The organism is Dactylosporangium sp. NPDC050688 (genome assembly GCF_040654515.1).
In the GTDB taxonomy this organism is placed as follows: Bacteria; Actinomycetota; Actinomycetes; order Mycobacteriales; family Micromonosporaceae; genus Dactylosporangium.
The window spans coordinates 1-57,671 of the sequence record NZ_JBFAIC010000003.1 but is presented as its reverse complement, the minus strand read 5'-3'; the positions used below and the strand labels follow the sequence as shown (position 1 = coordinate 57,671).

Here is a 57,671-nt window from a genome sequence, read left to right as displayed (position 1 = left end):
TCCCCGATCTGCGGGGTGTGGTGCTGGGGGTGCAGTACAACGCGGGCCCGGAGCAGGTGCTCGCCGACAACATCGTGGTCGCCGCCATCCTGTGCCGCGGCGACGGTGACGCGCTGTCGGACCGGCATTTCGTGTACTTCAACCAGCTCGCCTCCCCCGACCTGTCGGTGCAGCAGCTGCGCGACGTCATGGGCGAGGACCAGGACCAGATCGAGGTCGACCTGCTCGCCGCGCCGGCCGAGGTCACCCGGATCGTGATCGTCATGTACGTCAACGAGGGCATCGCGGCCCGCCGCACCCTCGGCCGGTTGAAGTCGTGCGTCATCCGGGTCCTGAACCTCGACGGCAACGCGGAGCTGATCAGGTCGGAGAACCTGGCCCCGGCGCTGAACCTGGAGACCGGCCTGGCCCTCGGCGAGCTGTACCGGCACAGCGGCGGCTGGAAGTTCAAGGTCCTCGGCGACGGGTACGCCAACGGCGTCACCGCCCTCGCGGCGGACTACGGGATCCGGTTGTGAGCGGTCCGGAGCGCAGCGGAGGAGCCGCGAACCATGGGCTCAGTGTTGGCTCACGGCGGCGCCGGAGCGCAGCGGAGGTGACGGCGTGAGCGGGCCGCAGCGCAGCGGAGGAGCCGCGAACCATGGGCTCAGTCTTGGCTCACGGCGGCGCCGGAGCGCAGCGGAGGTGACGGCGTGAGCGGGCCGCAGCGTAGCGGAGGAGCCGCGAACCATGGGCGCAGTCTTGGCTCACGGCGGCGCCGGAGCGCAGCGGAGGTGACGGCGTGAGCGGGACGGACGACCTGTCCTGGCTGCGGCACCGCGGCCGCGTCCCCGCCCGCACCGCCGCCGATGACGACCTGTCGTGGATCCGGCACCGGCGCCGCCCGGCCGCTCCGGCCCCGGCGGCCACGACGTCGACCCCGGCGGCAGCCCCGGCGGTGGTGCCGCCGCCGGTGACCTCTCTGGACCTGTCGCCGGCCGCACCTGCCGGGAGCACGTCCCTGGACCTGTCCGGCCCCGCCCCGTCGCACGGCGCGACCTCCCCGGACCTGTCCTCGCCCGGACCGGCCATGCCGCCGCCCGGCTCGACGTCCCTGGACCTGTCCGCTCCCGGTCCGGCCGCACCGCCGCCGCAGGGCGCGACCTCGCTCGACCTGCCCGGTCCCGGCCCGGCCGGGCCACCTCCGCACGGCGAGACGTCCCTGGACCTGTCCGGGCCGGGGCCATCCGTCGCGCCACCGCACGGGGGGACCTCGCTCGACCTGCCCACGCCCGGCCCGGTCGCGCCGCCGCGGCACGGCGGGACCAGCCTCGACCTGCCCGGCGAGCCGACGAGGGCCCCGGCGCCGGTCGCGCGGGCGGCGCAGCCGGCGTTCACGCCGCCGCGGACGCTCGGCTCGGCGCCGACCGTGCTGACCCCGCAGCACCCGTCGGTGCAGCTGAACCGGCTGCAGTCCGGCATCGGCATGCTGACGTTCGAGGCCGCGTGGTCGCCGGACGAGGGGTTCGTGCTCGGGTGCGCGTACCAGATGGACAGCGGCTGGTCGTCGGTGCTGCGTCCGGGCGAGACGTTCGGCCCGCTCACCATGGACCGGCGGGCCGGGCACCAGCGGCTGCGCCTGGACCTGCTGCACGGCCGGCACCTGCGGCGGCTCATCGTGTTCGGCGTCCCGGCCGCCGACCCCGGGCCGCACTGGGTCGGCACGCTGCTCATCAGCACCCACGGGCACGCCCGCATCGAGGTGCCGCTGCAGCCCCCGCCGCCGGGCCCGACGGTGCTGCTGTCGCTGTACAACGTCGACGGCGAGCTGGTCCTGCGCGCCGAGGCCCAGCCGGTGCCCGGCCGCATCCGCGACGCCTGCCTGGCCTTCGGCTACGACCGCATCGCCTGGCGCGACGCCGACACCGCCATCCCGCCCGCCGGCACCTGAGCCCCGCCCGGCGAGCGCCCCTCGGCAAATCACGCTCGACAAACACCGCCTGACAGACCGCGTCGGCCGCCCCTATCCGGCCTCCTGACCGGCCGAAGCACCATCCGAAACACCGGCCGAAGCACCATCCGAAACACCGGCCGGAGCACCCGCCGAAACACCCGCCGAAACACCCGCCGAGGCACCCGCGGCCGCGCCGGCACCGCGACCCGCCCGGCGGGCCCGGTACGCCGCCGCCTTCACCCGGTTGCCGCACTCCTCCATGCCGCACCAGGCGCGGTTTCCCGCCCGGGACCGGTCCACGAACAGCCGCGTGCACTCGCTGAACGCGCACTCCCGGACGATGCCGGCCGCGCCGGCGGTGCCGAGCAGCTCGACCGCCGCCACCGCGACCGCCGCGCCCAGCTCGGCGGCGCCGCCCGTCCGCCGGATCCCGCCGACGGTGAGGCTGCGCACCGGCAACGGCCCGGCGGCGGCCGCGTTCAACGCCCGCAGGTCCCGCGCCGGCCACGAGCGCCCCTCGGCAGTCGCGGCGGCGAGCCGGTACACCTGCTCCCGCAACGCCAGCAGCGCCTCGAAATCCACCGCCGACACCGGCGGGGCGGCGCTCAGCACGCCCGCCTCGACCGCCCAGCGGGCCGCGTCGGCCGGGGTGGCGAGGAGCTCCTCCGGCGCGCTGCGGCGCCACTTGAGCGTGCCGGCGAAGTCCAGCGCGAGGTCACCACTGACGAACACGAACATCACGTCACCACCTTGACAGGTGACGAGGTCCCGGCGCAAGGTGTGCGTCACCGGTCAGACAGGTGACGCGAAGGAGACGGCATGATCAGCGCCGAGGAGTACCTCTACTACACCGACCGCGCGCTGGACGGCATGGTCCGCATCGTCACCGAGCTCGGCGACGAGCGCGCCAGGCGCCGGCCGCTGCCCGGGGGCAACTCGCCGTTCGCGCTGCTCACGCACTGCCTCGGGGTGGTCGAGTACTGGGCGGGCACCCTCGTGGCGGGCCGGCCGTCGCAGCGCGACCGGGACGCCGAGTTCACCGCCGAGGGGCGGGTCGGCGACCTCGTCGCCAGGGTCGCGCAGGTCCGGGCGCGGTTCGCCGAGGACGTGCGCGCCGCCCAGCCGCACGAGGCGCTGCGCGGCACGCCGCCCGCCGGGTTCCAGGGCCCCGACCGGGTCGCCACCCAGGGCGCCGCCCTGCAGCACGTGTTCGAGGAGCTCGCCCAGCACCACGGGCAGGTGGAGATCCTGCGCGACTGCATCGCGCCGGCCCGCGGCGACGAGACCGCCCGGCTGCGTGCCGGGCACGGCGTCAAATGGGGCGCCACGGCGCCGGACACGATCGGCGCCTGGGTCGCCGACATGGACCTCGGCGTCTCCCCCGCGATCCGCGACCGGCTCCTGGAGGTGGTGCACCGGGAGGACTTCGGCTACCCGTTCTGGCGCGGCGAGGACCCGGTCGTCGAGGCGTTCGAGGACTGGATGCGGCAGCGGCACGGGTGGGCCCCGCTGCCGGGCCGGACCAGGATCTTCACCGACCTGCTGCAGATCCTGCAGGTGATGGTGGAGCACACCACCGCACCCGGTGACGGCGTCGCGGTCCACGTCCCGGCGTATCCGCCGTTCCTGGCCAGCATCGCGCGCGCCGGGCGGCGCATCGTGCCGCTGCCGATGCTCGACGACGGCACCCGCTGGACGTTCGACACCGCCGGGCTTGAGCGGCGCCTCGCCGGCTGCCGGCTGCTGGTGCTGGTCAACCCGCACAACCCGACCGGCCGGGTGTTCGACCGCGCCGAGCTCGAGGCCCTCGCCACGGTCGCGGAGCGGCTGGACCTGGTGGTGCTCGCCGACGAGGTGCACGCGGATCTCACGTACCGGCCGCACCGGCACACCCCGTTCGCCTCCCTGGACCCCGGCGTCGCCGCCCGGACCGTCACCATGACGTCGGCGACGAAGGCGTTCAACCTGGCGGCGCTGCGGCTCGCCGTCGCGCACGTCGGGCCGCAGCGGGTGCGCGCGGTGCTGGACGCGCAGCCCCTGGACCTGTACGGCACGCCGAGCATCCTCGGGCGGGTCGCGACCGTCGCGGCGTGGCGGGAGTCGGAGGACTGGCTGGCGCGGACCCGGGCGCTGCTGCACGCCAACCGCGACGCCGTCGCCGCGCGGCTGCCGCACCACCCGCCGGAGGCGACCTACCTCAGCTGGATCCGCTGGGGCGGCACCGACCCGGCCGGGCACCTGGAGCGCGCCGCGAAGGTGCGGCTCAGCGCCGGCGCGGAGTTCTCCGAAGGGACCGCGGTGGACACCGGGGACTTCGTCCGGCTCAACTTCGCCACCGGCCCGGACGTGCTCGCCGACATGCTCGGCCGGCTCACCGGTGCGCGCTGACGACCCCGGCGACCAGCGGGATCGATCATCATCGCACCGATTTCACCGTGGGCCACCGGATCCGTAGACTGCACAGCCATGCGGGGGATCAGAAGGGGTCGATATGACAATCTGCGACGTATCGAAGGCAGCGACGCCGGCGCCGACTACCTGCTGATCCATCAGCTGACGCTGCGCGAGGAGTTCCCCTGGGACATGCGGATGGCGTTCAACCTGGCGTTCAACCGGTCGTTCGCGCTGCCCCGCGTCGCCCGGGAGCTGGTGCGCACCGGGCGGGTGCTGAGCGAGCCGCGCCGGCGCGCCGACGACACCGGCATCATCATGTACGAGATCCTCCTGCACGGCTTCGAGCACCCCCGCGGCCGGCTGGCGCTGCGCCTGCTGAACGAGGCGCACCGGCACGTCACCGCCGACAACGATGACAGCGTCCACGTCCTGGCGGCACTGGTGGTCGTGCCGATGCGGTGGCTGCAGCGGTACGGGTGGCGCCCGCCGGCCGAGCAGGAGCGCGAGGCGGCCGCACGCTACTACCGCGAGGTCGGGCTGCGCATGGGGGTGCGTGACATCCCCGCCGGCTACGGGGCGTTCGAGGAGTGGTTCGACGCGTACGAGGCGGCGCACCTGCGGCACACCCCAGAGGCGGAGCGCATCGAGCGGGTCAGCCGGGAGCTGCTGCGCGGCCGCTTCCCGAAGCCGTTGCGCGGCGCGGCCGACGCGCTCGTCGCGGCCCTGTACGACCCGCCGCTGCGGCGCGCCTGCGCGGTGCCGGACCCGCCGGCGTGGGCGCGGGTGGGGCTGGACCTGGCGCTGCGGGCGCGGGCCCGGCTGCTGCGGCTCGCCGCACCGCGGACCACTCCGCTGTTCGCCGACGGGATCGTCACGAAGTCCTACCCCGACGGCTACGACCTGGCGAAGCTGGGCCGACGGTCGTCGTGACCCGGGCGAGGGACGGGGCCCGCGGGGTGGAGCCGAAGCCGAAGCGCACCGGCGGGTCCACGTCGGCGAGGTCGCCGAGATCAGCGCCGTCCCAGGTGGCGGTGGCAGCGGTGATGCGGTGCAGGTCCTGCACGCCGTACCACTCGTGCCGGTCGTTGCCGGCGCTGCCGTGCGTGCGGACCCCCGGCAGCAGCAGGCGGGCCGGGGCGTCGACGGCGGCGATCCAGCGCGGGTGCCGGGCCACGGGCGGCGGCACGCACCGCAGCAGCCCGCCCAGCGCCCCACGGCGGCCCGTCGTGAAGTCCAGGCGGAGCGGACCGGCGGCGGCGGCCCAGGTCGTACCGTCGACGACGACATCGACCGGGACGACCTGGACCTCGTCGAAACGGTAGGTGCCGGCCACGAACCCGGCGAGCTGCGCGGTGCCGGCCAGCAGGACGCGGTGGCCGTCGGGGCGCTCCACCATGACGTCGCTGACCGGCCCGAACGGCGAGCGCGGCCAGTGGCCGAGGACGAGGCGGGTGCCGCCGGCGGTGCCGATGCCGGCGATCCACCCGTCGAAGCGCAGCGCGGTCACCGGCGCCTCCGGTGCGAGGTGAGCAGCAGGGCCAGCCCCGCGGTGCACAGCAGCGCGGCGGCGGCGTAGGCGAAACGGTAGCCGAGGTGCTGCGCGAGGCCGAACAGCGGCCCGGCGACGATCGCGGCGACCGGGTACGCGTTGCCGGCCAGGGTGGCCGCGCGGCCCGGCTCGCCCGGCAGCATCTCCTGCACGTAGGAGATGCCGAGGCCCTGCACGGCGGCGATGAAGCTGGCGTTGACCAGCTGTGCGGCGGCGACCTGCCAGGTGTGCGCGGAGGCGGCGACGAGCACGTAGTAGAGCACGCCCAGCCCGGCGCCGGCGGTGACGAGCCGGCGCAGCGGCCAGCGCGTGGACAGCGCGCCGAAGCCGAGCATCAGCGGGATCTCCAGGGCGGCGCACAGCCCGAGCACCAGGCCGGCGTCGCGCACCGAACCGCGCAGGTCGTGGCTGAGGAACAGCGACATGGCCTGCACGCCCAGCACCCCGGCCGCCTGCAGCAGGGTGAGCGCGGCGACGACCCGCAGCACCGTGGACGGCGCGTGGCCGCCCTCCGCCCGCTGCTGCGGAGCCGCTGGTTCGACGTCCTCCAGCACGAACACGGCGACGAGGACGGCCACCGCGTACATGGTGGCGGCGGACAGGTACAGCACGCGGAACCCACCGGCGTCCAGCAGGAACGCGGCCACGGGCGGCCCCGCCACCCACGCGATCGAGAACAGCATCCGCAGCGTGCTGATCGTCATCGCGGCGCGGGTCGAGCCGTGCCGCTCCAGGACCTCCCGGGCGTACGCGAACGCCTGCGGGAACAGCGAGCCGCTGATCGCGGTGACCGTCACCGTCAGCGCCAGCAGCACCCAGTAGTCGCGCACGAACGCGGTGGCGGTCGCGCTGAGCGCCCCGGCGGCGGCCGCGCCGGCGAGGATCTTCCGGCGGACGGGCCGCCGGTCCGACAGCCGGCCGATCAGGGTCGAGGACACCACCATCGACACCGGCCCGGCGACCAGGAACGCGGCGACGTGCACCGGGTCGGCCTTGACGGCGGTGCTGAGGAACAGCGACACGAACGGGCCGACGACCGCGGTGGACAGGCCGACGAAGAGGAACATCGCGCCGAGCGGCACGAGGAGCCTGGTCGCGCCCGGCGCCCGGGTGGTGCTGACAGGGGTGCTGGGCGGGGCGCTCGTTACCACGAGTCGCTACCTTACCGCTAAAGATGACGTCGGTACCGGTGAACCGGCTCACGGCGCTCGCGCCTCCCCCGGCGGGACTGCGGCGCCGCGAGCGGCGGGGCGACGCTACCGCCGGGCGCGGGGGCAGCGTCCCGGGTGGCGGCCGGCGCACGGTCAGCGTCCCGGGTGGCGGCCGGCACGGGGTCAGCGTCCCGGGTGGCGGCCGGCGCGGGGTCAGCGTCCCGGGTGATCGCCGGCGCTCACAGCGCGGGTGACGCCGCCGCGAACGGGACCGTGTCGACACCCAGCGCGAGCGCCACGCCACCGAGTGCGGCGGCGCGCAGCGACAGCACGCTCTGCACGACCTCGACCGACGCCGCGGCCGCCGTGAACGCCGTCTCGGCGAGCCCCCGCTGCAGCGGCTCGCGCAGGATGTCGGTGGCCGCGCCGAGCTCGTCGCCGAGCAGGACCCGCTGCGGGTTGATGAGGTTGACCAGGTTGCCGAGGGCGTACCCGAGCTGCGTGCCGGCATCGGCGAGCAGCCGGCGGCAGCCGGGGTCACCGGCCTGCGCGAGCGCGATGAGCCCGGCCAGGTCGGTGAGCTCCGGGTGCGCCACCCGGGCGTGGCTGAGCAGGGCGCGCCCGCCGGCGGACAGCTCGACGCAGCCGCGGTTGCCGCACCTGCAGACGGGGCCGCGCGCGTCGAGGGTGACGTGGCCCAGCTCGCCCGCGGTGCCGGCGGCGCCCCGGTACAGCCTGCCGTCGAGCACGATCCCGGCGCCGATGCCGGTGGCGAGCTTCACGTACACCAGGTCGGCGCAGCCGCGGCCGGCGCCCCACACGTATTCGCCGAGGGCGGCGAGGTTGGCGTCGTTGTCGACCCGCACCGGCAGCGCCAGCCGCTGGGTGAGCTCGTCGGCCGGCAGCACGTCGGCCCAGCCGGGCAGCATCCCCGGCGACCCTATGCGCCAGTCGCGGGTGATCGGCGCGGGCACCCCGAGCCCGACGCCCACGACGTCGGCGCGGGTGGCGCCGATGTCGCCCAGCGCCGCGTCGACGAGGGTGGTGCCGAGGTCGAGCGCCTCGCGGGGCCGGTCGTCGATGTCGAAGTCGGTGCGGGACTGCCGCTCGGCGAGCACCGCGTGGCCGAGGTCGGCGAGGGCGACCCGCACGTGCCGGCGGCCGACGTCGACGCCGACGGCGATCCCGGCCCGGCGGGTCAGCCGCACCACCGACGCGGGGCGGCCGCCGACGGGTCTGGCGGCGGCACCCACCTGCTCGCTCACGAGGTCGGCGCCGCCGAGATCGGCGAGGGCCGAGGACACCGTCGGGCGGGACAGGCCGCTGAGGTGCACGAGCTCGGCACGGGTGCGGGGACCGTACAGGCGCAGCGTCTCGGCCACCCGCCGGCCCGCACCACCGGTGTCGGGGTGCCAGAGGGTGTGAGGTTCGATGCGCTGGGCCGCCACGGCGCGATCCTCACGGCGCGGACGTGTTCTGTCAAGGACTTACTGAAAGTATCCGTCCCGAACCGGTATCCGGCGTTGGTATCTGTCAGGACTTGACAGAACATGGGCGCTTCGCCGCGCGTGCTGCTCCCATGGTGCCACGCGGTCAGTCGCTGCTGATCCAGTGGGAGTCGGCGGGCTCGGCGGGCACGCCCGCCTCGGCGAACAGGGCCTGCACCCGGTCGCGCGCCTGCCGCAGCGGCAGCCCGTCGCCGATCTCGCCCCGCTCGACCAGGTCACGGAAGCCCCGCGCCAGCCGGGCCTGCGGGTCTGCGCCCGGCGCCGCGCCGAGGAGCTCGTTCAGCCGCCGGATGGAGGTGTACGGGGTGATCCAGCGCTCGACGAGGTCGCGGTTGCCGCCGGGCGGCAGGTGCGGGCCGAGCTCGCCGGCCGCGACCCGGGCCCGGAACGCCGCGACGGCGGCCACCTCGCCGTCGTGACCGTCCACCCCGGACCGTCCGAACAGGACGATCGCCCGCCGGGCCGTGTCGACGTCGAAGGTGTGCCGACCGGCCGTCGGGTGGTCGTACACCTCGCTGAACCGGAACCCGAAGGAGTCCGAGATGGAGTCCCAGAACTCCAGCAGCAGGATCCTGCGGCGCCCGGCCTCCTCGGTGACCAGGATCGGATGTCCACGGTGGACGGACGTGGTCCGGCGCCCGTCATGCCGGCGCGCGTCGAACGGCACCCCGGCACGCACGCACCACGGCACCAGCCCGTCGCGGGTGCTGCCGCCGGCCGCGCGGGCCAGCCGCTCGCGCAGGTCGCCGCCCGGGCCGCCCCGGTCCATCGCCGCGGCAAGTCGTCCCGCGGCGTCGAGGGAGAGCCACAGCGCGCCGCCGCGGCCGTGCCGGTCCCGGGCGGGCGGGTCGGTGGTCGGATACGGCTCCAGCGCCATGCCGACACGGTAACGGGTGGCGGATGTTTCCCACATCTATCCGGACGTCCCGGTCATCCCGCCCACCGCCCGGACGGCCGGCTTCAAAAAATGTCGCACCCTGTGACTAACCTGCCGGGGGTCAAGGTAGTCCGAGACCCGATGAGGCAGGGATCGCATGACGTGGCTGACCGCCGGCGGTGGCTATGAGGTCACCCTGGATGCCGGGCGCATAGCGTGCCGTAACGCCAAGGGAAAGCTGCTCAAGTCCGTGCCGCCGGCGTTGAAGGACGACGCCGTCGTGTTCGGGCTCAAGCAGCTGCAGGAGTGGCTGGGCCGGCACCAGGCGCAGGTGCGCGAGCAGGTCGACCGGTGGATGGTCCGGTCACTGCCTGTGCCCGCCGAGGTCCTCGCCCGGGTCTGGGCCGACGAGGTGTGGCGGGCCGCGCTGACCGATCTGGTCGTCGCCGTCCTCGACGACGACGGCGGGTGGGACCCCGACGAGGTCGGGTTCCTGCGCGACGCGTCCGGCGACGGCGGCGGCACGATCGGCATCGTCAACCTCGACGGCGAGACGGTCCGCCTGCCGGCGGCGCGGGTCGCGATCCCCCACCCGGTGCAGCTGGCCGACCTCGACGACCTGCGGGAGTTCGCCGCCGACCTGAGCGTGCAGCAGTCCGTCGACCAGCTGTTCCGCCAGACGTGGACGCGCGGCGCCGACGTCGAGCCGACCGCGACCCGCGTCAGCGACTATGCCGGCGGCAAGTTCGCCGAGCTGCGGCACCTGACGGCACGCTCGTCGTCGCTGGGCTATCCGGTGAAGGGCGGTTCCGCGATCTGCCGCGTGTTCGAGGGCGGCCGCACCGTCGAGGCCCGCAGCTGGGTCGGCTCCGACGACCCCTATTACGAGACCGAGACCGGCGACCTGGTGTTCGTCCGGGAGGACGGCACGTCGCTGCCGCTCGGTGAGGTCGGGCCGGTCGCCTGGTCCGAAGGCATGCGCATGGCCGCCGCGCTCTATGCGGGCCGGGTCGTCGAGGAGAGCAAGGAAGAGGAAGAGGCATGACCGTCCCAGTAAGCGTCTCAGAAGCTCTGCTCGACGCCGGGGCGGTGCTGCCGTCCGGCGCCGGCCTGGCGCAGGACACGATCGACACGCTGACCACCCGGGCCTACCGGCACCCGGTCCTCGGCGACCGCACCGTCGTACGGCTCGTGCCGGGCACGCTCGGGCCCGCCGAGGACCTCACCATGGAGTTCCTCGGTTTCGAGGCGCCCGAGGCGGTCGCCGAGGTCGGGGTCGTGCGCCAGCAGGCGCTCGGGTTCCCCGCGTGGGCGCTGGTGCACGACCCGGCCAACGGTCACCACGCCCTCGCGCTCGTCAAGGACATCGAGCGGCTCGTGCGGATCGCCAAGTCGCGCATCGGCCCGGCCCGCGACGGGTTCGTCGAGCTCGGCGACCGGCTGGCGCGTTCCGTGCCGCACTTCCTGCCGACGTTCTACGAGGAGGCCGCGCGGGCGTTCCTCGCCGCCGACAGCCCGACCTATGCGGCGTCGATGTTCGGCAAGGCCCGCGACGCCGAGCGCGCGTTCGCGCTGCGGATCGACGAGGACCGGCAGCACACGGTCTTCCTGGAGTTCGCCCTCGCCGGCGCGCTGACCGCGAAGGCCCTGTCGGCGTATGCGCGTGACCTCGCCGCCCGCGCCGACGCGGCCACGGCGTATGAGCGGTTCCGCCGGCTGTGCGTGGAGCGGACCCTCGGTGGGATGCCGCCGTATGCGTCGATGCACACCGACCTGCGCCGGCTGGCGAAGGCGGCGAAGCTCGGCCAGGACGAGGAGGAGGCGCTGCTGCGGGTGCTGCTCACCGCCCCGTCGATCGTGCGGGCGCCCGGCGGGTTCTGGACCGCCTACCGGCCGGTCCTGGTGTCCGTCGCCCGGCAGGACCCGGCGGTGCGCGGCCAGCTGCTGGCGATGTTCCCCGGCAACTGCCCCGACGAGACCTGGCTGGAGATCCTCGATGAGTCCGGGGCGACCGCCGCGCTGACCGAGCCGGCCGGCACCGTGCCCGCCGAGGCCGAGTCGCCCGACGGCCCCGCCGGCTGGCTGACCCGCCTGCACCAGCACCGTTCCGGCTGGCGGCGGGAGCGGCTGGCGGCGCAGTGCGCGCTCGTGGCCCGGATGGCGCCGCGGCTGCGCGCCGACGGCGTGCCGGCCGACCTGTGCTCCTCCAGCGGCTATGTCGACCTCGACGTCGTCGACCTGTGCCTCGAGCTCGGCGTGCCCCTCGGCGAGGTCGCCGCCAACGCGAGCTGCCCGGTCGAGAAGTGGCTCAAGGACGACAAGCCGGGCCGCCGCGACCTCGCCCACGTCGCCGCGCACGAGCGGCTGCTGCCGCGCCTCGCCGACAGCATCGAGGGGCACCTGCGTCCCAGCTGGCACCGCACCACCGTGTCGCCGGAGCAGGTCGCCGCGGTCGTCGCCGTGCCGGGCCTGCGCACGGCGCTGCACTGGTGGATGGACCGGCTCGCCGACAGCGTGACCGGGCAGGGCCTGCCCGGCATCGACGAGCAGCTCGACCGGCTCGCGCTCATCGCCTGCCCGGAGGGGCTCGCGGTCAACCCGGAGGCGGTGCGCCGCATCACGGAGCACGACCTGGGCCCGGCCCTCGCCGCGACGCTGCGCGCCGGGGTCTTCGACGAATACGGCTGGCCGGCGCTGGAGGCCGCGGTCGACACGCTCATCGGCGAGGCCGCCGTCGAGTCCGACGACGACACCTACGACGCGAAGGTGCGGCTGCAGCGGCAGTGGCCGCAGCTACTGGTGCGCGCCGGCGATCAGGTCACCGTCGTCGGCGCCGACGGCGTCGAGCTGGAGCACACGCTGCGCATCCCGACCGGCCAGCGGCGCTACGACTGGAACACGGTCCTGCGCTACGTCGACGGGCAGCTGCTGGTCAGCTGGGACGTCGGCGAGGAGCGCGCCGGCTACTGGAGCGGCACCGCCGACGACGTGTTCACCAGCTCCGGCGAGTCGTTCACCACCAGCGGCCACATCTCGCTCGCCCTGCCGGGCGGCGGCCGCACCGCCGGCGGCCGGCCGTTGCACGCCGGCGACCGGTCGGCGCAGGAGCGCGGGCCGGTGTGCAGCGACGGCCAGCACTACTGGACGCTCGCGCAGTCCGGCGCCGACGAGTCGTGGCGCTGGCACGAGTATGACGTGCGCACCGGCGCCCTCGGCCGGCCGTCGCTGCCGGCGTTCTTCGAGGCCGGCGCCGTCGACGGCGAGCCGCTGCAGCACGACGCCTCGCAGCTGCTGCCGGCTCCGGCGCAGGCGGCGGGCAGCCCGCTCGGCCACCGCGACGGGCTGGTCGGCTGGCGGGTGCGGGAGTCGGAGTCCGGCCGGCAGACCGGCACCGGCGTCGACGGCCGCACGTTCACCGTCCCGGAGCAGGTCGGGCGGGCCGGCCGGCGCCGGCGGCACGGCCGGCTGGTCGGTGCGATCCGGTTCCCGGGTTCCGACACCGTCTACGGCATGGTGTATCAGGAGTCGTGGCGGGACAACCGGATCATCCTGTGCGCCGCCGACGGCACCGAGATCGCCACACTGAAGACGAACCTGAAGCAGGACCCGTTCCGGGAGGGCACCCGCATGCTGCCCCCGGTGACCTACTGGCACTTCCTGCGGGTCCGCGACGAGGCCGGCTCGGCGGCGCTGCGGGCCGCCACCGACGAGCAGGTGACGCGGCTGCTCGCCGCCGTCGCCGACCTCGTCGGCCCGGAGGCCGGGATCGACGCCGACACCGCCCGCAAGCTCGTCGGCGAGGCGTTCCCCGAGGTCGGCGCCCCGGCGCTCGTCGCCGGGATCAGCGGCGTGGTGAAGCAGGCGGCCCGCTCCACCGCCCGGCTCGTGGCGCTGACCACGGCCACGGCGGCGATCTCCGCCGGCACCGCGCAGGTCGACCCCGACGCCCACCTGCCGCACGACCGGGTGCTCAACGCGGCGCTGTCCGGGCTCATCCCGAGCTGTTACGACTACAGCCACGTCGCGGCCAACCTCTTCCTGCACGTGGGTGCGGCGCTGCTCGGCCGGGAGCCGGAGCGGCCGATCGCGCCGGTCGCCGGCACCGCCGACGCCGACTGGTTCGAGGTCGTCGGGGCGCTGCCCGCCGTGGCGTACCGCACGGTGTCGCCGCTGATCTCCGCCGAGCACCACACCAACCTGCTCGGCCTGCTCGAGGTCATCGCCGGGTCGGGGCTGCTCACGCCCGGCGGGCGGCTGCGCCGGCTGTGGCTGAAGGCCGACGACCTCACCGCGCTGCCCAAGCCCGGCGACGTCGTCACCGCCGGCCAGCGGCGGCTCGTCGTGCTGCGCGTCGACACGTCCGACGGTGAGGTCACCGCCGTCGAGTACTCCCCCGACGGCACGTTCGGCGCGGTCGCCGGCCACGCCATCACCAACCACCACGTGCTGGACCCGCACGGATGGGACACCGGGCGGCTCACCGCGTTCATCGCCGCGGCCCGGGAGCGGGGGCCGCTGCCGTGGCGCCCCGAGCTCGTCCCGGCGCTGTCGGCGGCGGCCGGCATCACGCTTGCCGACGCGGCGGTCCTGCTCGCCGACCCGGTCGGTTTCAAGGACTGGCAGGAGCGGCGCCCGGAGGACTGGCAGATCGACCCGGCGCTCACCGACGCCGCGGTCGAGGGCGCGGTCGGCGACCGCGACGCGCTTGGCCGGCCCGAGCGCCACAGCCTCGCCGTGGCGCTGCTGCCCGACGACCCGGCCGGCCTGTGGACCACCGGCCCGTCCGTCGAGGGCGCCGGCGCCTGGCACGTGCAGTATTACGGGGCGAGGACCCCGCTGCCCGACGACCTCGTCGTCGAGGTGCGCAAGGCCCGCATCACCGCCGGCATCCGGGCCTCGGCGTTCGTGCACGGCCTGGCCAACCCGGAGACGTGCCGCTGGCTGCACGGGCCCGTCGAGGGGGTGGGCGTCGGCGACCTGGTCATGGCGGTCACCCGCACCGTGCCGTGGCTGGTGCGCCGGCTGCCGGCCGGGCACGCCCTGCGCGCCGGGCTGCCCCGGGTGCTGGAGCTGGTCCGGCAGCGCCTCGCCGACCCGGCGCTGGAGCTGCCGATCGGCGCGCTGTATGGCGACAAGCTGCCCGACTTCATCGCCAAGATCGGGCTGCCCGTCACCGTCGACGGCACCACCCACGACGCCGGGCTCTACAAGGCCGAGGTCGACCGGCACTGGCCGTCGATCCTGCTGCGCCCCGCCCGGCTCACCGGCCCCGACGACCCGCGGCTGGCGGCACTGCTCACCGAGCTCGACTCCTCCCCGCGGTTCATCACCGCGATGCGGGCGATCCTCGGCGGCCAGCTCGACGACTGGGTCGCGGCGGCCGCCGCCGAGGCCGGCGCCGAGGAGGACCACGACCCGTCCCGCTCCGCGCCCGACCTCGTCGCCGAGGTCACCGCGAAGCACGGCATCGGCGCCGACGCGGCCACGCTCTACCTGCAGCTGCTCGCCCTGCCCGACCCGACCGACCGCAACGTCGCGGCCTGGACGGGCTGGAAACCGGCCCGGCTGAAGAAGGCCCGCGCCGAGCTCGCCGCCACCGACCTGGTCGTGGAGGCGAAACGGGCACGGGCCGGGCGGACCCTGTTCCTGCCCGGCGGCTGGATCGCGCTGTCCAGCCCGCACCTGCCGTTCGAGCGGTGGAAGCTGCCACTGTTCATCCGCGACGGCGACGACGTGACCGGCCTCGGCTCCGTCATCCCCGTCGCACCCGCGCCGGCACTGTTCGCCGTGGCCTGGGCCAGGGTCACCGGCGGCGACCACCCCCGCTTCGAAGAACTCACCACGAGAGGGCGTCGATGAGCACCACGTTGGAGACCGCGGCCGGGCTCGACCCGAGCCCCGTGCGGCAGGTCGACCCGGCCGAGCACGCGCACGCGGGCGAGCTGGCGTTCCTGGCCGCCCACGACGACGGCGCCCGCCCGCCCGGCTGGCGGCTCACCCCGCGCGCCGTGGTGACGTTCATCGTCGGCAGCGACGGTAAGGAGCTCACCCTGCCCAAGGGTGCCCGCGCCGCCGGGCTGCCCGCGAAGCTGGCGATCAGCCGCAAGTTCGTCGGTGACCGGGCGCTCGTCGAGCGCTGCGTCGTCACCCTCGCCGGCGAGCGCGGCCTGCTGCTCGTCGGCGAGCCCGGCACCGCCAAGTCGATGCTGTCGGAGCTGCTGTCGGCGGCGGTCTGCGGCACCAGCGAGCTGGTCGTGCAGGGCACCGCCGGCACCACCGAGGATCAGCTGCGCTACGGGTGGAACTATGCGCTGCTGCTCGCCGGCGGCCCCAGCCCCGAGGCGCTCGTGCCGTCGCCGGTGCTGACCGCGATGCGGGCCGGCGCCGTCGCCCGCGTCGAGGAGATCACCCGCTGCCTGCCCGAGGTGCAGGACGCGATGGTGTCCATCCTGTCCGACCGGCGCATCGCGGTGCCGGAGCTGTCCGGCACCGCCGGCGCCACGATCCACGCCGCGCCCGGCTTCACCCTCATCGCCACCGCCAACCTCCGCGACCGCGGCGTGTCGGAGATGTCGGCCGCGCTCAAACGCCGGTTCAACTTCGAGACCGTCGGCCCCATCCCCGACCTGGCGGAGGAGACCGCGCTCGTCGGCCGGCAGGCGCGGGCCGCGCTCGACCGGGTGCGCACCCCGTTCGCCGTCGACGAGGCGGTCCTCGAGGCGCTGGTGACCGCGTTCCGCGACCTGCGGGCCGGGCGGTCCGTGGAGGGCTGGGAGGTCGACCGGCCCTCCACGGTCATGAGCACCGCCGAGGCGGTCGCCGTCGCCACCTCCCTGGGCCTGGCCGCCGCGTACTTCCCGGGCGACCGCGACGTGCTGTCGCTGCTGCCCGCCCACCTGCAGGGCGTCGTGTGCAAGGACGACCCGGCCGACGGGGCGAAGCTGCTCGGCTACTGGGACGGCGCGGTGCGCCGCCGCGCCGAGGAGGGGTCCCGGCTGTGGACCCAGCTGTGGGAGCTCCGCGATGTCCTCAAGTCCTGACACCGCTGCGTCCGCCGGCCCTGCCGGGTCCGGCGGGCTCGACGGGTCCGGCGGGTCCGGCGGGTCTGGTGGGCTCGACGGGTCTGGTGGGCTCGCTGGGGCGGTGCCTGGCGGGGCGTTGCGGGCGCTCGCGGAGTCGACGGCGCCGTACCTGATCGGGGTGCGGCACCACTCGCCGGCGCTGTCCGCGGTCATGGACGACCTCCTCGACGCGGCCCGGCCCGAGGTGCTCCTGCTGGAGCTGCCGGCCGAGTTCGCCGACTGGCTGCCGTGGCTGGCCGACCCGGCCACCACGGCACCGGTCGCCCTCGCCGGCGTCGCCGGCCCCCGCGGCACCGCGGCGTTCTACCCGTTCGCCGACTTCTCCCCGGAGCTGGTCGCGGTGCGCTGGGCGGCCCGCAACGGCGTCGAGGTGATCCCGTGCGACCTGCCTCTGGCCGACCGCGCCTGGCACGAGGACCTCCCGGAGGACACCCCGGCCGCCGCACCCACCCACGACGCCCCGGCCACCGCACCGGCCGCCACTGCACCGGCCACCGCACCCACCCACGACACCCCGGCCACCGCACCGGCCGCCGCTGCACCGGCGACCGCACCGGCCCACGACGCCCCGGCGGCCGCAACCGCCCCGGACCCGGGCGGCGTGAAGGTGCCCGCCACGGTCGCCCCCGAAGGGTTGCGGCTGCTCGGCGACGCCCTGCGGCGGGCCGCGACGGGACGGCCCGACGAGGACATGTGGGACCGGGTCGTCGAGGCCCGGTCCCCCGGCGCGGCACCGGAGGCGGTACGCCGGGCCGCACTGCTCGTCGGCTGGGCGATGCGGCACGACACCGGCGACGGCGTCACCGCCCTCGACCTGCGCCGCGAGGCGTGGATGCGCCGGCACCTCGCGGCCCTGGAGGGGCGACGGGTGGCCGCGGTCGTCGGCTCGTTCCACGCGTGGGCGCTGCTCGACGTCGACAAGCAGGAGGACCGGCCCACCGACAAGCCGGCGGCGACGCGGCGGGCCGGGAAGGGGGGCGAGGTCGTCACGTCGCTGGTGCCGTACGCGTTCTCGCTCCTCGACGCCCGGTCCGGGTACCCGGCCGGGATCCGTGACCCCCGCTGGCAGCAGGCGGTCGTCGCCGCCGGTGGGCGGCCCGCGGACGTGGAGCGGGCCGCGCTCGGCGCGATCGTCGACGTGTGCGCGCGGGTCCGCGCGGCCGGGCATCCGGCGGGACCGGCGGAGGCTCGGGAGGCGTACCGGCTCGCGAGCGACCTGGCGCGGCTGCGGGCGCTGCCGGCACCCGGCCGCGGCGAGATCGTCGAGGCGTTGCAGAGCGTCGTCGCGCACGGCGAGGTCCTCGGCCGGGGCCGGGTCGTCGCGACCGCGATGGAGCAGGTGCTCGTCGGTGACGAGCGGGGGGTCCTCGCGCCCGGCACGCCCCGCTCGGGGCTGCGGCCCGCGGTCGAGGCCCTCGTCGGCGAGCTGCGCCTGCCCGGGCCCGGCGAGAAGTCCCGCGACCTGCGGCTGGACTCGCTGCGTTCGGACCTCGACCGGCGGCGGGAGGTGACGCTGCGGCAGCTGGAGGTGTGCCGGGTGCCGTACGCCGAACGCGTCGCCGTCGAAGGCGCCGGCGGCACCGACGCGCTCACCACGCGGTGGACGGTGCAGTGGGTGCCCGGCACGGAGGCGATGCTGGAGCTCGCCGGCATCCGCGGCGTCACCCTGGCCCAGGCGGCCGAGGGCACGCTGCGGCACCGCCGCCGGCTCGAGCAGGACGACAACGGCCCGACCTCGGCGCAGCTGATCGACGGCCTCGCCGTCGCCGCGGGGTGCGGGCTGGTCCCGCTGACCCGGGAGCGGGTCGCGGAGGTCGCCGCCCAGGTGCCCGCCGCGGCCAGCCTCGAGGAGCTGATGGCAGCGCTCGCCCTCGTCGACCGGCTGGACCGCGGGCACGTGCCCGGCATGCCGGCCGGCCTGCTCGGCGACCTGGCGCCGGTGATCGAGTCCCTGGAGTCCGCCGCCGTCCGGCAGGTCGACGGCCTGACCGGCTCCGAGTCCGTCGACGACGTACGGGCGCTGGTCGCCCTCGCCCAGCGCGCCGACGCTGCCGGGGTCGGGCTCTGGCTCTCCGCCGCGGTCGACCGGCTCGCCGGGGAGGGCACCCCCGTCATGTCGGCGGCTGCGGGTGCGGTACAGGTGATCCTCGGCCTCACCGAGCCGGCGGCGCTCGGCACGCGGCTGGCGTCGTGGGTCGACGGGGCCCGCACCGACGACGGCCGGCGGCGGCTGCTCGGCCGCCTCCGCGGGCTGCTCACCGCCGCGGAGCCGCTGCTGCAGGCCGGCGACGACATCCTCGGCGGTCTCCTCGACAGGGTCGAGACCCTGCCTGACGCCGACTTCCTGTCCCGGCTGCCGGCGCTGCGCGGCGGCTTCCAGGCGGTCAGCCCCGCCGGCCGGGACCGGCTGCTCGCGGTCGTCGAGCAGCGCCTCGGCGACACCGCGTCGGCCCGCGACATCGCCGGCGCGGCACCTGACGAGCTGCTCGTCAGGCTCCTCGCCGACCGGGCTGGCGCGGCGGCCCTCGCCGAGTACGGCCTGACGTCGCCCGCCGGGCCCGCGCCGTCAGCCGTGGCGCCCGCCGAGGCGCCCACCGAGGCGCCCACCGAGGCGGCCGACGGGGAGGCCGACGGGGAGGCCACGCCGGGCGCGGCCGTGACGGGCACTGATGCGGCCGACGAGGACGCCACGCCGGGCGCGGCCGTGGCGCCCACCGAGGAGGCCCCGCCGGGCGGGACCGTCGTGCCTGGCACGCCCGCGGCCGACCGCACACTGTCCACAGTGGACCGATGGCGGCTGCTGCTCGGCCGGCGGTCCGACGAGCTCGGTCCGGGCGCGGCGCGGTACGCCACCGCGCTCGACGAGCTGTACGGTGCCGGCACCGGCGAAGGGTCGCGGGCCGACGCGGCCGGGCGGGCGGGGCGCGAGGCGCCGTTCCCCGGGGTGCGGGAGTGGGCCGAGGAGCTGTCGGCGCTGTTCGGGCCGGGCATCCGCGAGGAGGTCCTCGCCCGCGCCGCGGAGGCCGGGCGGCGGGAGGCCGCGTTCCTGCTCGACCCCGACGCGGTGACCCCGTCGGTGGAGCTGCTGCAGACGGTGCTGTCGCTCGCCGGTGCCATGCCCGAGTCGGCGGTCGCGCGGCTGCGGCCGCTGGTCGCGCGGATCGTCGAGGAGCTCACCCGGCAGCTGGCGGCCCGGCTGCGGCCGGCCCTGGCAGGGATCACGACGCCGCGGCCGACCCGCCGGCCGGGCGGGCCCCTCGACCTGCCGCGGACGTTGCGCGCCAACCTCGCCACGACCCGCCGCGACGACGACGGACGGGTGCGGGTCATTCCGGAGCGGCCGGTGTTCCGGACCAAGGCGCGCCGCGGCGTCGACTGGCGGCTCGTGCTCGTCGTCGACGTCTCCGGGTCCATGGAGGCCTCGGTCATCTGGTCGGCGCTGACGGGGGCGATCCTTGCCGGGGTACCGGCGCTGACGACGCACTTCGTGGCCTTCTCGACCGAGGTCGTCGACCTCACCGACCGGGTCAGCGACCCGCTGAGCCTCCTGCTGGAGGTCCAGGTCGGCGGCGGCACCCACATCGCGGCAGGGTTGCGGCATGCGCGGTCGCTGGTGACGGTACCGTCGCGCACGCTGGTCGTCGTCGTCAGCGACTTCGAGGAGGGGTACCCCCTCGGCGGCCTGCTCGCGGAGACCCGGTCGCTGGTCGAGTCGGGCGCGACGGTGCTGGGTTGCGCGAGCCTCGACGACGGGGGCCGCCCCCGGTACTCGGTGTCGGTGGCCTCGCAGCTCGTCGCCTGCGGCATGCCGGTCGCCGCGTTGAGCCCCCTGGAGCTGGCCCGCTGGGTCGGGGAGAAGGTGCGTGCATGAGCAACCCAGTGAGCGTCGTGCCCCCGCGGCGATGGCCCGGGGCGGTGGCCCGGTGAGCGGGGCCGCACTGCCGCCGGTGGCGGACACGGTCCTCGTGGCGGCCGTCGACGCCCTGCCGGCCCGGCTGCGCAAGAAGGTCGACGAGGCGGTGACCCGCTTCGCCGCGCTGCCGGTGACCGCGGCGGACGGGCGGTTCACCGTCGCGGTCGACGACACGACCACGGTCACGCTGGTCACGGCCTCGGGAGTGGTACGCACCCCCGACGCCGCGACCTGCACGTGCCTGCTCGCCCCGAACTGCCTGCACCGCGCGGCGGTCCTCGCGCTCGCCCCGGCCCACGCCGGCGGCCTGCCCGAGGAAGCGGGCGAGCCAGCGCCGGACTCGGACGGCGTCGAGCTCGACCCAGCCCGCAGTAGTGAGCAGCCAGCGCGCAGCGGTGAGCAGGCAGCGGGCAGCGGTGAGCAGCTGGCGGGCGGCGGGGCGGGTGCCGTCTCAGGCAACGACGCCGGCCCGGTCGCCGGTCACGCCACGGCCGTCGACCCCGTCACCGGAACCACGGCGGCCGCCGCAGCCGCCGGGGACGCGACCGGCGTGGCGACGTTGCCGGAGGAGGCCGAGGCCGAGGTCACCGAGCCGCTGACGGCACAGCAACGCGCCGCCGTCGAGCAGCTCTGGCGGGCCGCTGTCGACGTGCTCGCCGCGGGCGTCACCGGGTCCGGGACCGTCGCGCGGGCCGCGCTGCTGCGGGCGGCGCACGAGGGGCAGGCATGCAAGGTGTACCGTCCGGCCGCCGCGGCCCGGGTCGTCGCCGCGATGCTGCAGGCCGCACGGACCGGCGACCCCGACTTCCGGCTCGCGGACCTGACGGCCGCGCTGCAGGAGCTCATCGGGGTCCTGCAACGGCTCCGGTCGGCCGGCGGCGGGCCGGCGCAGGGGCTGCTGGGTTCGGCCCGGCGGGCGTACGACCTGCAGGGCAGCCTCCGGCTGCACGGCCTGTGCACGACGGCGGTGCTCGCCGACTCCGGGTACGCGGGGGTCGTCACGTACGTCGCGGACCGCACCGGCGGCCTGTGGATGATCGCGGACCTGATGCCCGGCGACGCCCGGCGGGCCGCGACGGCGGGCAACGCGACCGTCGCGCTCGGCGAGACGGCGCTGAGCCACCGGGCGCTGACCCGTGCGGGCCTCGTCGTGTCGGGGGCGACGGCGTCCGCGACCCGGCAGCTCGGCGCGGGGCGGTCGGTGCGGGCGGTCACGGCGGGCGGCTGCGGCTGGCACGAGGAACCCCTCGCCGGGCTGTGGGCGGTGCCGCTCGCCGAGCAGGTGCACCGGGCGTTCGCGGCCCTGGCGCTGCCGGTGCCGGACCGTCGCGCCGGCGACGACCTGGTCTTTCTGTCGGTCCGCATCGACGGTACGTCCACCGCCGACGACGCCGTCCACGCCACCGCCATCGGGGACATCCCGCTCACGCTCGGGGTCGCCGACGACGCGCCGGCGCTGGCGTACCGGGACAACCTGCGGCTGCTCGGTCAGGCCACCGGCCTGGAACTGCTGGTCGTCGCGCGCCCCGACCCTGCGCGGCCGGGGACGGTGTTCCCGCTGTCGGTCGCGCCGGTGGACGGCGCCGGCTGGAACCTGCCGGCGGCGCAGGCGGGGCACGTGGACCTGGCGTTCGACCGGCTGCACCGCAGCCACCTGCCGCAGGTCGGCCTGCTCGCCGTACCGGACGCGACCGCCACCGTACCCGTCGCGGAAGCCGCCGGGGCGGCGGCGCGGGTCAGGGGCGCTGTGGCCGGCGACCCGGTGCTGCGGCTGCTGGCGGCGCAGGTGGAGCGGACGGTGTCCGGCGGGAGGACGGTGCACACCTTCGCGGCGGGCAGGGGCCCGTCGGACGCCACCCGCCTGCGGCGGGCCAGGCTCGACACCGGTGCGGCACTGCTGGACCGGTTGACGGAGGCGGCGTGCACCCGGCCCCGGGACACGTTCGGACGGCTGTCCGGCGACGACGGCAGCGCGTTCGCCCAGGCGTGGCTGGCCACCGCGGTGTACACCGACGCCGCGACCCGCGCCGTGGCCGAGGCGACCTGGCTGCCGGCCGCGCCACCGTGACGCGACCCGGCTGCCGCCGCCGCGCCACCGTGGCCGGGGCGACCCGGCTGCCGACAGCGCCACCCCGGCTCGACCTGGCTGCCGCCGCCGCGCCACCGTGGCCGGGGCGACCTGGCTGCCCGCCACGCCACCCTGACCGCGTCCGAGGAGGCCGGCGTCCGCCGAGGAGGCCGACTCAGCAGCAGTGGCGGGGCCACGGCCGGGTCAAGGATCGGGCGGTCACCGCACCACCTCGGTCACGGCGGCGATCCAGGCCAGCGCGTCCTGTTCGGCAGCGAACGACCTGCGCGTGGCGTACACCGACGCCGTGTCACCGACGGTGACCACGAACGTGACGGCCCACGTCTCCTGGTCGCGGCGCAGCATTCGGGCCTTCGTGTCCAGGTGCACCGGCGCGACCAGGGTCGCGTGGTCCAGGTTGAGGTACGTGGGCTGGGACGTCGCCATCTCCACGACCGGGACGAGCCTCATACCCGAACTGTAACCAGCGACGAGTCCCCACTGTCACCAGCAAAGAAGCGCCGCATCGCAGCAGGCGAAGAAGGGTGCCGCCGGTCCGCAGGACCGGCGGCACCCCGCGCCGCGCGAACGGGTCAGACGTTCCAGACCTGGAAGGTCGAGATCTGCCCCGCCGGCCAGCCGGTGTTGGCCGTGATGTTCAGCCGGACGTAGCGCTGCGTCTGCGCGGTGAACGTGATCGTGACGGTGTTGCCGGCGCCGCCGGTGAAGGCGTACGACGCGCCCGCCTTCAACGTCGAGAACGACGAGCCGTTGGTGCTGCCCACGACCTCGATGGTCTGGTTGCGGGCGCCCCACGAGGTGGGCAGCTGCAGGACCACCTTGCTGATGCTCTGCGCCGAGCCGAGGTCGACCTGGACCCACTGCGGGAAGGCGTTGTTGGCGCTCTCCCAGTACGAGCTCTGGTCGCCGTCGGTGACGTTGCCGGAGCCGTACACCTGGACGTGGCTGGACTCGCTGGTCGGCTTGCCCGCGGCCAGGTTCGCCGGGGTGGTGCCGCCCGCGCCCGTGCCGGTCAGCGAGACCGTGGCCGGGCTGTTCTGCGCGTTGCTGGTGACGGTGAGCGTGCCGGTGCGGGTGCCGGTCGCGGTGGGCCGGAAGGTCACGTTGACCACGCAGGACGCGCCGACGGCGATCGACGTGCAGGTGTTGGTCTGCTGGAAGTCACCGGTGACGGAGACGCCGGAGACGGTGGCCGCCGCGGTGCCGGTGTTGGTGATCGTGACCGCCTGCGCGCCGCTGGTGGTGTTCAGCGCCTGCGAGGCGTAGGTGAGGCCGGTCGGGTTGGCGCTGAGCACCGCCACGTTCGGCGTGGTGCCGCCGCTCGGGTACACCTCCAGCTCGGCGACCTGGCCGGCGGGCCAGCCGGTGTTGGCGGTGATGTTGACCCGGACGTACCGGGCGTTGGCCGCGGAGAAGGTCAGGCTGACCGTGTTGCCGGTGGCCGGGTTGAACTCCCGCTCGGCGGAGCCGACGATCGTGCTGAAGTTCGAGCCGTCGGTGCTGCCGAGGACCGACAGCGTCTGCCGGCGGGTCGCCCACGCGGCGTCCGGCGGGAGCATCAGCGTGACCCTGCCGATGCTGCTCGTCGCGCCCAGGTCGACCTGCACCCACTGCGGGAACGCGTTGTTGGCGCTCTCCCAGTAGGTGGCGGCGTTGCCGTCGGTGGCCGTGGTCGCCGCCTGCGTGCCGTTGACCTGGCTGCTGGCGGTGGCCGGCTTGTTGAGCGCGATGTTGGTGTTCGTGCCGATGCCGGTGCCGGACAGCGCGACCGTGACCGGGCTGTTGTTCGCGTTGCTGGCGACGGTGAGCGTACCGGTGCGGGCACCCGGCGTGGTCGGGGTGAACCTCACCGTGACCGTGCACGACGCGCCGGCGGCCACCGACGAGCAGGTGTTGGTCTGGCTGAAGTCGCCGCTGGTGCTGACCCCGGAGACGGTCGCGGTGCTGGTGCCGGAGTTGGTGAGGGTCACGTTCTGGGTCGCCGGGGACGCGCCGACGACCGTACCGGCGAACGACAGCGAACCAGGGCTCGCGTTGAGGACCGGTCCGGGTGCCACCCCCGTCCCCGACAGCGGGACGGTGCTGGTGACGCCGGCCGCGGTCACCGACAGGTTGCCGGTGCGGGTGCCCGCGGCGGTCGGCCGGAACGTGACGCCGACCGTGCAGGACGCGCCGGCGGCGATGCTGCTGCCGCAGGTGTTGGTCTGGGCGAAGTCGCCCGACACCGCGATGGTGCCGACGGCCGCGGCCGCGGATCCGCCGTTGGTGACCGTGACGGCCTGTGCGGCGCTGGTACCGCCGGTCGCGACCGACCCGAAGCCGAGCGCGTTCGGGCTGACGCTGATGTTCGAGCCGTTGTCGGGCAGGTACGGCGGGAACGTCGGCGTGGGCATCGTGCAGGCGGTCGAGCCGAAGATGCCGGAGTTGCCGCCGCCGTCGGTGAGGTTGAACCCGGCGCCGCAGTTGTAGATCGGTGCGGGACCCTGGGTGCCGGTGGCGGTGCTGTTGGTGATCGTCGCGGCGCCGGCGACCTGCAGCTGCGCCACGAACGTGCCGGTGTTCTGGATCGTCGCGTTGTTGATCTTCACGTTGTTGACCTGCGAGCCCGAGACGAACTGGATCGCCTCGTACGGGCTCTGCTGGATCAGGATGTTGTCGACGTTGGTGAGGCCGTTCATGGCGCCGTCACGGGCGTCGAACCACAGCGCGCCGACGCCGAACTGCCAGTTCGGGTCGAGGTTGCCGGACCGGATGACCGTGTTGCGCAGCACGTCGGTGCGGCCGATCGGGGTCGAGGCGAAGCGCTGCGCGACGTGGATGCCGCCGCCCTGGCTCAGGCCCGCGTCGATGACCCGGTTGTCGGTCACGAAATTGTCGTGGCCGCCGTAGATCGCGATGCCGTTGGCGAGGATCGGCAGCTCGACCGTGTTGTGGTCGAAGGAGTTGTTCACGTCGGCGTTGTGCTCGGCCCACATCGCCAGGCCGTCGTCGCCGGCGTTGCGCACGTGGCTGTTGGTGACCTTCGAGTTGGTCACGCCGTTGTGGAAGTTGACCGCGTCCGCGGTGTAGTTGCGCAGCCGCATCTGGTTGAACACCAGGTTCGTGAACGGCCCGTCCATCCAGGCGCCGACCTTGGTGTGCTCGATCCAGACCCGGTCGACGGTCGAGTTCGACATCGCCCCGCCGATGCCGTTGACCTGGTCGTCGTCGACGCGCTCCTGCACGTTGCCGAAGATCGAGAAGTCCGACAGGTGCACGTTGGTGCTCGGCGTCGGCGCGGAGTTGCCGTAGAAGCCGATCCGGTCCCCGGTCGTCTTCGAGTGCCACATGCCGGCACCCTTGATCGTGATGTTGTTGACCGCGATGTGGCCCTGGATCTTGAACGTGCCCTGCGGGATCCACACCGTGCCGCCGGCGCCCGCGGCCGCGATCGCCTGGTTCATCGCGGAGGTCGAGTCGGCCACGCCGGACGGGTCGGCGCCCTTGCTCGTGATCGACACCGAGCCGGCCGGCTGGTTCAGCGGGCCCGCGACGTTCTCGAAGTCCGCGAGGTCGATGGTGTACGACGACGCGGTGGAGTCCGCGTCGACCTGCAGGCGGAACTTGGTGCCCGCCGGGTAGACCTGCGGGAAGAGCCGGTTGACCTCGTCGTAGAAGTGGTGGTGGTTGCCGCCCGGCTGGTTGGTGAACGGGTAGCTGCCGTAGTAGTGGCTGTACGCGTTGGTCAGCGTGAAGTTGTTCGACCGGGTTCCGTTGATGTACAGCGAGATCGGCGCCGTGTACACCGAACCGTTGCCGGTGTCCGGGATGCTGTACCGGAAGACCATCGAGTTCGTCGCCACCGGCGTGGTGAACTCGACGTACTTGCCGCTGCCCTGCAGCGTGACGGCCTTGCGGTAGGACGCCTCACCGGCGAGCGTGTTGTAGGTGGCGCTGGGGCCGATGACGGTGCCGTTGGTGGCGGCGTTCTCCGCCTGCACCTCGACATAGGGCAGCGTCGCACCGACGCCGCCGGTCGCGGCCGCCGACGCCGACGCCGGCGACATCGTCAACCCGACGACGGCGCCCGCGGCAGCGAGGGTGGTGCCCGCGGTCAGGGCGACGAGACGCCCCCTCCTCCTGGCACCTCGAGTGGACCGGAACATGTGCTGCTCGCTTTCGACGTGGCAGAGCTCGTCCGAGGCATCGGCCGGCCGGCCGCGAGCTGGCGGTGCCGGGCTGGTCGGCGCTGGCGGTGACGTTCGAACGGCGGGGGTGGGTACGGGGACACCGGTTGGCGGCGGTGCAACTGGGACCGTAACCCCGGCGACAGCATGACGCAATATCCAGACTCGTCTTTGCTGGATTCGAACGCGTTCTTGCAAAGCGTTGACGCTCGCCGACGCTGCGCGGTGGATTCCCTGGAAGAGTCCCCTGCACGGCGGCCGGCGGCAACCCCCGAGCGCGCCCGGCGGGCACGGGCCCAGCCCGATGGTGACGGCTCAGCCCGGCGGGCACGGCTCGGCCCGGCGGTGACCGCTCGGTTCGGCCGGCGGTGACCGCTCGGCGCAGCGTCGGCGGCGTTCGACCGGTCCGGCGCGCCGCTGGGCTCCCGGGCCGCGCCATACATCGCCAAAACTCGATGCGACCGTCCCCGCCGGGGCGGCAGCGGTCCTCCGCCGCGGCCCCGGACCGCCCTCGGACGGCGCAGACGAAGGGAACCAGCACATGCGACGCACTCTGAGCCGGCTCGCCGCCGCCGGGTTCGGCCTCGCCCTCGCCGCGGGGCTCACCCTCGCCACCGCGGGGCCGGCGCAGGCCGAGTCCAACGGCGGCGTCCGGGTCATGCCGCTCGGCGACTCGATCACCGACGGGTTCAACGTGCCCGGCGGCTACCGGATCAACCTGTGGCAGCGGCTCGCCGGCGGCGGGTACACCGTGGACTTCGTCGGGTCCGGGTTCAACGGCCCCGCGTCCCTCGGCGACCACGACCACGAGGGGCACTCCGGCTGGCGGATCGACCAGCTCGACGCCAACATCGTCGGCTGGCTGCAGGCGTACACGCCGCGGACCATCCTGCTGCACATCGGCACCAACGACATGAACCAGAATTACGACGTCGCCAACGCCCCCGCGCGCCTGTCGGCCCTCATCGACAAGATCCGGGCGACCGCCCCCCTGGTGGAGCTGTTCGTCGCGCAGATCACCCCGGAGACCAACGCGACCCAGGAGGCGCGGGTGCAGGCGTACAACGCGGCCCTGCCGGGCATCGTCGCCGGCAAGGGGCCGCTCACCCACCTCGTCGACATGCACTCGGCGATCACGACCGCCGATCTGGCTGACGGCGTACACCCGAACGCCACCGGCTACGACAAGATGGCGGCCCGCTGGTTCAGCGCGCTGCAGTCCGTGCCCGGCAGCCTCACCTCCGCCGTCCCGCCGGTCGGCACCGCCGTGTCGCTGGTCAACCCGCAGTCCAACCGCTGCCTCGACGTCAACGGCGCCAGCACCACCCCCGGCGCGCAGGTGCACATCTGGGACTGCCACGGCGGCACCAACCAGCGGTGGACCAGGACCGCCGCCGGCGAGCTGCGCGTGTACGGCAACCGCTGCCTCGACGTCAACGGCAACGGCACCGCCGACGGCACGAAGATCCAGATTTGGGACTGCAACGGCACCACCGCGCAGAAGTTCACGTTCAACGCCAACGGCTCCATCACCGGCACCGGCTCCGGCAAGTGCGTCGACGTGAACGCCTCCGGCACCGCCAACGGCACCAAGGTCCAGCTCTGGACCTGCAACGGCACCGGCGCCCAGCGCTGGGCCGCGCGCCCCTGACGTTCCTCCACCGGTGCGCGGCGCTCGCGGGGTCCCCTCCTCCCTCGCGGGCGCCGCGCACCACTGCGCCGCCGGAACCCCGTCTCGCAGCGGTCCAGCCTCGGCAGCGACGTCGGCCGCTCAGCGTGACGGGAGCGCTGCGGCGAGTGCGCGGGCGAGCGCGGCGGCCGTGGCGCGGCTACGTTCGGCAGCGCCCGAGCGAGAGGACCCACGATGCGCCCGCCAGCCATGCCCCGCCGTTACCGCGGCGCGGTGCTGGAGGACTTCACCGACGCCGCCGTGGCCCGGCTCATCGACGCCGACCGGGCCGGGTTCTGGCGGACGTCGCAGGACGCCCCGGACGAGCTCGTGGACCGGCTCGCCGAGCGGGTCGCCGCGTCGCCGCCCGCCGGGGCCCGGCGGCACGGGACACCACCCGACCTCGACTCGGCCCGCGTCGAGCTGCTGCTCGGCGTCGACACCGACCGCGCCCTCACCCACCTGACGCGGCTGGCGCACGGGTCGCCCGCGGTCGCCGGCATGTGCGGGGCGCGCGGCGTGTGGGTGCCCCGTGACGGTCCGGCCCGGCGGCGGTACGTGCCGCAGCCGCGGACGATCGTGACGGCGCGGACGGGCGACCCGCGGCTGGCGACGTCCGTCGAGCCGGGCACGGTGTTCGCCGACCCGCGCGGGCTGGGGTGTGCGCTGCCGCTCGCGGTGCCGCTGCTGGTGGCCGACGCGCTGCTGCCGCCGGCGGTACGGGGCGGCGGGCATCCGTTCGTGCTGAGCCTCTGCTCCGAGTGCGACGCCGACGAGGACCTGCGCGGCGACTACGGCTGGCGGTCGGGCAGGTTCGACGAGGAGCGCGACGAGTCGTGTCCCGGCCACCCGCCGGACGCCGGGCCGCAGCGCCTGCGGCTGCGGCTGGCCCCGGCCGGTGAGCGGCGATGGGACGACGTCGGGCGGCTCGGCGGGCGACCCGAGTGGTCGCAGGCGGAGCCGCAGTGGCCGGGCTGCTGCGGGCGGCCGATGTGGTACGTCGGGCAGCTGCGGACCGGGGAGTTCGGCGGGGTCGGCGGGACGATCTACGGGTTCCGGTGCGAGTGCGGGTATGCGGCGCAGCCCCGGCAGCTCACCTGAGACCGGCGGCACGGGGCCGGCCGCACACCCGGGGCGAGGACGAGGGCCGGGGCGTCATCCAGGGCCGGTGATGCTTGGGCCGGCCCAGGCGCGGGTGATGCCGTTCATGACAGGACCTCCTTGGTCGGTGCATCGATCGCAAGGAGGAGCATCGCGGCAGGAGGCCCTGTCGTGCATCAGAATTCCGCCGTGCCGGCCGGTCCCGCCGCGGCGGGACCCAGCTCAGTCCTGCAGGGTGCCGGCGAGCAGGCCCCGCATGAAGAAGCGGCCCAGCATGATGTAGAGGGCGAGGGTGGGCAGGCTCACCAGGAGGGCGCCGGCCATGGCCTGGCCGAAGGGGACGGACTGGCCGCCGGCGATGTTGTTCAGGGCGATCGTCACCGGCCACGAGTCGCGGCTGGTCATCATCGCGCCGAACATGAAGTCGTTCCAGGAGGAGGTGAACTGCCAGATGATGGCGACGGCGAACGCGGGCTTGGCCAGGGGCACCGCGATGTCGACGAAGCTGCGCAGGATGCCGGCGCCGTCGAGGCGGGCGGACTCGAGCAGCGTGTTGGACATGGCGACGAAGTGGTTGCGGAAGATGAGGGTGGTGATCGGCAGGCCGTAGATGATGTGGATGAGCATCAGGCCGGCGAGGCCGCCGGTCGGGTCGTTGCCGCCGCGCAGGCCGACCGCCGTCATGGTCTGCGAGACCGGGATGATGACGGCCTGGTACGGCACGAAGATGCCGAACAGGATCAGCGGGAAGACCACGTTGGAGAACGGGAAGCGGATCTTCGACAGGACGAACCCGTTGGCGCAGCCGAGCAGCGCGGACAGGAAGCTGGCCGGGATCGCCAGCGACAGGCTGTTGCGGAAGCCGGAGGAGAGCTTGGGCCAGACGAGGCCGAAGTTGTCCAGCGAGAAGCTCGTCGGCAGTTCCCAGATCCTGGTCACCGACACGTCGACGGGGTCCTTGAAGGAGGTGACCACCAGGACGTAGACCGGCAGGAGGAAGAAGCAGGCGAGGGCCCACAGGACGACGTACCGCACGACGCTGCGGGCGCCGCCGGCTGCCTTCGACGCGGCGGGCGGGATCGGGTCGGAGGCCACGTGCCGGGGCACCGTGGCGGTGGCGCGCACCATGCGACTACCCCCGTCCCGGCAGCGAGGCGGGACCCTGCGGCGCACCGCCGCGCGACGCGAGACCACCCGGCACGCGGCCGCGCGAAGCGGCCCGGGCGGAACAGATCACCATGCGTCTACCGCCGTTCCGTGCGCAGCGCGTACCAGACATAGGGGCCGACGACCAGGGCCACCCCGAGCAGCAGCACCGTGGCGATGGTGGCGCCGCGGTCGTAGAAGCCGCCGTCGAAGGTGGTGAACCACATGTACAGCGAAGGCGTGTCGATGCGCAGGTTGCCCTGGTCGAGGGCGTACAGCAGGTCGAACGTCTTCAGCGAGATATGGATCATGATGAGCATGGCGCTGAAGGTGACGGGGCGCAGGGCGGGGCGCACGACGTGCCAGAAGACCTGGGTCTCGCTGGCGCCGTCGAGGCGGGCGGACTCGCGCAGGGCCTCCGGGACGCCGCGCATGCCGGCGAGGAACAGGGCCATGACGTAGCCGGACAGCGCCCAGCCGGCGGGCAGCGCCACGGCGGCGATGGCCCAGACGGAGTCGGACTTGTGCCAGTCGCTGCGCAGGAAGTCCAGGCCGAGCACGGCGAAGAGCTTGTTGAGCCCGGCAGTGTCGGCGCCGGAGCCGTTGTCCAGCAGCCAGCGCCACACGATGGCGGTGGCGATGAAGGAGATCGCCATCGGGAAGAGGAAGACGCCGCGCAGGAAGCCTTCGCCGCGGACGCCCTTGTCGAGCAGCATGGCCATGAGGAAGCCGAGGATCAGGGCGCCGGCGACGAAGACGGCGGTGAAGACGACGAGGTTGCGCACGTCGGCGTGCCAGCGTTCGTCGCGCAGCAGGCGCTCGTAGTTGTCCAGGCCCACGAACTGGTACGACGGCGACAGCCCCCGCCAGTTGGTGAAGGAGACGCGGACGTTCCAGCCGAGGAAGCCGTAGACGAAGACGCCGATGAGGATCAGCGACGGCGACACGAGCAGCAGCCCGGCCAGCCAGGCAGGGCCGCGGTGCTTGCGGCGGCGCACGGGCGGCGGCGTGAAGGGCACCGGCGGCGGGGCGTTGGAGTGCCGGGGTACGTGCACGGAGGCGCTCATGCCGTCACCTCCGCTGCGCTCCGGCGCCGCCCCGAGCCACAACCGCCACACGACGAGCGGCCCGAGACGCTCCGCTGGCCGCTCATCGGGTCTCCTCGAACTGCCGCTGCACGGTGCCGGCGAACTTGCCCAGGTCGCCGTGCTGGACGAACAGGCCGAGCGCCGAGTCGATCTCGGCGTTGTAGGCGTTGTTGGCCACCACGCCGTGCGCGAGGGAGCCGACGATGCGGGTGTTCGGGTCGCGCCACTGCTGCAGCGTCCAACCGAGGTAGCCCTGGTACAGGTTGGCCTCCGCGTCGGTGCGGGCGGGGATGGAACCCTTGAGCGGGTTGAACAGGTTCTGCCCGGCCGCGGAGCCGCACTCGATGAGCCACTTGCGGGACAGGTCGGGGCTGCGCGTGCCGGTCGGCAGCGTGAAGGAGTCGGAGAGGAAGTCGTAGACGCCCTCGGTGCCCGGTGACGTGGCCACGTCGTAGCCCACGCGCCACCGCAGCTTCTTGGCCTGTTCGAGGTAGGAGGAGCTCCAGTCGCCCATCACGGCGTACACGGCGGAACCCTCGACGACCCGGTCCAGCTGCGGCTGCCACTCCCCGGCCGCGGACTTCACGTCGGAGACGGCCAGGACCTTGCTGAACATGTCCAGCGCCGCCGTGACCTCCGGTGAGGTCCACATGAGGTCACCGGCGAAGAGCCGCTCGTAGCTGTCGGCGCCGAGCTCGCCGAGCAGGACGGTCTCCATGAGGTGCTTCTGCGTCCACTCGGGACCGACGGCGAGCGGCACCTTGCCCTTGGCCTGGATGGCCGCGGCCTGGGCGAGGAAGTCCGACCAGGTCTTCGGCGGGCCGGACAGGCCGAGCTCACGCAGGGTCTTCGGGTTGAACCAGATGAGGTTGGCGCGGTGGATGTTGACCGGGACGGCGTAGATCTTGCCGTCGATGGTCAGGTTGTCCAGCAGGCCCTTCGGGAAGACCTTGCGCCAGCCCTGCTGGTCGTAGAGCTCGGTGAGATCCTGCACCTTGCCGGAGCGCACGTCGTCGAGCAGCTCCAGGCCGGCGTGCCGCTGGTAGGAGTCCGGCGGGTCGTTGGCCAGCAGCCGGCTGGCCAGGATCGCCTTGGCGTTGGAGCCGGCGCCGCCGGACACGGCGGCGTTGACGAACCGGATGCCCGGGTTCGCCGCCTCGAAGGCCTCGGCCATCGCGGCCAGGCCCTCCTCCTCGCCGGGGCCGGTCCACCACGAGTAGACCTCGAGCTGGTTGTCGCTGTCGCCGCCGACGGTGAACATCGACAGTCCCGACAGCAGCGACACAGCCAGCAGCGCAATGATGGCCAGACGGCCCTTCCACACGTCGAACCTCCCGTGGCCCCGCTGGCGGGCGAATCCATCTGGCGCGGCACACTCATGTTGTCGAGTGAACCTAGTGCTCACGGAAGTCGTTTGGTGATGAACGTCCGGATCGTTGTCCAGCGTCAACCGGGTGATGACCCGAGACGCACGGACGACTTATATCACAACCCAAAGTGTGGTTCGATCACCCGAAAGTCCGGGGTCGAAGGGCCCCCGGACCAGGCATAACACCGTGCAGAGCAACGCCTATAGGCTGTACGCCTCGAGTTCGGACAGCTGACCGGCGGGCCAGCCGCTGTTCGCCGTGACGGTGACCCGCAGGTACCGCACGGTCACCGCCGGGAACGACAGGGTCGCGGTGTTGCCGCTCGCCGGGTCAAACGTGACGGTGACCGCCGCGCGCAGCACCCAGTGCGCACCATCCCGCCAGCCGTCCCGCGGACCCGCCCGCCGGCCGGACCTCGTGATGATCCAAGTCGCGTCCCGGCCATCAGGACGACCACCACGCGACTTCGATCTGTGAACCGGGCACGATCATCGGGAAGCCGGCCGTGACCGGCACGGGATTAGGGGCAGCCGCCGCGATTCACCGCGCGGCACCCGGTGCCGGGCAGTGGCGCACCGACGGGGCAGAGGGCTAGCGACCGTAGCGTTCGGCGGCGCGGGCCTTTGCCTTGGCTGCCTCGACCTCGCGGTCGCGCGGCGGCGCCGAGGTGACGAGCGTGCCGAGCAGCTCACGGGTGGCGGCGGCGACCGCGGCCACGGCGGCGTCGAAGGCGGCCTGGTTGGCCTGCGAGGGGCGGGTCATGCCGCTGACCTTGCGCACGTACTGCACGGCGGCGGCCTCGATCTCGTCCTCGGTCGCCGGCGGCTCGAAGTTGTTCAGTACCCGGATGTTCCTGCACATGCGTCCACCATGCCAGGCCTGGCCCGGCCCGTCAGTCCCGGAAGCTCTGGAAGCCCCGCGAGCCCAGTCAGGGTCGCGGCGACGTCGGCCAGCGCGGGCAGCAGCGGCAGGTAGTCCTCCTTCGAGCCGATGAGGCCCGGGCACAGCACGACGGGAATACCGGTGTCCGCGGCCGGTGGCGGCGACGCGCGCAGCGCCGCCACGGCACCCCGCGCGGTCTCCAGGACGTCGTCACATACCGTGGTCACCGCCTCACGATACGGCGACATCCCGGCAAAACGGACGTTACACGCCGATGAGCGTCCAGGCCCGGGAGCCGCCGCGGACCCCGGCCTGGTTGGCGACCAGGCGCACGTCGTCGGGCATGGCCACGGCGAGGCGCTCGGCGTTGCCGCCGCCCAGGTACAGCCGGTCCCAGCGGAACACCGGCCGCAGCCCGTCGACGATCCGCAGCACCCGCCGCGACCAGCGCCGGTCGCCGAGCCGCTGCCGCTCCAGCTCGCCGATGACCTTGTCGTAGGTGCGGCCCTTCGAGTACGGCGCGTGCGACAGCTCCAGGTGCGGGGCGAGCCGGCCCTCGTCGAACAGGGCGCTGCCCAGGCCGGTGCCGAGCGTCAGCACCAGCTCCAGGCCCCGCCCCTCGACGAGGGCCGCGCCGTGCACCTCGGCGTCGTTCAGGACCAGCACCGGCCGGGCGAACGCGCGCTCCAGCTCGGCGCGCGCGTCGAAGCCCTTCCACAGCGCGAACAGCTCCGGGTCGACCGGCGTGTGCGGCCCGGCCTCGTTCACGTAGTGCGGGGTCGCGACCACCACCCCGTGCCGGATCATCCCCGGCAGCCCCACCGTGACCCGGTCGGCGGCCGGCAGCCCCGCCGCGATGCCGAGCAGCACCTCGACGAGCCTCGCCGGCGGCAGCGGGTACGGTGTCGGCACCCGCACCGGCTCGCAGCACAGCGTGTCGGTGTCGTCGACCACGGCGGCCTTGAGCCCGCCGCCCCCGCAGTCGACCGTCAGGGTCGTCACCATCGCAGCATTGTCGCAGCCCGGTCCCGCCCGCCAGGGGCCACTTCCAGGACCGCCGTCAGGCGGGGACCCTCGGCAGGGTGGCGGTGGCCGCGGCGAGGGCCTCGGCGGACAGCTCGCGGTCCTGCATCTCCCCCGCCAGGAACCGCCCGTACGCGGGCAGGTCGAGGTGGCCGTGGCCGCACAGCGCGGTCAGGATGACCTTCGGCTCGCCGGTCTCCTTGCAGCGCAGCGCCTCCTCGATGCAGGCGGCGAGGGCGTGCGTCGGCTCCGGCGCCGGGATGATGCCCTCGGTCCGGGCGAAGCGCACCCCCGCCTCGAAGCACTCCTGCTGCGTCTTGGCGACCGCCTCGATCAGGCCGAGCTCGTACACGTGCGAGATCAGCGGCGCCATCCCGTGGTACCGCAGCCCGCCGGCGTGGATCGGGTCCGGGATGAAGTCGTGGCCGAGCGTGTGCATCTTCATCAGCGGCGTCATGCCGGCGGTGTCGCCGAAGTCGTACGCGTACACGCCCTTCGTCAGCGACGGGCACGCGGCCGGCTCGACCGCCCGGACCACCGGCGCCATCGTCCCGGCCAGCTTCTCACGCAGGAACGGGAACGCCAGGCCGGCGAAGTTCGAGCCGCCGCCGGTACACCCGACGATGAGGTCCGGCGTGAGACCGGCCTTCGCCAGCTGCAGCAGCGCCTCCTCCCCGATGATCGTCTGGTGCAGCAGCACGTGGTTGAGCACGCTGCCCAGCGCGTAGTTCGTGTCCGCCCGCCCCGCGGCGACCTCGACGGCCTCACTGATCGCGATCCCGAGCGACCCGGGGCTGTCCGGGTCCGCGGCGAGCACCCGCCGGCCCGCCTCCGTCCGGTCCGACGGCGACGGGTGGATCGTCCCGCCGAACGTCTCGATCATCATCTTGCGGTACGGCTTCTGGTCGTAGGACGCCCGCACCTGCCAGATCTCCACGTCCAGCCCGAACTGCGCCCCGGCGAAGGCCAGCGCCGTGCCCCACTGCCCGGCCCCCGTTTCGGTGGTGAGCCGGCGGACCCCGGCGGCCGCGTTGTAGTACGCCTGCGGCACCGCCGTGTTCGGCTTGTGCGACCCCGCCGGCGACACCCCCTCGTACTTGTAGAAGATCCTCGCCGGCGTGCCGAGCGCCTTCTCCAGCCGGTGCGCCCGGTACAGCGGCGACGGCCGCCACAGCCGGTACACCTCGAGCACCTCGTCGGGGATGTCGACATACCGCTCCTGGGTGACCTCCTGCTCGATCAGCGCCATCGGGAACAGCGGCGCCAGGTCCTGCGGCCCCACCGGTTCGAGGGTCCCCGGATGCAGCACGGGCGGCGGCGGCGCGGGGAGGTCGGCCATCAGGTTGTACCAGCGACGGGGCAGTTCACCCTCGTCCAGCATGATCTTCGTGGTGGTCATGTCCTCGAAGCTAAACCGCCGCTGGTAGCGTGTTGCTGCATTCCAGCCAGATTCCCGCCACGAGGTCAGCCGGTCAGGCGCGGCGGTGGAGTGTTTAGGAGCGGGCACGTGGTCGTGATCCTCCCCGAGGTGTCCCGGACCCTCAACGAGTACCTGCTGGTGCCGAACCTCACCACCGAGGAGTGCACCCCGGACAACGTGGACCTGTCGACGCCGATCGTGCGGCACCCGGTGGGTGGGGAGTCGCCGCTGCGGATCGCGGTGCCGCTGGTGAGCGCGATCATGCAGGCGGTGTCGTCGCCGCGGCTGGCGATCGCGCTGGCGCAGACCGGTGGGCTGAGCTTCATCCACCAGAACCAGCGCATCGCCGAGCAGGCCGAGTCGGTGAGCGCGGTGAAGCGGCACAAGGCGGGGTTCCGGCACTCGGACATCAACACCAAGCCGTCGGCGACGCTCGGGGAGGTGAGCCGGCTGCTGCGGGCCGCCGAGCGGGACATCGCCGTGGTCACCGACGACGGCAGCCCCGGCGGGCGGTTCGTCGGGCTGATCTCCACCGCGGACTTCCACCCGCACCGGCACGACCTCAACGACACCGTCGAGTCGCGGATGCGGCCGGCGGCGGGCCTCGTCACTGCGCCGACGACGATCTCGCTGTCGGACGCGAACACGCTCATCTGGGACCACCGGCTGGACCTGCTGCCGGTCGTCACCGACGGCGGGCACCTCGCCTCGATCGTGCTGCGCCGCGACTACGAGCTGCACAAGCAGTTCCGCAACGAGTCGATCGACGACGACAAGCGGTTCCGGGTCGGCGCCGGGATCAACACCCGCGACTACCGCGACCGGATCCCGGCGCTGGTCGAGGCGGGCGCGGACGTGCTGTGCATCGACTCGTCCGACGGCTACTCGGTCTGGCAGCGCAACACGCTGCAGTACGCGGTCGGCGAGCTCGGCGGTGCCGTCCCGGTCGGCGCGGGCAACGTCGTGGACGGCCGCGGGTTCCGGTACCTCGCGGAGGCCGGCGCGGCGTTCGTCAAGGTCGGCATCGGCGGCGGGTCGATCTGCATCACCCGCGACCAGAAAGGGATCGGCCGCGGGCAGGCGTCGGCGCTGATCGACGTGGTCGCCGAGCGGGACCGGTACGCCCAGGAGACCGGTGTGTACGTGCCGATCTGCTGCGACGGCGGCCTGCTCGCCGACTACCACATGGCGATCGCCCTGGCGCTCGGCGCGGACTTCATCATGCTCGGCCGGTACTTCGCCCGCTTCGACGAGAGCCCGTCCAACCTCGTCAACCTCGACGGGCAGCTGTACAAGGAGTACTGGGGCGAGGGGTCGCAGCGGGCCCGCAACGTGGCCCGGTACGACCAGGGCGAGACGGAGATGCCGTTCGAGGAGGGCGTCGACGGGTACGTGCCGTACGCGGGCAGCCTGTACCCGAACATCGCCCGCACCGTGGCGAAGTTGCGCGCCACGATGGTCAGCTGCGGCGCGGTGACCGTGCCGGCGTTCCACCGCGACGCGGTCCTCGTGCAGGTGTCCCAGCAGAGCTACGAGCAGAACGGCGCCGAGGTCCGCCTCCGCAGCGGCTCCGGCGGCAGCGGCCAGTAGGACACCCGGGAGCACGGCCTCACGCCGGCCCGAACGGCGCGAGGACACCCGTGTACGGCTTGGGGATCGGCGGCGCGAACTCGCCGTGCTTGGACGTGCCCAGCCCGAGCGTGACGAGCGACTGCACGAGCAGCGTCGCCGCCGCCACCCCGTCGACGACGGGCACCCCGACGCGCCGGGACACCTCGGCGGCCAGGTCGGCCATGCCCGCGCAGCCCAGCACGACCACGTCGGCGCCGTCGCGGGCGAGGGCGGCCCGGGCGACGTAGCCGCATCGCGGCGGTCTCCAGGCCTCCCGGACCAGGTAGATCTCGCCGAACTCCTGCGCCGTCATCCGCGCCACCTGGTACCCCAGATGCGGCCGGTGATCGACCAGGCCCTCGCCGATGAGGGTCATGAGCGCCTCCCGCACCGGGATCCGGCTCACCCCGAACGCGGCGGCGACCCCGTCGACGGGGATCGGCGAGCCGGGCGGCACCTCCCCGTCCAGGATGCAGGCGCGCAGCTCGTCCAGGATCACCCCCTGCGAGCTGCCCAGCGGCTTGCCGGCCAGGCGTGAGATCAGCACCGACCGGCGGCGTGGTCCGGCCATCCGCCACCTCCGTGCAGCTCACGGTAGCCCCGCCGGGTTATCGGCAGGTTTCGCGGAGTCCGCGCAGACCGGGCCGGCCGGCGGTGCTCGAACAGCACCGCCGGCCGGGGACGGGGTCAGCGGGTGGTGCAGATGATCGCCGGGGTCGCCGGGGTGCCGGTGCCGAGGAAGCCGTACGTGGCGGTGGCGCCGGGGGCGAGGGTGCCGTTCCAGCTGACGTTGTCCGCGGTCACCGCGGCGCCGGACTGGGTGACGGTGGCGCCCCAGGACTGGGTGATGCGTTCGCCGGCGGTGTACGTCCAGCGCGCCGTCCAGCCGGTGGTCGGGGCGGAGCCCGTGTTGCGGACGGTGACCTCGCCCTGGAAGCCGCCGGGCCACTGGCCGACGACCGTGTACGTGGCGGCGCAGCCGGGCACGGGCGGCACGCTGTCGGAGGGCGGCACCGACCGGGACGGCGACGGGGACACGGACCGGGACGGCGACACGGAGGCCGACGGCGACACCGAGCGCGACGCGGAGGGCGACGCGGACGGCAGCGTGCCGTCGAGGACGCGGACGACGGCCGGCAGCCAGCGGTCGGCCATCTTGCGGTCGCCGGAGGCGTTGGGGTGCACGCCGTCGCCGGTGTCGGTGGCGGTGCTGAAGCCGGTCCACTGATCCACGACGGTCACCGGGGAGGCGGCGGTCGTGCGGGCGGCGGCCCAGCCCGGGATCGCGGCGTTGAGGGCGACGACCCGCTGGGCGCACTCGGTGCAGCTGGACGGGTTCATGGGGATGATCTGCGCGACCAGGATCCGCATCGCCGGGTTGCTGGCGCGCATCTGGTCGACGAGCTTGCTGTACGCGGCGAGGATCGTGTCGACGGACCGGTTGCTCCACACGTCGTTGGTGCCGAAGTGCATGAGCACGACGTCGGGGCGGCTCGCGGACAGCCAGGCGGGCAGCTGGTTCTGGTCGGCGACGGCGGTGACGAGCGCGCCGCCGTGGCCTTCGCCGTCGCCGTCGTACGGCACGCCGCAGCCCTGCGGCGGCTGGGTGCCGACGAAGTCGATGTTGGTGTGACCGGTGTTCTGCAGGTCGTTCCACAGCAGCGCCCGCCAGCAGCCCGGGTTGCCGGTGATCGAGTCGCCGAGGGGCATGATGCGCACCGCCGCCGCGGCGGCGGGGCCGGCCGGCAGCGTGAGGAGCAGGGCCGCGCCGACGACGGCGGCGGTGAGGAGCGCGAGGAGGGTCCGCATCCGGGCAGTAGAGCAACGGCGTTCGACGCTGTTCAATGCCCGGGACACCCGGCGCTGGTCCCGGGCGGTCCCGGCGTGAAAGCTTCACGCCGGTGGGCGCCGCTGCGGCGGTTTCTTGCGGTGGGTGGTCGGGGCCTATCGTGGAGCCGGTGTGCCCCGAGGGTCGGCTGGAGCGTTGATGCGGCTGCGAGAGCTGGAGCGACAGACCAGGGGGATCCTCGCCGGGCTGGAGATCCCCGACCCGTTCGACCTGCGGGCGTTCTGCGCCTCCGTCGCCGCCGGCCGCGGGCGTGACCTGCACCTGCACCAGCTGCCGCAGGCCGGGGCCGACGGCACCGCGTGCGGGCTGTGGCTCGCCACCGACAAGGCCGACCACGTCTTCTACGCCGCCGGCGCCGGCTGGCTGCACCAGCAGCACATCATCCTGCACGAGATCGGGCACATCGTGTGCGACCACGTCGCGCCGCCGCCCGGGCCCGGCGACGTGACCGCCCTGCTGCTGCCGGACCTGGACCCGGCGACGGTCGCGCGGGTGCTGCGCCGCTCGTCCTACAGCGCGCCGCAGGAGCAGGTCGCCGAGATGTTCGCCACGATGCTCAACGAGCGGGCCGCCAGCGCCGCGGCCCGGCCGCCCGCCGACCCGGCCCTGGGCAACCTGTACGACGCCCTCGCCGAGCCGTTCCTGGTCGAGCGCCGTGGTCGTTGACGTCCTGGAGATCGTGGTCCTGGTCGCGTTCTGGGCGTTCACGATCTGGCGGTTCGCGACGCCGCAGACCCCGCGCGGCAAGGCGATCCGGCTCGTGGTGCTGCTGGCGACGCTGTCGTTCACGTTCAACCGGCGGGAGATCTCGTACGCGACGGACACCGTGCTGCACGTACCGGACATCTCGGTGCCGTTGAAGAACCTGGCGACGGTCGCCGCGTCCGCCGGCATGGTCCACCTCGTCGGGCTGCTGTCGCCCGACCCGGCACGGTGGGCGTGGCTACGGCGCGGGGCGTACGCGCTGCTGAGCGTCACGGCCGCGGCGATGTGCGTGCTGTTCCTGCTGGTGCCGCGCCGCCCGGCCCGCTACGACTTCGTGTACGAGCACGCCGGTGAGCCCCTGGTCACCGCGTACGCCGTGCTCACCCAGCTCGGGCTCACCGTCGGGCTGATCTGCGCGCTGGTGCTCTTCCGCCCCGCCGGGCGGGCGGTCGCGCCCAGGCCGCTGCGCACGGGGATGTGGCTGCTGAGCGCCGCCGCCGTGGTCGGGCTGCTCTTCATGGCGAACCGGGTCGTGTACCAGATCAGCCACGCCGCCGGCAGCACGGCCCTGGACGGCACGGCCGCGCAGAACGTCTCCCGCGCGCTGCTGGCGATGATGCTGCTGCTCTTCGCCGCGGGCGGCGCGCTGCCCGCGCTCGGCGGGCTGCGCCGCTGGACGTCACGCTACGTGGCGCTGCAGCGACTGCGGCCACTGTGGGCGCAGCTGTCCGCGGCCGCGCCGGGCGTGGTGCTCGGCGACCCGCCGGGGCGCCTCGGTGAGCTGTTCGCGCTGCGGAGCGTGGAGCTGCGCCTGTACCGCCGGGTCATCGAGATCCGCGACGCGCAGTGGCTGCTCGCCGGGCGGGCCGGTGAGGGCGCCGACGACGCGGCGGCGCTGCGGGCGGCGGTCCTGGCCCGGCGCCACGGCTCCCCCGCTGATGCTCGTGCCGGCTCCGACGGCGGTTTTCGCGTCGCTTCGGGGCCGGGTCGGGCTGCGCATTTCGCCACGGCGTCGCCGGCGCCGGCGTCCACGGCGTCCTCGTCGGCAGCGGACGCGGCAGCGGCGGGCAGGGCGGTTTCCGGCGCGGCTCCCAGTGCGGCTTCCGGTGCGACTCCCGGTACTGCGGCTTCCGGTGCGGCTTCCGGCACTGCGACTCCCGGTACTGCGGCTTCCGGCACTGCGGCTTCCGGTGCGGCGGCGCATGGGGCGAGTGGCCCGCCGGGCGCCTCCCAGTCGGCCGGCGGGCCCGACGTCGACGCCGAGGTCCGGGCGCTGCTCGGCCTCGCGCGGCGGTTCCGCGACGCGGCCGTGCGGGATGTCGTGGCCACCCCCGTTGGTCTCACCGGCCACAACGATCCATCTCACCCGGATGGATGACGTCAACTTCAGTTTATGGGGCGATATCGTCCATAAATCTGAGCTTATGATGGAGATTTCCATCGTGGGGGTGCGATTGTCAAGCGTCGGCACGTTGCAGGAGGCCTGGTGACCCTCGCGGAGAAGCTCGACCGGCTGTTCGCCACGGTGCACCCACCGGGCCGCGGCGAGTACAGCTACGAGGAGGTCGCGGCCGCCATCCGCGCGCGGGGGGTGATGATCTCCCATACGTACATCTGGCAGCTGCGCAAGGGTGCCCGGGACAATCCGACCAAACGGCATCTCGAGGCACTGGCGGAATTCTTCGGGGTGAATGCCGCGTACTTCCTCGACGACGAGGCCGCCCGCCGCGTCGACGAGCAGTTGGAGCTCCTCGCGGCGCTGCGGGACAACGCGGTGCGGACCATGGCGCTGCGCGCCGCCGGGCTGTCCGGCCCCAGCCTCGAGGCGATCCACGGCATGATCGAGCATGCCCGCCGGATCGAGGGCCTTCCGGACGATCCACCCTCGGCCGACGTGGTGCGAAACTGACACGCCGGGCGGGGTGTTGGCCCGGCGGCACGCGACGGTAGCGTTGCGCCAGATCGCGCGCGCGATGGTATGGAGGGTGGCACATGTCCCAGGGCGGAGAGCTGTTGACGGCTCGCGACGATTCAGGCTCGCGACCGAGCTTCAAGGTCGCGCTGCGCGGCTACGACCAGGGACAGGTCGACCAGTATCTCGCCAAGCGCGACCGGGAGCTCGCCCAGCTGGCCGCGGAGCGCAAGCGCGCCGAGGCCGACCTGCAGGACCTCGACACCCGGCTGCGCTCGATGCAGGCGCAGCGCCAGCAGCTGCAGCAGGAGCTGGCCGAGGTCCGGGACCGGCCGGCGCGGGTCGACAAGGCCTCGTTCCGGCACCTCGGGCCGATGGTCGACGACATCCTCGCGCTCGCCGAGAAGCAGGCCAACCAGATCACCAGCACCACCCAGGAGCGGGCCGCCAAGCACCAGGCCGAGGCGGAGAAGGTCCTCGCCGAGGCGCGGGAGCAGGCCGCCAAGACGCTGCAGGACCTCGAGGACGAGCTGGCCAAGCGCCGCGCCGAGGAGCAGCAGGCATACGAGGAGCGACGGGCCGCGGCGCAGGCCGAGCTCGCCGAGATCCGGGAGCTGGCGGAGCGGCTGCGGGCCAACAGTGAGGCCGCCCAGCAGCGCGCCGAGCAGGAGGCCGCCCGCATCAACGAGCAGAGCGCCGCGCAGATCAAGCACACCCAGGCGCAGGCGAAGGCGCTGCTCGAGGCGGCCCACCTCAAGATCCAGCAGGAGATCGAGGCGGCCCGCAACCAGACCCAGCAGGAGACGGCCCAGGTGAAGGCCGCCGCCGAGCAGGAGATCGCCGCGGCGAAGGCGGCCGCCGAACAGGAGGCCACCGCGCACCGCGAGGCGGTCGAGGAGGAGCTGACCCGCCAGCGGGCCACCGTCGACGAGGAGTGCGCGGCGCTGCGGTCCGAGGCCGAGCAGCACGCAGCCGACCTGCGCCGGCGCGCCGACGAGCAGAACGCGGCCGCCCAGCACCAGCTGGCCTCCGTGCAGCGGGAGATCCAGTCCCGCCGGCAGGCGCTGACCCAGCTGCAGGCCGAGCTGGACAGCACCCAGCAGCGCCTGGCGCAGACCCGGCGCGAGGGCGCGACCGCCGAGCGCGAGGTCGTGCAGTTCCAGCAGCGGCTCAAGGAGACCCGCCAGGACCTGGCCGAGGAGATGGCCCGCCTCGAGGAGGCCCGCTCCGCCGCCGAGTCCTCGGAGCGGCACGCCAAGGAGGTCCGCGCCCGCGTGCAGCGCGAGGCGAAGCGCGTCGCGGACCTCGCCGCCGCCGCCGTCATGGCGGCCGCCGCGGGCGGCGAGACCGGCGAATACGCCAAGATCCCGGTGCGCACCCCGGCGGAGCGCGCCGCCGAGCAGCAGCGCCTCGCCGACCAGCAGCGCCTGGCGGAGCAGGAGCAGCCGGGCCAGCCGCAGGCCGGTCAGGCGCAGCCGGGTCACGGGCTGCCGGGCCAGCCCATCGCCGGCCAGCCGGTCGCGGGCCGCCCCGTCGCGATCAACCCGCTCACGGGGCAGCCGGTCGCGATCAACCCGCTCACGGGGCAGCCGCTGTCGGCCCGCCCGGGCGCCGGCCAGCCGGTGACCGGCGACGACAGGGCCGCTGACAGGGCCGCCGAGGACGACCGCGACGACGAGGGCCGTGACGAGCAGGAGCCGGCCGCGGACAGCCGCTCCGGTGAGCACGCCCCGCTCGCCGCCGAGCACGACCGCCGGGGCGAGGCGGCACCGCGCAGCCTGTTCGAGCCGCGCACGCCCGCCCACGGGTCCGACGACGACCGCCCGGCCACCGGCAACGGCGGCCTCGGCAACGGCTTCGCCCGCCACTCCTCGGAGCCCACCATCCCCGCCCAGCGCGACGCGAACGCCAACGCCAACCGCTGAGCCACGCCACCGCTGAGCCACGCCACCGCAGCACGACGCCCACCGCTGAGCCACACCACGCTGAGCCACGGCGCGCAGTGCCACGGCACGACGGCACCGCTGAACAACGGCGCGCGGACCGCACGGCACCGCAGCATCTCGGCACCGCAGCATCTCGGCATCACGCCACCGCTGCACCGCCGCGATGCGCGGGGTCGTGCGGTCCGACCCGTGGTTCGGCGTCGCCGACGCCTGCGGCCCGGAACCGCTGGGTGCGCATCGGCAACGAGTCCGGCGAGCCGAGCCGCCACGTGCGGCGGCGCTGGAGAACCGCACCGCGCGGAAGCGCCGAGTGCGCGCAAGGCACCACCCCGCCCCGAGCGCGGAACGCACCACCTCGCTGAGAAGCGCGGAAGGCGCCACCCCCGCCGGGGTGGCGCCTTCGTGGCGATCGCGGGCCGGGTGGTCAGCGCCCCGCCGGCATAAAAGGCCGCTGCTGTGCGGCTGTGCCCCGATCTGGAATCGGGGGGCCTGCCGGCCGGGCCTGACGCAGTCCCGCGATGCCTGTGAGTCAACCGGATCCGCCGGGTGCCGGCAACCGGTTTACGCCGCCGCGAACAGCGACGCGTACACCAGGCGCGAGCCGTCCGTGACCACCTGGCCGCCGGCCGCCGCACCGGTCACGGTGGACAGCCGCAGGTCCAGGTACCGCTCCTCCTCCACGAACTCGACGAGCTCACCGAGCGAACCGGGCTCACCAGTCGGACCAGGCCCACCAGGCGAACCGGGCCCACCAGGCGAACCGAGCCGCCAGGCGGCGCGGGCCAGCCACTCGCCGACCTCCTCGGCGACGCGGCGGCGGCGACGCTCCAGCGCGGCCCGTACCCCGTCGAGCGTGCCGGCCGTGAAGGTGTCGTCCGGGTCGGCGACGTCCGGCCCGGGCGCGGCAAACCAGGCCGCCGGGCCGTACGCGAAGCAGACCAGCGCCATCCACACCTCGGCGAAGTAGACGGGGTCCGGCGCGATCTCCACCCCGGCGAGCCGATCGCCGATGAAGAACAGCGCGCCGAGCTGCCCGTCGAGCAGCTCCAGCCGGCTCTGGTACTGGGTGAGCACCGCCCGCTTGCGGGTCAGCACCTGCTCCAGGTGCCCGCGGGCCGGCAGCCCGTGCCGGGCGTTGAAGGCGGCGATGTCGCCCCACAGCTTGCTGTACTGGCTGGTGCCGCGCAGCCGCAGCGCCGCCGCGCGCAGCTCGACCGGCAGGATGAAGAACCACTGGTCCCGCTCGGCGAGGTAGCCGCCCTGGCTCTCCTGGACGCAGCACGCGTCGTCGAAGCGCAGCGTCTGCCCAGCGGCGATGAACGCCGAACGGCACAGGGCGTGGTTCTGCGCGGCGTCCTGGATGTAGCCGACGTGCAGCGGCACGATCGCCACGCCCGAGGTGGCCGGGTTGGTGAGCTCGACCTGGCCGTAGGTGACGACCCGGCTGAGCTTGAGCCCGCTGCGCGGCGGCGCGATCCCCGGGTACGCCCGTCCGAAGACGGGCACCATGGTGAGCGCGCCGGCGCGCTGCGGCGGTCCGAGCCGGTAGCCGGTGGTGTCCACCCCGGCCGGCAGTGGCAGGTTCATCGCGGTCCCCCTTCCGAGGTCCGGGTCGGCAGTGTGAGGGCGTGCTCGGCGGCGGTGAGCCGGCGGCGCAGCTCGGCGCCGATCCACGCGTGCGCGGCGGGACCGTCCACATGCGACAGCATCCACAGCACGAGCGGCGCCAGGTCGTCGGTGTGCCAGAACGTGCGCCGCGGCAGCGCCGGCGCGGGCCGGCGCAGCGTCAGGTCGTCGGCGTGGCCGAACGTGGCCTGGCAGAACACGACCGGGGTGGGCACCCCGGCGCCGGGCAGGGCCGCGGTGACCCGCGCCAGGTCGCCCGGGTGGACGTTCTCGTAGCCGTCGGAAACGACCGCGACGACGTCCGGCGTGACCGGCCCCGACAGCGCGTCGAGGACGGCGGTGGCCAGGTCGGTGGCGCCGCCGGGCCGGCCTGTGCCACCGACCTGGCCGCCGCCGGCGCGCACCACGACCAGCCGCGCGCAGACCCGGTCCAGGACCCGCCGCAGCGCGGCGACCTGCGACGCGACCGCCCACTCGCGCTCGCCGTAGCCACGCATCGACGCGGAGTCGTCCAGCACCAGCGCGACCGTGCCGTCGTAGCGGGGCAGCCCGGCGACGGCGGTGCCGGTGTACCGCTCGACCGCCGGCAGCAGCTCGGCGGTGGGCCCGCCGCGCAGCAGGTGCACGAGGGTCGCGGCGAGGTCGCCCCGGTTGGTCGCGGTGACCGTCGCCGGGCGCGGCCCGGTCAGGTCGAGGTCGCCGCCGGCCGGTGGGAGCGCCACGTGCGCGGTGCCGTCGTTGCGCCGGTACAGGTCCGCCACCAGCTGCATGGTCCCGGGCCGCAGCGCGGACCGCAGCCGGCCCGGGTGCGGGCGGTCGCCGCGGCGCAGCGCGTCGGCGCAGGCTCGGGCGGTGGCCCGGCCGAGGGCGTGCTCGAGGCAGTCCTGGGCGACGCCGCGGCGGGCCCGCGCGATCTGCGCGGCGTGCGGGTGCTCCAGCAGGACGGTGAGCACGGTCCGGGTGACGTGCCGGTGGTTGGCGCGGCGCCGGCGGACGGCGAGCAGCACCGTCAGCACGTCCGCCGGTGCCAGGCCGAGCGCGAGGACCCGGGTGACGCGGGCCAGGGTGTCACGGGCGGGGTCGCCGAGCCCGGCGCGGGAGGCGAGCAGCAGCTGCAGCAGCACCCGGGCCCGCTGGGTCGCGGGCACCCCGGGGGTGAGCGCGCTCAGCGCGTAGTGCTGCGGGTCGGCGGCGTACGCCCGGGCGTGCACGGCCTCGTCGTCCCAGACGAGGGCACCGGCCCTCGGCACCCGCAGCTCGGTGGCGTGGTGCTGGAGATGGCGCGCGAACGGCACGGTCATGGTCTTCCCTCCCCCGGGCGTGGTTGCCGTCACTGTCGCACCGGGAAATTCGATGGATCGAACGCTTTTCCGTGTGCAGCCGGGCGGCGGCGGCAGGGCCTGAGGACCGTACGGAGCACTGCATATACAGCTTCGCGGCGCCGTCGACAGACGTGCGGCGGTGCACGAGACTCGGGGCGGGCGAGCTGGCGGGCGAGCGAGGCGGGAGCGGGCATGGTGGTGGCGCAGGCGCCGACGGACCGGTGGTCGGAGGTCGCGTTCAGCGGCGGCAGGTCCGGGTCCGGGCCGGCGACGTGGGGGCAGCAGGCGATCTGGGACGTGGTGCGCAACCTCGGCACCGACGCGGCCAGGTACAACGTCTCCGGCGGGATGCCGCTGCCGGCGCCGGTGCCCGTGGACCGGGTCGAGGCCGCGGTGCGGGACCTGGTGCTGCTGCACGAGTCGCTGCGCACCCGGCTGCGCACCGGCGACGACGGCCGGGTCGAGCAGGTGGTGCACACCGCCGGTGGCATCCCGGTGGTGACCCGCCCGGCGGAGCCGGACACGGTGACCGCGGCGGCGTACGCGCTGCGCGACGAGCTGCTCGCGGTGCCGTTCGACGCCGAACGGCAGTGGCCGCTGCGGGTCGGGATCGTGCACGCCGGCGGCGGCGTGCGCTACGTCGTGTTCTTCCTGTCCCACACCGCCTCCGACGGCTGGGGGCTGCGCAACCTCCTCGCCGACTTCGCCGCGCTGCTGCGTGGCCCGTTGCCGGCCCGGGACCTGCTGCAGCCGCTGGAGGAGGCCGCGTTCCAGACGTCGGAGCGGGGCCGCCGCCGCGACGCCGCCGCCCGCCGCTCGTGGCTGGACAAGCTCGGCCGGGGCCCGGCGAGCCTGTTCCCGGCGCGGGCGGGCCGCCCGCCGGCCGCGACGTTCCCCAACGCGGTGCTCAACTCCCCCGCGCTGGGCCTGGCCCTGGACCGGGCCGCGGCGACCCTGTCGGTCAGCCCGGCCGCGGTCGTGCTCGCCGCGGCGGCCGCGTCCGCCGCCCGCCTCACCGGCGTCGGCGAGGCCGTCTTCCAGGTCGTGGTCAACAACCGGTTCCTGCCCGGCATGGCCGGCGGGGTCACCACGATCGCCCAGGAGGGGCTGTTCCACCTCACGCAGACCGGCGGCGGCGACTTCCCGGACCTGGTCCGGCGCACGTTCGGCGCCGCGCTGTCGGCGCAGCGGCACGCGTACTACGACAAGCTCGCCCTGGACCGTGCGGTGGCGGCGCTGGAGCACCCCGCCGACCACTCGTGTTTCGTCAACGACCAGCGAGGGCTGATGCCGGCGCTGAACTTCGCCGCGCCGGCCCCGGCGCCGCTGCGGGAGGCGCTGGCCCGTACCCGGCTGACGTGGCCGGTGGAGCACGAGCCGCGCCGGGGGGTGTCGTTCGCCCTCGACGCGCAGGACGCGCCGGGCGCGCTGGAGCTCGCGATGACCGCCGACAGCGCGCTCATGCCCCGCGCCGACATGGAGACGTTCTTGTACACGATCGAGGACCTCGTCGTGCGGGCCGCCGGCTGAGGTGCCTCCGGTCAGACCTTGGTCAGACTTTCCACACCCAGACGTCGGCGACGTGCTCGCCGGGGCCGAACAGCTGGTCGGCGGTCTGCCGGATGGCGTCGCTGTTGCCGTGGCTGTCGGCGAGGATGACCCGGTCCGCCTTCCAGTACGCCAGGTCGGTGCGCGCCTGCGCGATCTGCTCCGGGGCGAGCACCGGCACCACCCCGTCGTTGCCGACCTGCCCCAGCAGGTTCCAGGTGGGCGGGGACGCGGGGCCGAACATGGCTTTGCGCTCCGGGTCGTTCGGGTCCGGGGCGAGGAAGTACCCACCGGCGATCTTGAAGTCGAGGCGGGCGTCGGTGGCCCAGCGCATCGCGTCGAGCCCCTCCCACCAGCCGCCGGGGATCACGACCACGGTCGCCTGCTCCGGGACGTGCTGGCGCCACACCCCGCTGCTGAAGAAGACGGGCGGGAGGGGACGGTCGTTCGCCGGCTGCGGCGTCGGGATGAGCGGCAGCAGCGCCATCGCGAGCGCGGCCGCCCACAGCCAGCGGCCCGCGACCGGCAGCGGCTCGTCGTCGCGCTCCACGGGCGGTTCGGAGGCGAACGAGCCCTCGCCGAGGGCCTCGGTCTCCTGCTCGGCCTTCTCGGGCGCGGGGGTGGCCGCCACCCCGGCGGCCTGCGGCGCGACGATGAACCGGTCGACCAGGATGGCCAGGAGCACCCCGACGAGCGGGGTGACGACGAGCGCGACCCGGGTCGGCACCACCGAGTCGAACAGCGGCAGGTCGACCAGGAACCGCCACGGGCCGTGCCAGGTGGTGTCCTCGCCCTGGTACTTCACAACGGGGCCCAGCGACAGCAGCGCGAACACGACGGCGGTGACGAACAGCGCCCGGGCGCCCCGGTGCCGCCACAGGGCGGCCGCGGCGGCCGGCAGGAGCAGCAGCAGCGGCCAGCCGAAGAACGTGTTCTCCTCGGTCGGGCCGCCGAGCTTGTCGATGCGGGTGGCGTCGCCGAGGATCGAGCGGCGGCTGAAGTTCGAGAACGAGGCGAAGTCGGCGCTGAAGCCGTGCACGAAGTCGGGCAGCCCGTGGTACGCCTGCGGGCCGGCGAACTGGTGCCACAGCGGGTACGCCATGACGGCCCCCGCGACCAGTGCGGTGACGCCGAGCGCCGGCAGGGCCGCCCGCGCCGCCGGCAGGATCTCGCGGGGGCGCAGGTACACCAGCAGGAACACCAGCAACGCGAACGCCGCGAGGAACAGGACCTCCTCGTTGATGAAGCACTGGTACACCACCAGGGCGGCGAGCACGAGGCCCTTGCGCACGGTGTCGCCGGGCTCGCGCATCCGGAACACCGCCCACAGGATCAGCGGGATCATGAACTGGCCGGCGATGTTGGGGTGCCCGGTCGTCTGCGACACCATCGCCGGGGCGAAGCCGCAGAACAGTGCGCCCAGGTAGGCTGCCGTGCGGGACCGTACGACCTCGCAGCGCAGCAGCATGAAGAACCAGGAGATCGCCGTGCCGGCGGGGGCGATGGTGCTGATGATCGCGAACGTGACCGGCGCGCCGAACAGCAGGGTCACCGGGGCGAGCGGCAGGGCGAGCCCGAGGATCGACGTGTTGGCCATCAGGTTCACGCCCAGCGGGGCGTTGAGCTGGTCGGTGAAGATCGGGGAGTCACCATGGGTGAACAGGCGCGCGGCGTGCGTCAGCACCCACTCGAAGAACACCTGGTCCTGGTTGTTGTCGGCGAGCATCCGCTGCTGCGGCGCCGCCCACAGCTGGTGGAAGAGCACGACGGAGAAGATCACGTAGCTCAGGACGACAAGCGCGTTCTTTCCGCCGATTTTCACGGATGAGACCATAGCCGCACCCACGCCCGCGGCGCACGTACTGGCCTCGGAGCATCGACGTCGATAAACTACGCCAATTCCGGATAACATGATCAGATCGTGGGACCGCCGAGCTACCGAGGAGAACGCCGTGCCGCCTGGAGGCGATCGGGATCGTCGTGCGGAGATCCTCGGTGACCAGTTGATCCAGTCGGAGGTCCTGGAGGGCCTCGCGATGGCGAAGAACCACCGGAAATGGTTCGTCTCGTTCGCCACACCCTACCTCGGCGACGACCCGATCGAGGTGAGCGCCGGCCTGGGCGACTACGCGGCGGAATGGCTGGAGCACGCGCCCCGGATGACGGTCACCGAGGCCGACCCGGACCGGCTGCTCGCGCTCAAGGAGCGCTTCTCCAGCAACCGCGAGGTCGCCATCCGCGAGCTGATGCTGCCCAGCGACATCAGCGCCGAGCACAGCGCCGCGGTGTCCTACAACGTCCTGGAGCACATCGAGGACGACCTGGGCGCGCTGCGCACCATGCGGTCCCTGGTGCGCCCGGGCGGCTACGTGGTCATCGTGGTGCCGGCGTTCCCGTTCGCGATGGGCCCGGCCGACATCGCCACCGGGCACGTGCGCCGGTACACCCGCAGGTCCATGCGGGAGGTCCTGCTCGCCGCCGACCTGCAGATCGAGCGGCTGCACTACGCCAACTCCCTCGGCCTGATCGGCTACTACGTCTCGACGTGCCTGCTGCGGCAGAAGCCGGGCCCGGGCCTGATGGTGAAGTTCTACGACTCGACGGTCGCGCCGATGACCCGCCTCGCCGAGCGGTTCGTCACCCCGCCGTTCGGCCAGTCCGTGATCGCCGTCGCCCGCCGCCCCGCCTGAAAGTTTCGCGTTTCCACGGTTCGCCCGGCCGGGTGGAGCAGAGCCACCCGTCAGGGTCGCCGGTGACGATCGGGCACCGTGTTTCGCGCCCAGCGGTGGCCGCGGCGCGGGCAGCGGTCCACGCCCCCGCCACCGCGCCGAGCCCTGCATCATTCACGGTGATCCATGTCGCGGGTATCATGGACGCGGGAGCCGCACAGCGCCGCGGACAGCCTCTGAGCTGCACCGCAGGCGTCGCCATGCACGCATTTCGCATCGACGTGACGGAGTTCCCTGTGCAACTTTCAGCCCTCGGCAAACGCCTCACCATCGGCGCCGCCGCCGTCCTGACCGCCGCCGTGGCCGCAGTCGTCGTCGCCCAGAGTCCCGCCGCCGCGCACGGCTCGGTCACCGACCCGCCGTCGCGCAACTACGGCTGCTGGGCCAGGTGGGGCACCGACCACCTGAACCCGAACATGGCCCAGACCGACCCCATGTGCGCCCAGGCCTGGCAGGCCAACCCGGACACCATGTGGAACTGGAACGGCCTCTACCGTGAGGGCGTCGGCGGCAACCACCAGGCCGTCATCCCCGACGGCCAGCTCTGCAGCGGCGGTCGCACGCAGAACGGCCGGTACGCGTCCCTGGACGCCATCGGCAACTGGGTGGCCGCGACGAAGCCGAACAACTTCACGCTGACGCTCACCGACGCTGCCCAGCACGGCGCCGACTACCTGCGCATCTACATCACCAAGCAGGGCTTCGACCCGACCACGCAGCCGCTGACGTGGGGCAGCCTGGAACTGGTCAACACCACCGGGCGGTACGCGCCGGCGCCGCAGTACCAGGCGCAGGTCAACGCCGGTTCCCGCACCGGCCGGCACGTCGTGTACACGATCTGGCAGGCCAGCCACCTGGACCAGCCGTACTACCTGTGCAGCGACGTGATCTTCACCGGCGGGAACGGCCCGACCGACAGCCCCTCCACCCCGAACACCAGCCCGTCGCCGAGCCGCAGCACCAGCCCGAGCGCGAGCCCGAGCGGCAACACCAGCGTGCCGCCCGGCGGCTGCGCGGCGTCGTACGCCAAGACCAACGAGTGGGCGGGCGGCTTCGGCGCCAACATCACCGTCACCGCCGGCGCCGGCCCGATCAACGGCTGGACCGTCAAGCTGACCTGGGCGAACGGCCAGACGATCACGTCGTACTGGAACGCCACGATCACCTCGGCCGGAGGCGTCTCGACCGCCACGAACGTCAACTACAACGGCAAGCTCGGCGCCGGGGCGTCCACGAGCTTCGGCTTCAACGGCGCCTGGACCGGCACCAACTCGGCCCCGGCGGTGAGCTGCACCGCCAGCTGACTTGCCGGCACTTCACTTTCGAGATAGCTTTTCTAAAAGCTTTTTTCGGAGGTGTACGTGCAACGCCAGGTTCTTGTCCGTAACGCCCACGTCGTGCCCGGCAGCGGTCCCGAGCTGCCGGGCACCGACGTGCTCTGCACCGACGGCGTCAGCACCGCCGTCGCCCCCGGCCTCGGCGCCCGGGCCGCGCCCGGCTGCGAGGTCATCGACGCGACCGGGCTGACCATGACCGCGGGGTTCGTCGACGCGGACCGCCACGTGTAGCAGGCGCCGCTGCGCGGCACCGGCGCCGACATGGCGATGCCCCGCTACCTCACCGAGGTCCTCGGCACCGCCCTGCACGCCATGACCCCCGCCGACGCGGCCGCGGCGACCAGGCTCGGCGCGGCGCTCGCGCTCGACGCCGGGATCATCACGGTCTTCGACTACAGCAACGCGACCCGCTCCCCCGAGCACACCGACGCCGTCGTCGAGGCGTTCGAGGCCGCCGGCATCCGCGCCGTCGTCGGCCACGGCGACCCGGCGGCGACCGCGGACGTGCGGCGGCTCGCGGCCCGCACCGGCCGGGTCACCGGCGCCCTGTCGACCCCGGCCCCGAATACGGCGACTGGGACGAGACCGTCGCGCAGCTCGCGTTCGGCCGCGAGCTCGGGCTGACCGTGTCCGCGCACGCCGGCGGCGCCAGCGTGCGCCGCCTGCACGACGAGCGCCTGCTCGGCCCGGACCTGCAGCTGGTGCACCTCAACGCGGTCACCGCCGGCGACGCGAAGCTGCTCGCGGAGACCGGCACCGCCGTGGTGGTCACGCCGACGGTCGAGGCGGTCATGGGGCACGGCGCGTCGGCGTACGGGCGGCTCACCGACGCCGGCGCCCGGCCCGCGTTCGGCGTCGACGTCGTCATCAACAACCCGCCGGACCTGTTCGAGCCGCTGCGCGACACGCTGCGCACCGGCCGGCTGGCGAGCGGGTCCGCGGCACTGCCGCCGGCCGCGGACCTGCTGCGGGCCGCCACCGCCGACGGTGCGCGGGCCGTAGGTCTCGGCGGCGTCGTCGGTACCGTCGAGGCCGGCAGACGCGCGGACCTGCTGCTGCTCGACGGGCTCGGGCACCTGACCGGCGAGCGCGCCGGGGCGGTCGTGTCGTGCCTGACGGCCACGAACGTGCGGACCGTGCTCGTCGACGGCCACGTGGTGAAGCGCGACGGCCGCCTGGTGTGACACCGCGGGGGCGGGACCGGACGACCGGCCCCGCCCCCCCTTCGTGGCGGATTTCCGTGGTGGGCCTTGGTGCTGGTTCAGAAACTGTCGGCGGTACGGATGCGGCCGCGGACCCAGGCGCCGGACTCGCTCAGCGACGACGGGTTGGTGTAGCTGCCCGCCGCGCAGGTGCCCGGCCGGAACGCGGCGCTGCTCTCGTCCGCGTCCGAGTAGGTCCAGTTCGCGTAGCTGATCTTCTTCGAGTCGAGCAGGTCCAGCCAGGCGGCGCTGCTGGCCAGGTCGACGGCGCCGCCGCCGGTGGCGCTGACCGTGCCGAACTCGGACACGAACAGCGGCAGCCGGCCCGCCGCCCGGGACACCACCGTGCGGTAGTTGTCCTTGTGCGACGCGGCGTAGAAGTGGAACGCGTACATGATGTTCGTGGCGTTCACCGGGCTCGCGACGATCTCGTTCTCGTCGGCGCCGTTGGACACGCCCAGCGACGACCAGCCGCGGGTGCCGACGATGACGACCGCGTCCGGGTCGTTCGCTCGGATCACCGGGATGACCTGGTCCGCGTAGTTCTTGATCTGCTGCCACGTGACGCCGTTGGGCTCGTTGGCGATCTCGTAGATGACGTTCTTCTTGTTCGCGTTGCGCGCCGACACGGCGGCGAAGAACGTCTTGGCCCGGTCGAGGTTGTAGTTCGGGTCGCCCGGCGTCAGGGTGTGGAAGTCGATGATCGCGTACATGCCCTTGGCCTCGGCCAGGTCCACGTACTGGTTCACCTGGTTGGTGAACGCGGACGGGTTGGTCTCGTAGCCCTGCTCCTGGACGTACATCGCGATCCGCAGCAGATCGGACTTCCAGTCGTCGGCGAGTGCGGCCACCGAGGCGGTGTTGACGCACGAGGAGAACCACTGGATGCCGTGGGTGCTCATGCCCCGCAGCTGGATCGCCTTGTTGTTCTGGTTGCAGAGGTTGACACCGCACACGTGCAGCTGCCCGTTCGCGGCCAGGGGCGTGCCGCCCGTCGGCGTGGACGGGCTCGTGGAGGCGCTGGGCGACTGGGACGGCGTCCTGCTCGGCGTCGGGCTGTTCGTGACCGTCCCCGTGCACGTCACGCCGTTGAGCGTGAACGTCGCCGGCGACGGGTTGCTGCCGGTCCACGTGCCGTTGAACCCGATGCTGGTGGACGCGCCGGTGGCGAGCGCGCCGTTGTAGTCGAGGCTGCGGGCGGTGACGGCGCTGCCGCTCTGGCTGTAGGTCGCCGACCAGCCCTGCCCGACCCGCTGCCCCGCGTCGGGGAACGTGAAGCCGAGCGTCCAACCGTTCACGGCGTCGCCGAGGTTGGTGATGGTGATGTTGCCGGTGAACCCGCCCGGCCAGGTGTTCGCCGTGTACGCGACCCGGCAGCCGCTCGCCGCGGACGCGTTGACGGCGGGCAGGACGACGATACCGGTGACCGCGAGGGCGGAGGCGGCGCCCACCGCGAGCAGACCACGTCTGTGCAAGACCTTCATGACCGGCGATCCTGGACGCCCTTTTTTCGTGACGCCAGCACAAGCCCTGTCCCGGGACACCCCCGACCTGGCCCTTTGCCCAGCTCACCACCCCTGCGCCGCGGCTGTCGGCACCACGACGCCGATGAAACGTTCATGGGCGCTACCGTTGACCCCGTGAGTGGGTTGCAGCGGTTCGAGAAGCGGCTCGAGGGCCTGGTCGAAGGCGCGTTCGCCAAGGTGTTCAAGGGTGTCGTCCACCCGGTGGAGATCCTCAACGCGATGCAGGGCGAGGCCAACGCCGGCAAGACGAGCCTGCCCGGCGGCCGCATCCTCGTGCCGAACCGCTACGTGATCGTGCTCTCTCCCGCCGACCACGACCGGCTCGCCCCGTACGCCGCCGCCCTCGCCAAGGAACTCGCCCAGTCCCAGGCCGAGTACATCGGCGAGCAGGGCTGGGCCGTCTACGGCGACATCCTGGTCGAGGTCGCCCGCGGCGAGACCCTGGAGACCGGCCTGTTCCGCGTCGACGCCCAGGTCTACACCGGCGCCGACCAACGCACCCGCCGCGGCCCCGACAGCGGCGTGCGCCTCGTCACCGACGACGGCTACGCTCACGCGGTCCAGCGCGGCTCCACCGTCATCGGCCGCGGCGAGCAGGCCGACCTGCGCCTCGCCGACACGGGCGCGTCCCGCCAGCACGCCCGCCTCGACTTCGACGGCACCCGGCTCACCCTCACCGACCTCGGCTCGGCCAACGGCTCCCGCGTCAACGGCCAGAAGGTCACCTCGGCCACCATCAACCCCGGCGACGAGATCGTCATCGGCACGACCCGCCTGTCGGTCCGCATGGAAACCCCGACCGGCCCGTTCTGACCGGCTGCGTCGCCGCCCGGCTGCGTCGCCGCCCGGCTGCGTCGCCGCCCGGCTTGGATGACGCCGGGTGACGACTTCGTACGGCGATTTGGAAGCCTGGAGTACCGTACGAGAAGCGGTGTCGCACGGAGGTCCTGGACGCCCTGCCCTCCGGTCCACCGGGCACTGCCTGTATGGATCGGCTGTGTCTGTATGGATCGGCTGTGTCTGTATGGCCCGGCGTGGCACTGGGTGGCCGGCACGGGTCCGGTCGCGGCCGCGCGGACCACCGGCAGCACGGACCACCGGCAGCGCCGCGCCGGACACGGTGCCGCGGCAGTCTCCGCGCGACGGCCGTGCTGCGCGGTCTTCGGTGACCCGCGATCTCCCGTGACGGGCAGTATTCGGTGACCGGCCGGGGTCACCTACCCGGTGGATCCCTGGTACCCGGTGGATCCCTGTGGTCAGGGGAACAGTAGGCAACCGGGTAGTGCTCGCCCCGGCCCTGCCGCGGCGCGGCTCTGCCCCCGGCCCACGGCTCTGCCCCCGGCCCACGGCTCTGCCCCCGGCCCGCGGCCTCCGCCCCTTGCCCGGGCCAAGCAGAGCCAGGCCGAACGCCAGGCCGAACGCCAGGCCGCGGTACATCCCAGCGTCTCGCAACAGGGCCTGCTGCCTGCGCGGTTCACGTGCTCCGGCTCGGGCGGCACGCTGGAAACCCATTGAGGGCTGGCCGCCAAGGTCCAGCCCGCCGCCGGGAAGGCGAAAGGCCGGCGGACCCGCCGAGAAGCTGCGGACGCCCGAAACGCCCTCTGATCGCAGAATGCCCGGGATTCCATCGAATCTGTGCTGATACGGGTCCAGTCGCGGCTGTGCGGGCCACCGGCAGCGCCGCGACGGACACAGCACCGCGGCATACTCCGCGCGACGGCCGCACTGCGCGGTCCCCGCGACACGCGGTCCCCGCGACACGCCGGGGGGTCACCTACCCGGTGGATCCCTGGTACCCGGTGGATCCCTGTGGTCAGGGGAACAGTAGGCAACCGGGTAGTGCCCGCCCCGCCCCGCCCCGCCCCGCCCCGCCCGCGGCGCTGGCCGCTGGGGGTCCAGCCCGCCTCGGGGTGCGCGGCCAGGTCGACGCCCTCCTGGAGGCCAACACCCTGCCCAACGTGCGGCTGCAGGTCATTCCGTTCAACGCGGGCGGCCAC

The 57,671-nt window shown here is 73.9% G+C and carries 44 protein-coding genes and 1 pseudogene (1 of these 45 running past the window's edge); 24 read left to right on the top strand and 21 right to left on the bottom strand.

The features are described 5' to 3' along the window. Nucleotides 1-518, top strand: the 3' portion of a protein-coding gene (locus tag AB0H83_RS04405) for a TerD family protein (RefSeq protein WP_360086640.1). Its footprint begins 46 nt before the window's first position; 518 of the gene's 564 nt are visible here — the last part of the coding sequence; its start codon lies off the left edge, out of view; it ends in the stop codon at nucleotides 516-518. A 263-nt stretch (nucleotides 519-781) separates the two neighbouring features. After that, the gene (locus AB0H83_RS04400; protein ID WP_360086637.1) at nucleotides 782-1,930 is read left to right on the top strand and encodes a hypothetical protein; all 1,149 of its coding nucleotides are present in this window, start codon (nucleotides 782-784) and stop codon (nucleotides 1,928-1,930) included. A gap of 72 nt (nucleotides 1,931-2,002) precedes the next feature. On the opposite strand, the gene AB0H83_RS04395 is transcribed toward AB0H83_RS04400, so the two are convergent. Continuing rightward, on the bottom strand, nucleotides 2,003-2,671 hold the full coding sequence (locus AB0H83_RS04395) for a CGNR zinc finger domain-containing protein (RefSeq protein WP_360087302.1): 669 nt from the start codon (nucleotides 2,669-2,671) through the stop codon (nucleotides 2,003-2,005). Between the two features lie 81 nt (nucleotides 2,672-2,752). On the opposite strand from AB0H83_RS04395, the gene AB0H83_RS04390 reads away from it, so the two are divergent. Next, a complete protein-coding gene (locus AB0H83_RS04390; protein WP_360086634.1) occupies nucleotides 2,753-4,321 on the top strand; it encodes an aminotransferase class I/II-fold pyridoxal phosphate-dependent enzyme in 1,569 nt (522 codons plus the stop codon). Between the two features lie 78 nt (nucleotides 4,322-4,399). Next, nucleotides 4,400-5,257 carry an oxygenase MpaB family protein gene (locus AB0H83_RS04385; RefSeq protein ID WP_360086631.1) on the top strand — a complete coding sequence of 286 codons (858 nt, stop codon included), beginning with the start codon at nucleotides 4,400-4,402 and terminating at the stop codon, nucleotides 5,255-5,257. On the opposite strand, the gene AB0H83_RS04380 is transcribed toward AB0H83_RS04385, so the two are convergent. The 4 genes from AB0H83_RS04380 to AB0H83_RS04365 all read right to left on the bottom strand — a co-directional run bounded on the left by AB0H83_RS04380 (nucleotide 5,199) and on the right by AB0H83_RS04365 (nucleotide 9,412). After that, nucleotides 5,199-5,834 carry a hypothetical protein gene (locus AB0H83_RS04380; RefSeq protein WP_360086628.1) on the bottom strand — a complete coding sequence of 212 codons (636 nt, stop codon included), beginning with the start codon at nucleotides 5,832-5,834 and terminating at the stop codon, nucleotides 5,199-5,201. The two genes, AB0H83_RS04385 and AB0H83_RS04380, sit on opposite strands and share 59 nt — an antisense overlap. Continuing rightward, the gene (locus AB0H83_RS04375; RefSeq protein ID WP_360086625.1) at nucleotides 5,831-7,027 is read right to left on the bottom strand and encodes a sugar efflux transporter; all 1,197 of its coding nucleotides are present in this window, start codon (nucleotides 7,025-7,027) and stop codon (nucleotides 5,831-5,833) included. The genes AB0H83_RS04380 and AB0H83_RS04375 overlap by 4 nt, the downstream gene beginning before the upstream one ends. Nucleotides 7,028-7,266: 239 nt before the next feature. Further along, nucleotides 7,267-8,475 (bottom strand): ROK family protein, encoded by a 1,209-nt coding sequence (locus AB0H83_RS04370; protein WP_360086622.1) that lies wholly within the window; start codon nucleotides 8,473-8,475, stop codon nucleotides 7,267-7,269. Nucleotides 8,476-8,620: 145 nt separating this feature from the next. Then, on the bottom strand, nucleotides 8,621-9,412 hold the full coding sequence (locus AB0H83_RS04365) for a hypothetical protein (RefSeq protein WP_360086619.1): 792 nt from the start codon (nucleotides 9,410-9,412) through the stop codon (nucleotides 8,621-8,623). 157 nt (nucleotides 9,413-9,569) lie between these two features. On the opposite strand from AB0H83_RS04365, the gene AB0H83_RS04360 reads away from it, so the two are divergent. From AB0H83_RS04360 to AB0H83_RS04340, 5 genes are read left to right on the top strand one after another with little or no spacing between them, the layout of a single operon-like run. Then, nucleotides 9,570-10,457: a DUF4132 domain-containing protein gene (locus AB0H83_RS04360; protein ID WP_360086616.1), complete on the top strand. Its 888-nt coding sequence runs from the start codon at nucleotides 9,570-9,572 to the stop codon at nucleotides 10,455-10,457. Then, a complete protein-coding gene (locus AB0H83_RS04355) occupies nucleotides 10,454-15,271 on the top strand; it encodes a hypothetical protein (RefSeq protein WP_360086613.1) in 4,818 nt (1,605 codons plus the stop codon). Before AB0H83_RS04360 ends, AB0H83_RS04355 begins: the two co-directional genes overlap by 4 nt. Further along, nucleotides 15,268-16,452: an AAA family ATPase gene (locus tag AB0H83_RS04350; protein WP_360086610.1), complete on the top strand. Its 1,185-nt coding sequence runs from the start codon at nucleotides 15,268-15,270 to the stop codon at nucleotides 16,450-16,452. Before AB0H83_RS04355 ends, AB0H83_RS04350 begins: the two co-directional genes overlap by 4 nt. Further along, nucleotides 16,436-20,365, top strand: a complete 3,930-nt coding sequence (locus AB0H83_RS04345) for a DUF5682 family protein (RefSeq protein WP_360086607.1) — start codon at nucleotides 16,436-16,438, stop codon at nucleotides 20,363-20,365. The genes AB0H83_RS04350 and AB0H83_RS04345 overlap by 17 nt, the downstream gene beginning before the upstream one ends. A gap of 52 nt (nucleotides 20,366-20,417) precedes the next feature. Further along, nucleotides 20,418-22,475, top strand: coding sequence for a hypothetical protein (locus AB0H83_RS04340; protein WP_360086604.1), 2,058 nt, complete (start codon nucleotides 20,418-20,420; stop codon nucleotides 22,473-22,475). 219 nt (nucleotides 22,476-22,694) lie between these two features. Here the strand turns inward: AB0H83_RS04340 and AB0H83_RS04335 are convergent, their stop codons facing one another. Next, complete coding sequence (locus tag AB0H83_RS04335; protein WP_360086601.1) at nucleotides 22,695-22,946, bottom strand: hypothetical protein; 252 nt, start codon at nucleotides 22,944-22,946, stop codon at nucleotides 22,695-22,697. A 122-nt stretch (nucleotides 22,947-23,068) separates the two neighbouring features. Next, nucleotides 23,069-26,641: a choice-of-anchor D domain-containing protein gene (locus tag AB0H83_RS04330; RefSeq protein WP_360086598.1), complete on the bottom strand. Its 3,573-nt coding sequence runs from the start codon at nucleotides 26,639-26,641 to the stop codon at nucleotides 23,069-23,071. A gap of 562 nt (nucleotides 26,642-27,203) precedes the next feature. On the opposite strand from AB0H83_RS04330, the gene AB0H83_RS04325 reads away from it, so the two are divergent. Both AB0H83_RS04325 and AB0H83_RS04320 read left to right on the top strand, forming a co-directional pair. Continuing rightward, a complete protein-coding gene (locus tag AB0H83_RS04325; protein WP_360086595.1) occupies nucleotides 27,204-28,313 on the top strand; it encodes an RICIN domain-containing protein in 1,110 nt (369 codons plus the stop codon). 213 nt (nucleotides 28,314-28,526) lie between these two features. After that, on the top strand, nucleotides 28,527-29,432 hold the full coding sequence (locus AB0H83_RS04320) for a hypothetical protein (protein ID WP_360086592.1): 906 nt from the start codon (nucleotides 28,527-28,529) through the stop codon (nucleotides 29,430-29,432). A 222-nt stretch (nucleotides 29,433-29,654) separates the two neighbouring features. Here the strand turns inward: AB0H83_RS04320 and AB0H83_RS04315 are convergent, their stop codons facing one another. From AB0H83_RS04315 to AB0H83_RS04280, 8 genes are all read right to left on the bottom strand, one after another. Then, a complete protein-coding gene (locus AB0H83_RS04315) occupies nucleotides 29,655-30,560 on the bottom strand; it encodes a carbohydrate ABC transporter permease (RefSeq protein WP_360086589.1) in 906 nt (301 codons plus the stop codon). Nucleotides 30,561-30,676: 116 nt separating this feature from the next. Further along, entirely contained in the window at nucleotides 30,677-31,645 is a 969-nt protein-coding gene (locus AB0H83_RS04310; protein WP_360086586.1) for a sugar ABC transporter permease, read from the bottom strand. Between the two features lie 82 nt (nucleotides 31,646-31,727). Beyond that, nucleotides 31,728-32,990, bottom strand: a complete 1,263-nt coding sequence (locus AB0H83_RS04305; protein ID WP_360086583.1) for an ABC transporter substrate-binding protein — start codon at nucleotides 32,988-32,990, stop codon at nucleotides 31,728-31,730. 246 nt (nucleotides 32,991-33,236) lie between these two features. Continuing rightward, nucleotides 33,237-33,398, bottom strand: a complete 162-nt coding sequence (locus tag AB0H83_RS04300) for a hypothetical protein (RefSeq protein WP_360086580.1) — start codon at nucleotides 33,396-33,398, stop codon at nucleotides 33,237-33,239. A gap of 229 nt (nucleotides 33,399-33,627) precedes the next feature. Further along, nucleotides 33,628-33,897 carry a DUF2277 domain-containing protein gene (locus tag AB0H83_RS04295; RefSeq protein ID WP_360086577.1) on the bottom strand — a complete coding sequence of 90 codons (270 nt, stop codon included), beginning with the start codon at nucleotides 33,895-33,897 and terminating at the stop codon, nucleotides 33,628-33,630. Then, a complete protein-coding gene (locus AB0H83_RS04290; RefSeq protein WP_360086574.1) occupies nucleotides 33,873-34,145 on the bottom strand; it encodes a hypothetical protein in 273 nt (90 codons plus the stop codon). Before AB0H83_RS04290 ends, AB0H83_RS04295 begins: the two co-directional genes overlap by 25 nt. Nucleotides 34,146-34,182: 37 nt before the next feature. Continuing rightward, entirely contained in the window at nucleotides 34,183-34,923 is a 741-nt protein-coding gene (locus AB0H83_RS04285) for an ROK family protein (RefSeq protein WP_360086571.1), read from the bottom strand. 55 nt (nucleotides 34,924-34,978) lie between these two features. After that, nucleotides 34,979-36,340 carry a TrpB-like pyridoxal phosphate-dependent enzyme gene (locus AB0H83_RS04280; RefSeq protein WP_360086568.1) on the bottom strand — a complete coding sequence of 454 codons (1,362 nt, stop codon included), beginning with the start codon at nucleotides 36,338-36,340 and terminating at the stop codon, nucleotides 34,979-34,981. Between the two features lie 108 nt (nucleotides 36,341-36,448). On the opposite strand from AB0H83_RS04280, the gene AB0H83_RS04275 reads away from it, so the two are divergent. Beyond that, nucleotides 36,449-37,951 (top strand): IMP dehydrogenase, encoded by a 1,503-nt coding sequence (locus AB0H83_RS04275; RefSeq protein ID WP_360086565.1) that lies wholly within the window; start codon nucleotides 36,449-36,451, stop codon nucleotides 37,949-37,951. A 19-nt stretch (nucleotides 37,952-37,970) separates the two neighbouring features. On the opposite strand, the gene AB0H83_RS04270 is transcribed toward AB0H83_RS04275, so the two are convergent. Both AB0H83_RS04270 and AB0H83_RS04265 read right to left on the bottom strand, forming a co-directional pair. After that, entirely contained in the window at nucleotides 37,971-38,543 is a 573-nt protein-coding gene (locus AB0H83_RS04270) for a GntR family transcriptional regulator (RefSeq protein ID WP_360086562.1), read from the bottom strand. Nucleotides 38,544-38,659: 116 nt separating this feature from the next. Then, entirely contained in the window at nucleotides 38,660-39,781 is a 1,122-nt protein-coding gene (locus tag AB0H83_RS04265) for a cellulose binding domain-containing protein (RefSeq protein ID WP_360086559.1), read from the bottom strand. A 178-nt stretch (nucleotides 39,782-39,959) separates the two neighbouring features. On the opposite strand from AB0H83_RS04265, the gene AB0H83_RS04260 reads away from it, so the two are divergent. The 4 genes from AB0H83_RS04260 to AB0H83_RS04245 all read left to right on the top strand — a co-directional run bounded on the left by AB0H83_RS04260 (nucleotide 39,960) and on the right by AB0H83_RS04245 (nucleotide 44,363). Next, complete coding sequence (locus AB0H83_RS04260) at nucleotides 39,960-40,487, top strand: hypothetical protein (RefSeq protein ID WP_360086556.1); 528 nt, start codon at nucleotides 39,960-39,962, stop codon at nucleotides 40,485-40,487. Next, on the top strand, nucleotides 40,477-41,904 hold the full coding sequence (locus AB0H83_RS04255; protein WP_360086553.1) for an MAB_1171c family putative transporter: 1,428 nt from the start codon (nucleotides 40,477-40,479) through the stop codon (nucleotides 41,902-41,904). Before AB0H83_RS04260 ends, AB0H83_RS04255 begins: the two co-directional genes overlap by 11 nt. Nucleotides 41,905-42,012: 108 nt before the next feature. Then, nucleotides 42,013-42,435: an XRE family transcriptional regulator gene (locus tag AB0H83_RS04250; protein WP_360086550.1), complete on the top strand. Its 423-nt coding sequence runs from the start codon at nucleotides 42,013-42,015 to the stop codon at nucleotides 42,433-42,435. Nucleotides 42,436-42,518: 83 nt separating this feature from the next. Then, on the top strand, nucleotides 42,519-44,363 hold the full coding sequence (locus tag AB0H83_RS04245) for a hypothetical protein (RefSeq protein ID WP_360086547.1): 1,845 nt from the start codon (nucleotides 42,519-42,521) through the stop codon (nucleotides 44,361-44,363). 582 nt (nucleotides 44,364-44,945) lie between these two features. Here AB0H83_RS04245 and AB0H83_RS04240 read toward each other — a convergent pair. Both AB0H83_RS04240 and AB0H83_RS04235 read right to left on the bottom strand, forming a co-directional pair. Continuing rightward, entirely contained in the window at nucleotides 44,946-45,971 is a 1,026-nt protein-coding gene (locus AB0H83_RS04240) for a DUF6569 family protein (RefSeq protein ID WP_360086544.1), read from the bottom strand. After that, nucleotides 45,968-47,311 carry a hypothetical protein gene (locus AB0H83_RS04235; RefSeq protein WP_360086541.1) on the bottom strand — a complete coding sequence of 448 codons (1,344 nt, stop codon included), beginning with the start codon at nucleotides 47,309-47,311 and terminating at the stop codon, nucleotides 45,968-45,970. The genes AB0H83_RS04240 and AB0H83_RS04235 overlap by 4 nt, the downstream gene beginning before the upstream one ends. A gap of 213 nt (nucleotides 47,312-47,524) precedes the next feature. On the opposite strand from AB0H83_RS04235, the gene AB0H83_RS04230 reads away from it, so the two are divergent. Continuing rightward, entirely contained in the window at nucleotides 47,525-48,862 is a 1,338-nt protein-coding gene (locus AB0H83_RS04230; protein WP_360086538.1) for a condensation domain-containing protein, read from the top strand. A 22-nt stretch (nucleotides 48,863-48,884) separates the two neighbouring features. Here AB0H83_RS04230 and AB0H83_RS04225 read toward each other — a convergent pair whose 3' ends face one another. Then, nucleotides 48,885-50,702 (bottom strand): hypothetical protein, encoded by a 1,818-nt coding sequence (locus tag AB0H83_RS04225; RefSeq protein ID WP_360086535.1) that lies wholly within the window; start codon nucleotides 50,700-50,702, stop codon nucleotides 48,885-48,887. A gap of 214 nt (nucleotides 50,703-50,916) precedes the next feature. Here AB0H83_RS04225 and AB0H83_RS04220 point away from each other — a divergent pair, with 214 nt between their 5' ends. The 5 genes from AB0H83_RS04220 to AB0H83_RS04200 all read left to right on the top strand — a co-directional run bounded on the left by AB0H83_RS04220 (nucleotide 50,917) and on the right by AB0H83_RS04200 (nucleotide 54,130). Then, nucleotides 50,917-51,570, top strand: coding sequence for a methyltransferase domain-containing protein (locus AB0H83_RS04220; protein ID WP_360087299.1), 654 nt, complete (start codon nucleotides 50,917-50,919; stop codon nucleotides 51,568-51,570). Between the two features lie 275 nt (nucleotides 51,571-51,845). Continuing rightward, entirely contained in the window at nucleotides 51,846-52,913 is a 1,068-nt protein-coding gene (locus tag AB0H83_RS04215) for a lytic polysaccharide monooxygenase (protein ID WP_360086533.1), read from the top strand. A gap of 57 nt (nucleotides 52,914-52,970) precedes the next feature. After that, a complete protein-coding gene (locus tag AB0H83_RS04210; protein ID WP_360086530.1) occupies nucleotides 52,971-53,177 on the top strand; it encodes a hypothetical protein in 207 nt (68 codons plus the stop codon). A gap of 30 nt (nucleotides 53,178-53,207) precedes the next feature. Beyond that, nucleotides 53,208-53,570 carry a hypothetical protein gene (locus tag AB0H83_RS04205; protein ID WP_360086527.1) on the top strand — a complete coding sequence of 121 codons (363 nt, stop codon included), beginning with the start codon at nucleotides 53,208-53,210 and terminating at the stop codon, nucleotides 53,568-53,570. A gap of 2 nt (nucleotides 53,571-53,572) precedes the next feature. Next, nucleotides 53,573-54,130 (top strand): amidohydrolase family protein, encoded by a 558-nt coding sequence (locus AB0H83_RS04200; RefSeq protein WP_360086524.1) that lies wholly within the window; start codon nucleotides 53,573-53,575, stop codon nucleotides 54,128-54,130. A gap of 77 nt (nucleotides 54,131-54,207) precedes the next feature. Here the strand turns inward: AB0H83_RS04200 and AB0H83_RS04195 are convergent, their stop codons facing one another. Beyond that, nucleotides 54,208-55,632 (bottom strand): cellulase family glycosylhydrolase, encoded by a 1,425-nt coding sequence (locus AB0H83_RS04195; RefSeq protein WP_360086521.1) that lies wholly within the window; start codon nucleotides 55,630-55,632, stop codon nucleotides 54,208-54,210. A 135-nt stretch (nucleotides 55,633-55,767) separates the two neighbouring features. Between AB0H83_RS04195 and AB0H83_RS04190 the strand changes: the two genes are divergently transcribed. Both AB0H83_RS04190 and AB0H83_RS04185 read left to right on the top strand, forming a co-directional pair. After that, a complete protein-coding gene (locus tag AB0H83_RS04190; protein ID WP_360086518.1) occupies nucleotides 55,768-56,487 on the top strand; it encodes a DUF3662 and FHA domain-containing protein in 720 nt (239 codons plus the stop codon). Between the two features lie 1,076 nt (nucleotides 56,488-57,563). After that, a pseudogene (locus AB0H83_RS04185) lies at nucleotides 57,564-57,671 on the top strand (Scr1 family TA system antitoxin-like transcriptional regulator); the annotation flags it as partial.

Bases quoted from the DNA above. Each gene is read 5' to 3' on its own strand.
- AB0H83_RS04395 (WP_360087302.1), bottom strand. From the start codon at position 2,671: ATGTTCGTGTTCGTCAGTGGTGACCTCGCGCTGGACTTCGCCGGCACG.
- AB0H83_RS04390 (WP_360086634.1), top strand. From the start codon at position 2,753: ATGATCAGCGCCGAGGAGTACCTCTACTACACCGACCGCGCGCTGGAC.
- AB0H83_RS04385 (WP_360086631.1), top strand. From the start codon at position 4,400: ATGCGGGGGATCAGAAGGGGTCGATATGACAATCTGCGACGTATCGAA.
- AB0H83_RS04365 (WP_360086619.1), bottom strand. From the start codon at position 9,412: ATGGCGCTGGAGCCGTATCCGACCACCGACCCGCCCGCCCGGGACCGG.
- AB0H83_RS04360 (WP_360086616.1), top strand. From the start codon at position 9,570: ATGACGTGGCTGACCGCCGGCGGTGGCTATGAGGTCACCCTGGATGCC.
- AB0H83_RS04355 (WP_360086613.1), top strand. From the start codon at position 10,454: ATGACCGTCCCAGTAAGCGTCTCAGAAGCTCTGCTCGACGCCGGGGCG.
- AB0H83_RS04350 (WP_360086610.1), top strand. From the start codon at position 15,268: ATGAGCACCACGTTGGAGACCGCGGCCGGGCTCGACCCGAGCCCCGTG.
- AB0H83_RS04345 (WP_360086607.1), top strand. From the start codon at position 16,436: ATGTCCTCAAGTCCTGACACCGCTGCGTCCGCCGGCCCTGCCGGGTCC.
- AB0H83_RS04335 (WP_360086601.1), bottom strand. From the start codon at position 22,946: ATGAGGCTCGTCCCGGTCGTGGAGATGGCGACGTCCCAGCCCACGTAC.
- AB0H83_RS04330 (WP_360086598.1), bottom strand. From the start codon at position 26,641: ATGTTCCGGTCCACTCGAGGTGCCAGGAGGAGGGGGCGTCTCGTCGCC.
- AB0H83_RS04325 (WP_360086595.1), top strand. From the start codon at position 27,204: ATGCGACGCACTCTGAGCCGGCTCGCCGCCGCCGGGTTCGGCCTCGCC.
- AB0H83_RS04320 (WP_360086592.1), top strand. From the start codon at position 28,527: ATGCGCCCGCCAGCCATGCCCCGCCGTTACCGCGGCGCGGTGCTGGAG.
- AB0H83_RS04315 (WP_360086589.1), bottom strand. From the start codon at position 30,560: ATGGTGCGCGCCACCGCCACGGTGCCCCGGCACGTGGCCTCCGACCCG.
- AB0H83_RS04310 (WP_360086586.1), bottom strand. From the start codon at position 31,645: ATGAGCGCCTCCGTGCACGTACCCCGGCACTCCAACGCCCCGCCGCCG.
- AB0H83_RS04295 (WP_360086577.1), bottom strand. From the start codon at position 33,897: ATGTGCAGGAACATCCGGGTACTGAACAACTTCGAGCCGCCGGCGACC.
- AB0H83_RS04285 (WP_360086571.1), bottom strand. From the start codon at position 34,923: ATGGTGACGACCCTGACGGTCGACTGCGGGGGCGGCGGGCTCAAGGCC.
- AB0H83_RS04280 (WP_360086568.1), bottom strand. From the start codon at position 36,340: ATGACCACCACGAAGATCATGCTGGACGAGGGTGAACTGCCCCGTCGC.
- AB0H83_RS04270 (WP_360086562.1), bottom strand. From the start codon at position 38,543: ATGGCCGGACCACGCCGCCGGTCGGTGCTGATCTCACGCCTGGCCGGC.
- AB0H83_RS04265 (WP_360086559.1), bottom strand. From the start codon at position 39,781: ATGCGGACCCTCCTCGCGCTCCTCACCGCCGCCGTCGTCGGCGCGGCC.
- AB0H83_RS04260 (WP_360086556.1), top strand. From the start codon at position 39,960: ATGCGGCTGCGAGAGCTGGAGCGACAGACCAGGGGGATCCTCGCCGGG.
- AB0H83_RS04245 (WP_360086547.1), top strand. From the start codon at position 42,519: ATGTCCCAGGGCGGAGAGCTGTTGACGGCTCGCGACGATTCAGGCTCG.
- AB0H83_RS04240 (WP_360086544.1), bottom strand. From the start codon at position 45,971: ATGAACCTGCCACTGCCGGCCGGGGTGGACACCACCGGCTACCGGCTC.
- AB0H83_RS04235 (WP_360086541.1), bottom strand. From the start codon at position 47,311: ATGACCGTGCCGTTCGCGCGCCATCTCCAGCACCACGCCACCGAGCTG.
- AB0H83_RS04230 (WP_360086538.1), top strand. From the start codon at position 47,525: ATGGTGGTGGCGCAGGCGCCGACGGACCGGTGGTCGGAGGTCGCGTTC.
- AB0H83_RS04220 (WP_360087299.1), top strand. From the start codon at position 50,917: ATGGCGAAGAACCACCGGAAATGGTTCGTCTCGTTCGCCACACCCTAC.
- AB0H83_RS04205 (WP_360086527.1), top strand. From the start codon at position 53,208: ATGGCGATGCCCCGCTACCTCACCGAGGTCCTCGGCACCGCCCTGCAC.
- AB0H83_RS04195 (WP_360086521.1), bottom strand. From the start codon at position 55,632: ATGAAGGTCTTGCACAGACGTGGTCTGCTCGCGGTGGGCGCCGCCTCC.
- AB0H83_RS04190 (WP_360086518.1), top strand. From the start codon at position 55,768: ATGGGCGCTACCGTTGACCCCGTGAGTGGGTTGCAGCGGTTCGAGAAG.